Annotated in this window: 53 protein-coding genes and 1 pseudogene (2 of these 54 cut by a window edge); 7 read left to right on the top strand and 47 right to left on the bottom strand. The window is 43.7% G+C overall.

The window, feature by feature from the left end; genetic code table 11:
* On the bottom strand, positions 1–1,910 hold the 5' portion of the coding sequence (gene pflB / locus J2Z69_RS02085; RefSeq protein ID WP_209858710.1) for a formate C-acetyltransferase. 340 nt of this gene lie to the left of the window's left edge; 1,910 of the gene's 2,250 nt are visible here — the first part of the coding sequence; the start codon lies at positions 1,908–1,910; its stop codon lies beyond the left edge, outside the window.
* 221 nt (positions 1,911–2,131) lie between these two features.
* Positions 2,132–4,759, bottom strand: a complete 2,628-nt coding sequence (gene adhE / locus J2Z69_RS02080; RefSeq protein ID WP_209858709.1) for a bifunctional acetaldehyde-CoA/alcohol dehydrogenase — start codon at positions 4,757–4,759, stop codon at positions 2,132–2,134.
* 358 nt (positions 4,760–5,117) lie between these two features.
* On the opposite strand from adhE, the gene J2Z69_RS02075 reads away from it, so the two are divergent.
* On the top strand, positions 5,118–5,837 hold the full coding sequence (locus J2Z69_RS02075; RefSeq protein ID WP_209858708.1) for a Crp/Fnr family transcriptional regulator: 720 nt from the start codon (positions 5,118–5,120) through the stop codon (positions 5,835–5,837).
* Between the two features lie 80 nt (positions 5,838–5,917).
* Here J2Z69_RS02075 and J2Z69_RS02070 read toward each other — a convergent pair whose 3' ends face one another.
* From J2Z69_RS02070 to J2Z69_RS02040, 7 genes are all read right to left on the bottom strand, one after another.
* Positions 5,918–6,814: an anti-sigma factor gene (locus J2Z69_RS02070; protein ID WP_209858707.1), complete on the bottom strand. Its 897-nt coding sequence runs from the start codon at positions 6,812–6,814 to the stop codon at positions 5,918–5,920.
* Complete coding sequence (locus tag J2Z69_RS02065; RefSeq protein ID WP_209858705.1) at positions 6,807–7,388, bottom strand: RNA polymerase sigma factor; 582 nt, start codon at positions 7,386–7,388, stop codon at positions 6,807–6,809. The genes J2Z69_RS02070 and J2Z69_RS02065 overlap by 8 nt, the downstream gene beginning before the upstream one ends.
* 156 nt (positions 7,389–7,544) lie before the next feature.
* Entirely contained in the window at positions 7,545–8,114 is a 570-nt protein-coding gene (locus tag J2Z69_RS02060; protein WP_209858703.1) for an FAD-dependent oxidoreductase, read from the bottom strand.
* 43 nt (positions 8,115–8,157) lie between these two features.
* Positions 8,158–8,472 carry a winged helix-turn-helix transcriptional regulator gene (locus J2Z69_RS02055; protein WP_209858701.1) on the bottom strand — a complete coding sequence of 105 codons (315 nt, stop codon included), beginning with the start codon at positions 8,470–8,472 and terminating at the stop codon, positions 8,158–8,160.
* A gap of 205 nt (positions 8,473–8,677) precedes the next feature.
* Complete coding sequence (locus J2Z69_RS02050) at positions 8,678–9,646, bottom strand: sugar phosphate isomerase/epimerase family protein (RefSeq protein ID WP_209858700.1); 969 nt, start codon at positions 9,644–9,646, stop codon at positions 8,678–8,680.
* Positions 9,647–9,671: 25 nt separating this feature from the next.
* Positions 9,672–10,754, bottom strand: coding sequence for a Gfo/Idh/MocA family protein (locus J2Z69_RS02045; RefSeq protein WP_209858699.1), 1,083 nt, complete (start codon positions 10,752–10,754; stop codon positions 9,672–9,674).
* Between the two features lie 103 nt (positions 10,755–10,857).
* Entirely contained in the window at positions 10,858–11,955 is a 1,098-nt protein-coding gene (locus tag J2Z69_RS02040; RefSeq protein WP_209858698.1) for a Gfo/Idh/MocA family protein, read from the bottom strand.
* 189 nt (positions 11,956–12,144) lie between these two features.
* On the opposite strand from J2Z69_RS02040, the gene J2Z69_RS02035 reads away from it, so the two are divergent.
* Positions 12,145–12,966, top strand: coding sequence for an AraC family transcriptional regulator (locus J2Z69_RS02035; RefSeq protein WP_209858697.1), 822 nt, complete (start codon positions 12,145–12,147; stop codon positions 12,964–12,966).
* Positions 12,967–13,039: 73 nt separating this feature from the next.
* Here J2Z69_RS02035 and J2Z69_RS02030 read toward each other — a convergent pair whose 3' ends face one another.
* Positions 13,040–13,732: a TerC family protein gene (locus J2Z69_RS02030; RefSeq protein WP_209858696.1), complete on the bottom strand. Its 693-nt coding sequence runs from the start codon at positions 13,730–13,732 to the stop codon at positions 13,040–13,042.
* A 388-nt stretch (positions 13,733–14,120) separates the two neighbouring features.
* Here J2Z69_RS02030 and J2Z69_RS02025 point away from each other — a divergent pair, with 388 nt between their 5' ends.
* Positions 14,121–14,729 (top strand): TVP38/TMEM64 family protein, encoded by a 609-nt coding sequence (locus tag J2Z69_RS02025; RefSeq protein WP_209858695.1) that lies wholly within the window; start codon positions 14,121–14,123, stop codon positions 14,727–14,729.
* Positions 14,730–14,778: 49 nt separating this feature from the next.
* Positions 14,779–15,744, top strand: coding sequence for a peptide-methionine (R)-S-oxide reductase MsrB (msrB, locus tag J2Z69_RS02020; protein WP_209858694.1), 966 nt, complete (start codon positions 14,779–14,781; stop codon positions 15,742–15,744).
* A gap of 119 nt (positions 15,745–15,863) precedes the next feature.
* Here the strand turns inward: msrB and J2Z69_RS02015 are convergent, their stop codons facing one another.
* Positions 15,864–16,301 (bottom strand): MarR family winged helix-turn-helix transcriptional regulator, encoded by a 438-nt coding sequence (locus tag J2Z69_RS02015; RefSeq protein ID WP_209858692.1) that lies wholly within the window; start codon positions 16,299–16,301, stop codon positions 15,864–15,866.
* A 220-nt stretch (positions 16,302–16,521) separates the two neighbouring features.
* Between J2Z69_RS02015 and J2Z69_RS02010 the strand changes: the two genes are divergently transcribed.
* Positions 16,522–16,701 (top strand): DUF2188 domain-containing protein, encoded by a 180-nt coding sequence (locus J2Z69_RS02010; RefSeq protein WP_209858690.1) that lies wholly within the window; start codon positions 16,522–16,524, stop codon positions 16,699–16,701.
* A gap of 131 nt (positions 16,702–16,832) precedes the next feature.
* On the opposite strand, the gene J2Z69_RS02005 is transcribed toward J2Z69_RS02010, so the two are convergent.
* The 9 genes from J2Z69_RS02005 to J2Z69_RS01965 all read right to left on the bottom strand — a co-directional run bounded on the left by J2Z69_RS02005 (position 16,833) and on the right by J2Z69_RS01965 (position 27,595).
* Positions 16,833–17,504 (bottom strand): YitT family protein, encoded by a 672-nt coding sequence (locus J2Z69_RS02005; RefSeq protein WP_245338916.1) that lies wholly within the window; start codon positions 17,502–17,504, stop codon positions 16,833–16,835.
* A gap of 407 nt (positions 17,505–17,911) precedes the next feature.
* Positions 17,912–18,835 carry an alpha/beta hydrolase gene (locus tag J2Z69_RS02000; RefSeq protein ID WP_209858688.1) on the bottom strand — a complete coding sequence of 308 codons (924 nt, stop codon included), beginning with the start codon at positions 18,833–18,835 and terminating at the stop codon, positions 17,912–17,914.
* A gap of 80 nt (positions 18,836–18,915) precedes the next feature.
* On the bottom strand, positions 18,916–19,329 hold the full coding sequence (locus J2Z69_RS01995; protein ID WP_209858686.1) for a MerR family transcriptional regulator: 414 nt from the start codon (positions 19,327–19,329) through the stop codon (positions 18,916–18,918).
* Positions 19,330–19,426: 97 nt separating this feature from the next.
* Positions 19,427–20,242: a glycoside hydrolase family protein gene (locus J2Z69_RS01990; RefSeq protein ID WP_245338915.1), complete on the bottom strand. Its 816-nt coding sequence runs from the start codon at positions 20,240–20,242 to the stop codon at positions 19,427–19,429.
* Between the two features lie 156 nt (positions 20,243–20,398).
* A complete protein-coding gene (locus J2Z69_RS01985; RefSeq protein WP_209858683.1) occupies positions 20,399–21,763 on the bottom strand; it encodes a nucleotide sugar dehydrogenase in 1,365 nt (454 codons plus the stop codon).
* A gap of 62 nt (positions 21,764–21,825) precedes the next feature.
* Complete coding sequence (locus J2Z69_RS01980; protein WP_209858681.1) at positions 21,826–22,632, bottom strand: response regulator transcription factor; 807 nt, start codon at positions 22,630–22,632, stop codon at positions 21,826–21,828.
* Positions 22,633–22,724: 92 nt separating this feature from the next.
* A complete protein-coding gene (locus tag J2Z69_RS01975; RefSeq protein ID WP_209860428.1) occupies positions 22,725–24,101 on the bottom strand; it encodes a glycosyltransferase family 2 protein in 1,377 nt (458 codons plus the stop codon).
* Between the two features lie 43 nt (positions 24,102–24,144).
* The gene (locus J2Z69_RS01970) at positions 24,145–25,344 is read right to left on the bottom strand and encodes a HEAT repeat domain-containing protein (protein WP_209858679.1); all 1,200 of its coding nucleotides are present in this window, start codon (positions 25,342–25,344) and stop codon (positions 24,145–24,147) included.
* A 34-nt stretch (positions 25,345–25,378) separates the two neighbouring features.
* Entirely contained in the window at positions 25,379–27,595 is a 2,217-nt protein-coding gene (locus J2Z69_RS01965; protein WP_209858677.1) for a hypothetical protein, read from the bottom strand.
* A gap of 755 nt (positions 27,596–28,350) precedes the next feature.
* Here J2Z69_RS01965 and J2Z69_RS01960 point away from each other — a divergent pair.
* The gene (locus tag J2Z69_RS01960) at positions 28,351–29,097 is read left to right on the top strand and encodes an alpha/beta hydrolase (RefSeq protein ID WP_209858676.1); all 747 of its coding nucleotides are present in this window, start codon (positions 28,351–28,353) and stop codon (positions 29,095–29,097) included.
* 60 nt (positions 29,098–29,157) lie between these two features.
* Here J2Z69_RS01960 and J2Z69_RS01955 read toward each other — a convergent pair whose 3' ends face one another.
* The 15 genes and pseudogenes from J2Z69_RS01955 to J2Z69_RS01885 all read right to left on the bottom strand — a co-directional run bounded on the left by J2Z69_RS01955 (position 29,158) and on the right by J2Z69_RS01885 (position 44,225).
* Entirely contained in the window at positions 29,158–30,153 is a 996-nt protein-coding gene (locus tag J2Z69_RS01955) for an N-acetylglucosamine kinase (RefSeq protein ID WP_209858675.1), read from the bottom strand.
* A gap of 32 nt (positions 30,154–30,185) precedes the next feature.
* The gene (locus J2Z69_RS01950; protein ID WP_209858674.1) at positions 30,186–31,205 is read right to left on the bottom strand and encodes a LacI family DNA-binding transcriptional regulator; all 1,020 of its coding nucleotides are present in this window, start codon (positions 31,203–31,205) and stop codon (positions 30,186–30,188) included.
* A gap of 30 nt (positions 31,206–31,235) precedes the next feature.
* Positions 31,236–32,585, bottom strand: coding sequence for an ABC transporter substrate-binding protein (locus J2Z69_RS01945; protein ID WP_209858673.1), 1,350 nt, complete (start codon positions 32,583–32,585; stop codon positions 31,236–31,238).
* 41 nt (positions 32,586–32,626) lie between these two features.
* Positions 32,627–33,514 (bottom strand): carbohydrate ABC transporter permease, encoded by an 888-nt coding sequence (locus tag J2Z69_RS01940; RefSeq protein WP_209858672.1) that lies wholly within the window; start codon positions 33,512–33,514, stop codon positions 32,627–32,629.
* Positions 33,514–34,401: a carbohydrate ABC transporter permease gene (locus tag J2Z69_RS01935; RefSeq protein WP_209858670.1), complete on the bottom strand. Its 888-nt coding sequence runs from the start codon at positions 34,399–34,401 to the stop codon at positions 33,514–33,516. The genes J2Z69_RS01940 and J2Z69_RS01935 overlap by 1 nt, the downstream gene beginning before the upstream one ends.
* A 269-nt stretch (positions 34,402–34,670) precedes the next feature.
* Positions 34,671–35,942 (bottom strand): DNA polymerase IV, encoded by a 1,272-nt coding sequence (locus J2Z69_RS01930; RefSeq protein WP_209858669.1) that lies wholly within the window; start codon positions 35,940–35,942, stop codon positions 34,671–34,673.
* 184 nt (positions 35,943–36,126) lie between these two features.
* Positions 36,127–36,534 (bottom strand): annotated as a pseudogene (locus J2Z69_RS01925) (LrgB family protein); the annotation flags it as partial.
* A 43-nt stretch (positions 36,535–36,577) separates the two neighbouring features.
* Positions 36,578–36,961 (bottom strand): YhjD family protein, encoded by a 384-nt coding sequence (locus J2Z69_RS01920; RefSeq protein WP_209858667.1) that lies wholly within the window; start codon positions 36,959–36,961, stop codon positions 36,578–36,580.
* Between the two features lie 180 nt (positions 36,962–37,141).
* Entirely contained in the window at positions 37,142–37,888 is a 747-nt protein-coding gene (gene map, locus J2Z69_RS01915) for a type I methionyl aminopeptidase (protein ID WP_209858666.1), read from the bottom strand.
* Complete coding sequence (locus tag J2Z69_RS01910) at positions 37,888–38,514, bottom strand: TetR/AcrR family transcriptional regulator (protein WP_209858664.1); 627 nt, start codon at positions 38,512–38,514, stop codon at positions 37,888–37,890. The genes map and J2Z69_RS01910 overlap by 1 nt, the downstream gene beginning before the upstream one ends.
* Before the next feature lie 155 nt (positions 38,515–38,669).
* On the bottom strand, positions 38,670–38,957 hold the full coding sequence (locus J2Z69_RS01905) for a stage VI sporulation protein F (RefSeq protein WP_209858663.1): 288 nt from the start codon (positions 38,955–38,957) through the stop codon (positions 38,670–38,672).
* 162 nt (positions 38,958–39,119) lie between these two features.
* Positions 39,120–41,165, bottom strand: a complete 2,046-nt coding sequence (recG, locus tag J2Z69_RS01900; RefSeq protein WP_209858661.1) for an ATP-dependent DNA helicase RecG — start codon at positions 41,163–41,165, stop codon at positions 39,120–39,122.
* Positions 41,166–41,181: 16 nt separating this feature from the next.
* A complete protein-coding gene (locus tag J2Z69_RS01895) occupies positions 41,182–42,051 on the bottom strand; it encodes a DegV family protein (RefSeq protein WP_209858659.1) in 870 nt (289 codons plus the stop codon).
* A 29-nt stretch (positions 42,052–42,080) separates the two neighbouring features.
* The gene (locus J2Z69_RS01890) at positions 42,081–43,850 is read right to left on the bottom strand and encodes a DAK2 domain-containing protein (RefSeq protein ID WP_209858657.1); all 1,770 of its coding nucleotides are present in this window, start codon (positions 43,848–43,850) and stop codon (positions 42,081–42,083) included.
* Positions 43,851–43,865: 15 nt separating this feature from the next.
* Positions 43,866–44,225, bottom strand: a complete 360-nt coding sequence (locus J2Z69_RS01885) for an Asp23/Gls24 family envelope stress response protein (protein WP_209858655.1) — start codon at positions 44,223–44,225, stop codon at positions 43,866–43,868.
* A 194-nt stretch (positions 44,226–44,419) separates the two neighbouring features.
* On the opposite strand from J2Z69_RS01885, the gene rpmB reads away from it, so the two are divergent.
* Positions 44,420–44,608, top strand: a complete 189-nt coding sequence (rpmB, locus tag J2Z69_RS01880) for a 50S ribosomal protein L28 (protein ID WP_209858653.1) — start codon at positions 44,420–44,422, stop codon at positions 44,606–44,608.
* Between the two features lie 70 nt (positions 44,609–44,678).
* On the opposite strand, the gene spoVM is transcribed toward rpmB, so the two are convergent.
* The 12 genes from spoVM to coaBC all read right to left on the bottom strand — a co-directional run.
* Positions 44,679–44,759 (bottom strand): stage V sporulation protein SpoVM, encoded by an 81-nt coding sequence (spoVM, locus tag J2Z69_RS01875; RefSeq protein ID WP_055107596.1) that lies wholly within the window; start codon positions 44,757–44,759, stop codon positions 44,679–44,681.
* A 172-nt stretch (positions 44,760–44,931) separates the two neighbouring features.
* Positions 44,932–45,597, bottom strand: coding sequence for a ribulose-phosphate 3-epimerase (rpe, locus tag J2Z69_RS01870; protein ID WP_209858651.1), 666 nt, complete (start codon positions 45,595–45,597; stop codon positions 44,932–44,934).
* Positions 45,598–45,601: 4 nt separating this feature from the next.
* The gene (gene rsgA, locus J2Z69_RS01865) at positions 45,602–46,510 is read right to left on the bottom strand and encodes a ribosome small subunit-dependent GTPase A (protein ID WP_209858649.1); all 909 of its coding nucleotides are present in this window, start codon (positions 46,508–46,510) and stop codon (positions 45,602–45,604) included.
* 58 nt (positions 46,511–46,568) lie between these two features.
* Positions 46,569–48,653, bottom strand: a complete 2,085-nt coding sequence (gene pknB / locus J2Z69_RS01860) for a Stk1 family PASTA domain-containing Ser/Thr kinase (protein WP_209858647.1) — start codon at positions 48,651–48,653, stop codon at positions 46,569–46,571.
* On the bottom strand, positions 48,650–49,423 hold the full coding sequence (locus J2Z69_RS01855) for a Stp1/IreP family PP2C-type Ser/Thr phosphatase (RefSeq protein WP_209858645.1): 774 nt from the start codon (positions 49,421–49,423) through the stop codon (positions 48,650–48,652). Before J2Z69_RS01855 ends, pknB begins: the two co-directional genes overlap by 4 nt.
* A 7-nt stretch (positions 49,424–49,430) precedes the next feature.
* Complete coding sequence (gene rlmN, locus J2Z69_RS01850; protein WP_209858638.1) at positions 49,431–50,477, bottom strand: dual-specificity RNA methyltransferase RlmN; 1,047 nt, start codon at positions 50,475–50,477, stop codon at positions 49,431–49,433.
* A gap of 132 nt (positions 50,478–50,609) precedes the next feature.
* On the bottom strand, positions 50,610–52,001 hold the full coding sequence (rsmB, locus tag J2Z69_RS01845; RefSeq protein WP_209858637.1) for a 16S rRNA (cytosine(967)-C(5))-methyltransferase RsmB: 1,392 nt from the start codon (positions 51,999–52,001) through the stop codon (positions 50,610–50,612).
* The gene (gene fmt / locus J2Z69_RS01840; RefSeq protein ID WP_209858636.1) at positions 51,998–52,939 is read right to left on the bottom strand and encodes a methionyl-tRNA formyltransferase; all 942 of its coding nucleotides are present in this window, start codon (positions 52,937–52,939) and stop codon (positions 51,998–52,000) included. Before fmt ends, rsmB begins: the two co-directional genes overlap by 4 nt.
* Positions 52,936–53,442, bottom strand: a complete 507-nt coding sequence (gene def, locus J2Z69_RS01835) for a peptide deformylase (protein WP_209858635.1) — start codon at positions 53,440–53,442, stop codon at positions 52,936–52,938. Before def ends, fmt begins: the two co-directional genes overlap by 4 nt.
* A 666-nt stretch (positions 53,443–54,108) precedes the next feature.
* Entirely contained in the window at positions 54,109–54,243 is a 135-nt protein-coding gene (locus J2Z69_RS19240) for a hypothetical protein (RefSeq protein WP_281069360.1), read from the bottom strand.
* 87 nt (positions 54,244–54,330) lie between these two features.
* The gene (priA, locus tag J2Z69_RS01830; protein ID WP_209858634.1) at positions 54,331–56,865 is read right to left on the bottom strand and encodes a primosomal protein N'; all 2,535 of its coding nucleotides are present in this window, start codon (positions 56,863–56,865) and stop codon (positions 54,331–54,333) included.
* On the bottom strand, positions 56,858–57,671 hold the 3' portion of the coding sequence (gene coaBC / locus J2Z69_RS01825) for a bifunctional phosphopantothenoylcysteine decarboxylase/phosphopantothenate--cysteine ligase CoaBC (protein WP_209858633.1). 428 nt of this gene lie beyond the right edge of the window; only the last 814 of its 1,242 coding nucleotides appear in the window; the start codon falls outside the window, past its right edge — the gene reads right to left on this strand; the stop codon is at positions 56,858–56,860. The genes priA and coaBC overlap by 8 nt, the downstream gene beginning before the upstream one ends.

Below are 57,671 nucleotides of genomic sequence, written 5' to 3'. Positions count from 1 at the left end.
TTTTTATCCCGGCCGTGCATAGGGTTAGCTCCTGGTGCAAAAGGTTCACCAGCTTTGCGACCGTCAGGTGTAGTTCCTGTCTTCTTCCCATACACCACATTTGAAGTAATGGTTAGAACAGATTGCGTTGGCGTAGCACCGCGATAAGTTTTGTGTTTGCGAATCATGCTCATAAAGAGTTCAACAAGTTCAACCGCAATCTGATCAACCCGATCATCGTTATTTCCGTAGCAAGGGAAGTCTCCTTCAATTTCAAAATCTACGGCAATCCCCTGCTCATTCCGAATGGGTCTAACGGTGGCGTACTTAATTGCACTTAGCGAATCCGCAGCAACGGACAACCCCGCTATTCCGCAAGCCATCGTACGGAGAATATCGCGATCATGAAGTGCCATTTCTATCCGTTCATAAGAATACTTATCATGCATGTAGTGAATTACATTCAGTGTATTCATATACAATTTGGCAAGCCATTCCATCATAGGGATAAATCGTTTCATTACTTCCTCGTAACTTAGAACGTCAGCTGTAATCGCAGGAAGTTCAGGGCCTACTTGCTCAAAAGATTTCTCATCGACCCCACCATTAATCGCATAGAGCATAGCTTTAGCTAGATTCGCACGAGCACCGAAGAATTGCATTTGTTTGCCGATCTTCATAGCGGATACACAGCAAGCAATACCATAGTCATCGCCATAGATCGGGCGCATCAGGTCATCATTTTCATACTGAATGGAACTTGTCTCGATAGACACTTTGGAACAATATTTCTTGAATCCTTCAGGAAGCTGATCGGACCACAATACAGTAAGATTAGGCTCGGGTGCAGGCCCCAAGTTGTATAAGGTGTGCAGGAAGCGGAAACTATTTTTTGTCACTCTCGTCTGTCCGTTCATGGACATGCCGCCGATGGATTCCGTTACCCATGTTGGATCGCCGCTAAAGAGGTCATTGTAGTCCGGCGTCCGTAAAAACTTGACGATTCTCAGCTTCATTACAAAATGGTCCACTAGTTCCTGTGCTTGTTCTTCAGTTAGTGTTCCCTCTGATAGGTCGCGTTCTACATATACATCCAAGAAGGAAGATACACGCCCCAGAGACATTGCGGCTCCATTCTGCTCTTTGATTGCCGCTAGATAGCCGAAGTATACCCACTGAAAAGCTTCCTTTGCTGTGCTTGCAGCAGGTGCAATATCAAAGCCATGCATATTGGCCAATACTTTGAGTTCGCCTAACGCGCGAATTTGCTCTGAGATTTCCTCACGAAGTCGAATTACGTCTTCATCAATGACATCAAGCTCTAGGGAGTTCAGTTCTTGTTTTTTCTGAGCGATGAGTGCATCCACTCCGTAAAGAGCAACCCGCCGGTAGTCCCCAATAATTCTTCCACGTCCATATGCATCAGGTAACCCTGTAATAATTCCTGCTTTACGTGCTGCGCGCATATCAGAGGTATAGGCATCGAACACCCCCTGATTATGTGTTTTGCGGATTCCATTAAAAATTTGAATAACTTCTTCAGGCATCTTAAAACCGTAAGCTTCACAAGCATCAATCATCATGCGGATTCCACCGAATGGCTGAATGGAACGTTTGAATGGAGCATCGGTCTGAACACCAACAATTTGTTCTTTATCTTTATCCAAATAACCCGGTTGATGAGAAACGATGGTTGAAGGAGTGTTCACATCTACATCCAACACTCCGCCGCGTTCACGTTCCTGTCTAGTCAGGTCGGTAATGATGTCCCAGAGCGCTTTTGTATTATCCGTAGCTCCGGTCAAAAAATGATCGTCTCCTGTGTACGGATTTACATTGTGTTCAATAAAATCTCGAACGTTGACCTCTTTTTCCCACTTACCTGTACGAAAACCTCTCCAGTGTGATATTTCCTTTACTAAAGTTGTCATGTGTCATCCCTCACTTTTTGTGTATCAAATTTTAAGATCTGATCCATTCGAACTGTGATTATTTTCACTTTCTAATCTGGAACCAATCATTTTTTCATTATCAATTGATGACATTCTATCTAATCATAGTTCTATTATCGTGAATTCACCTTGAAAATGATGTGACAAATATCACAGTTGTTATGATATTTGTCACTCACTTTGCGATTTAGAATAGTTCGCTATTCTTCAAATCTACCGTAGAAAGCATCTCTATATACTTCAGCTAGCTCTTTGACCAAGGGAAGTTTAGGATTAGCCGTTGTACATTGGTCTTCAAAAGCCCGATCCGCCAAATAGTCCACGCGAGCCTCGAAATCTTTAGGATCAAACCCAAGTTCTTCGAAGGTCTCTGGAATACCTAGTTTGCGATTTAGATCCCGCACAGCAAGGATCAGGCTCTTCACCCCTTCTTCTGTTGTACGTGCTGGCAGACCTAGGATTCTTGCAATCTCTGCATATCTTACATCTGCTACAAAGTGCGTATATTTAGGGAATGCTGCGAATTTCGTAGGTTTCTTAGCATTATATCGAATCACGTGAGGCATGAGGATCGCATTAGTTCGTCCATGAGCGGTATGATATTGGCCTCCCCACTTGTGGGCAAGGCTGTGATTCACTCCAAGGAACGCATTGGCAAACGCCATACCGGCAAGTGTCGAAGCATTATGCATTTTCTCGCGAGCCAATGGATCAGCAGTTAGCGCCGATTTTTCCAACCATTCGAATACGAGTTGAATAGCCTTGATTGCCAGTCCATCTGTAAAATCACTTGCCATGACCGATACATAAGCTTCTATCGCATGAGTTAATACATCCATGCCTGTGTCAGCTACGGCTACTTTAGGCAAAGTATAGACAAATTCCGGATCAATAATCGCTACGTCTGGAGTCAATTCATAATCAGCCAGAGGATATTTGGTATTCCCATTTACCTTATCCGTGATGACTGCAAAAGAAGTGACTTCCGATCCTGTACCTGAGGTTGTAGGAATGGCTACAAACTGCGCTTTCTGACCCAATCGTGGATATTTATAGATTCGTTTGCGAATATCCATGAATTTTTGCTTTAGGTTATTGAAATCGGTACCTGGATATTCATAGAACAACCACATCCCTTTGGCTGCGTCCATCGGTGAACCCCCGCCCAAAGCAATTATGCAGTCGGGTTGGAATTGAGCCATAAGTTCTGTCCCACGCGCAACCGTGGCAGTGGATGGATCGGGTTCTACATCTGAGAAAATTTCGATGGCCACAGGCGTCTCCCTTTGACGGAGATAGTGTTCTACGCGTTCTACATATCCAAGTTTCACCATCATCGGGTCAGTTACGATGAGTACCCGAGTAATATCTGGCATTTTGGCAAGATACTGCGTTGAACCTTTTTCGAAATAGATTCTATTCGGCAATTTGAACCACTGCATATTCACGGTCCGATGATTCACCCTTTTCACATTGATCAAGTTCACAGCACTTACGTTCGAAGAAGTCGAGTTACGTCCATACGATCCACATCCCAAAGTAAGCGATGGGAGATTAGTATTATAGATATCACCGATTCCACCTTGCGAAGAAGGTTGATTGACTAATATGCGGCACGTTGGCATGCGGTCCGAGAATTTCTGAATCATCTCATCATCATTGGAATGGATGACCGAAGAGTGACCCATCCCACCAAATTCAACGATTTCTGCAGCGCGATCAATCCCTTGTTGACCTCCATTCACCATGTAACAAGCAAGCACAGGGCTTAACTTCTCAGCAGATAGTGGATATTTTGTTCCTACACCTTCGAGTTCGGCAATCAGAATTTTTGTTCCTTCAGGAACTTGGATACCGCACATTTCAGCCACCTTCATAGCTGATTGACCTACAATGGATGGATTAACCGCACATTTATCTGCAACCATCGCCCCTGCAGTTAGCTTGACTGCCTCCTCTTTCGTTACAAAATAGCATCCATTAGCAATCAATTTTTTCTTCACTACTTCATAGATAGGTTCATCAATAATCACAGCTTGTTCTGATGCGCAGATCATTCCATTATCGAAGGTTTTTGATAATATCAAATCGTTCACTGCTTGATCTAAATCTGCACTCTTCTCAATGAAACAAGGAACATTCCCTGGACCTACGCCCAGTGCAGGTTTGCCACAGCTATACGCAGCCCTAACCATGGCCGATCCTCCTGTTGCCAATATTAAGGCGATATCAGGATGATTCATTAACACTTGAGTCTTCTCCATGGAAGGCTGTTCAATCCACTGAATACAATCGGCTGGAGCACCATGCTTCACCGCAGCTTGTAAAAGAATGTTGGCTGCTTCTTGGCTGCATTGTTGCGCTGATGGATGGAAGCCAAAGATGATAGGATTACGTGTCTTGATGGCAATCAGTGCCTTAAAAATTGTAGTTGATGTTGGATTCGTCACTGGGGTAATCCCCATGATGACTCCTACAGGTTCAGCAATTTTCTGATAGTGCTCAAAGGGATTATCTTCGATAACGCCAACCGTCTTGTTTGTCTTGATATTGTGATAAATATATTCGGTTGCGAACATATTCTTTATAATTTTATCTTCGTAGACACCGCGCCCCGTTTCCTCCACAGCCATCTTAGCTAAGTGCATGTGTTGATCGAGTCCCGCAAGTGCCATAGCCTGCACGATGTCATCAATCTGCTCTTGATTCATGCCTAGAAATTTCTCGGTTGCTTTCTTTGCTTTGTCCATAAGTTGCTCAATATACGCTTGTGTAGTTGTGGATTCTGTAGGTTTTACTTCAGTTTTCATTTCATTTTTTACACCCATGTTTCTCATCCTCCTAAATAAGGTTAGTCGATTCAATTCAGTGTAGATCATGGAAAATGTAGCCTGTTAGTTAATTGTGAATAAATTCACAATATACTCTATGAACCGACATCCTCTTCTGTTTCTCTCTACGCCTTGATCATAACATAGTCCAATTTACTTGTATAGTGATTTTTTTCACAAAGTTATGTTTATTTTTAATTTTTATTATAGTGTAAGCTTATTCCTTTTTATTTTAAGTGAATTAAATCACAATGTAAGAATATTGTCACTTCTCACCCGGGTTTTAAGCGTTAGACTTATATATAATTAGGTTGTAAGGCAGTGAAAAATTTGGAATTGTAGGGGGCACTACGCCATGAACGATTCATTATTAAATCTTAGGGCATTACGCGGTAATACACAGTGTTTCTCCAATGTGCAATATAACGGATTACTATCCAAAATGAAGAAAAGATTTCACTCAAAAGGGTCTCATCTCTTCTGGGAAGGAGATCCCTCCAACCAATTATTTTATATGTATTCTGGCAGCGTCAAATTAACTAAATCCACGGATGAAGGAAAAGAGCTAGTCTTGTATATGTATCAACCCGGAGACCTCATAGGTGAAGCAGATGCATTCTATAGTGCGAAGCATAATTTTACAGCAGAAGTGATGGAAGATAGCGAAATTGGAGCCATTGAATACAAAGATGTAGAAATGTTAATCTGCGAATCCAGCGATTTTGCTATCGAATTCATGAAATGGATGGGAATCCACCACCGACTTACACAGACGAAACTTAGAGATTTAATGATGTATGGGAAACCTGGAGCTTTATGCTCTACACTGATTCGACTAGGCAATACGTTTGGTGAAAAGCGGGGTAGTGATATTTATATCCAAAAGAAAATTACACATACCGACCTTTCCAATATGATTGGAGCCACTCGCGAAAGTGTGAATCGCATGCTTGGCGATCTTCGCAAAAAAGGTGCTCTTGAATATGACCATGGATATTTGATCATCAAAGATCATCACATGCTTCGAGAAATCTGCCATTGTGAATATTGTCCCCATGATGTATGCCGAATCTAACACAAAGAAGACCTAACCCCTTTGACAAGAAAGTGGTTGAGGTCTTCTTTTGTGTGCAGCTAAATGTGCATTATCTTAAGTTAGGTCGTTGGTTGTATAGGTGCTGCTAAAATCATACGACCTCTAGGTTTACTCCCTCTTGCATCAGGTTCAAGTGTAATCGCAATGGTATCATACTGCCCCGGGGTAAATTTATAATAGAGAGCCCCTGTACCATCCCGGCTTAAAAATGTCCCCGCATTAGAAGGTTCGTTCCCTTTAATCAACCATACCTGATAGGCCTGATTCCCTTTGAGAGCGGGTAAATTCTCAGCTTGAACAAGAAGATGTGTCCCTTGCTTATCGATGACTACCGTAGCCAGCCCTTGTGCGATAATATCTTTGGCTTGGGGACTAAGCTTAACAGCTTCATTCACCTGTAAGCCTTCTGCAGGATTATTCGACGCTACTAATTCATTCTTTAGAGAACGAATTTGTTGATCTGATGCGCTGAGTTGACCTTCATAGCCATTTACATCGTGCTTCAGTTCAAGCGAGTATACTCCGAGTATGACGGAAGCCGCTGTTAAACCTGCGGCCAACATGCGCCAACGCGATAGGCTTCTTCGAGTATCTGAAATATCGGACATGGCTATGATGTTTGTCTTATGATTTGGTTCTTGTGCAGAATAATACTCTTGTTCTGCGGACATAGGGTCTAATGCATCCACTGTAGGGGCCGCATAGACTTCTTTATCATTTATAGTCTGATTATCTGCAAAAACATGACCGAGTACACGCTTTTTCATTCCTACTGGTGGCTCTAATGGAGCTGCTGTCAAAGGTAGCATATCGACGATTTCTTTCAATTGCTCTAAAGATTCCTGACATGCTTCACAAAATGGAAGATGTGCTTCAAATGCTGATTTCTCGTCAGGGGACAACGCATCCAATACATATAATTCAACAAGTTCACAATCTTCAAGATGGTTATTCATGAATGCGCTCCCTCCTTCCTACGTCAGCCAAGTGTCTTTGAAGTTGCTTCATAGCTAGCCTAATACGACTTTTAACCGTTCCTAGCGGAATTTGATAGCGATCTGATACTTCTTGCTGAGTGAGTCCTTGAAAATAAATGGATTCAATAACCGTCTTTTGTTCAGCGGTAAGGCCATCCACTGCTTCCTTAACACGCTTCCCTTCCCAGTTTCCTTCGACAATTTCCGCTGTGCCTTTGGATGTATCTGCTACAGCAACTAAGACTTCATTTTCTACAGAGGCGGCCTGCATTCTCGATGATTTTTTTCGCAATAAATCAATACCAATATTCCGAGTAATGGAGAACATCCAAGTGGATAATTTACCTTGAACATCATCGTATCTTTCTGCATGGTTCCATATGCGCATGAATAGCTCCTGAACCACTTCTTCAGCCGCCATAGCATCATTCACAATACGAAATGCAAAAGAGTAGACTACTCTCTCATATCTATCATAAAGCTGTTCAAGTGCTTGCGCGTCTTTGTCCGCGATTCGCCTCATTAACAGCTTATCGTCTATACTTTCACTCATCCGAGGGCCCCTTTCCACAAAACTCCCTCTATTATAACCTTCGTATGAAATGCAGGTAAAGATTACTTTTTTTTAAAATTTTTCAATTTTTATGTTTCAAAACTAAAAAACCCTCTTCTGACATCGCTGTCAGTCGAGGGTTTGCTTAAATATAATTTAAGATTTCAGTACATCATGATCTACATAACGCTCACCTGTGAGTTCAGTTAAGAGTTCTATCGCAACTCGTGCTCCGTCTCCAGCTGTAATGATGGTATGCACACTAGTTCCCGCTATCGTACCCACTGCCCAAATTCTTGGTTTACTCGTTCGGCCTGCGCCATCCGTGGCAATAACGGACTTCATTCGTGGTTCGGAACCTTCTTTAAGTTCAAGGCCGAGTTTAGCAGCCAAATCCGAAAGAGCACCCGTCGCCAAAATAATATGGGCAGCTTCGTAACTTCGGCCTGATTCGGTCTGAATTGTTACGGCTTTGCCGCCGTTCGTATCTATAGCCGTTACTCTTTCTTCAATGAACTTCGCTCCAAACTTCCCGGCTTGTTCTCGTCCTACCTTCAGTAGATCTGGGCCAGAAATATCTTGCACACCATAATGGTTCTCAATCCAAGCACGTTTCGTCATGCTCGCATTGCTGTCGATCACCAGCGTCTCTCTTCCTGCTCTTGCAAGAAATAAAGCTGCGCTTGTTCCGGCTGGTCCCGCTCCAATAATGATAATTTCCGCCACACATCCACCTGCTCTCTATAGAATATGGACTCGAAACCTCAAGTTATTCTACCCAAGCTTCTGCCCAGTTCTGAATTTGCTCCATCACAGGCTGAAGTGCCTTGCCTTTTTCAGTCAGCTCATATTCAATACGCACAGGTGTCTCAGGATATACGTGTCGCACCAAAATTCCTTCGCATTCCAAGTCCTTCATCCGTTCAGAGAGCATCTTGTCACTCATTGAAGGGATAAGCTGAGAAATGTCCTTAAACCGTTTGGGACCATTCATTAATGTCTGAATAATTAATCCATTCCAGCGCTTTCCCAAAAAAGAAAATGCTGTTTCAAAACGAGGGCATAACATCCATTGGCCTTCCATCGCAATCACCTCTTTGTAGTACGGTCATTTTAGTATAAAACTTACATTTTGTTAGTATATATATTTTACTACATAATCAAGCTAATTTAAACCTAATCATTGATGATTATACAATATATACGTAAAAGGGTACACCAATTGAACACATCCCCATAAAAAAAGCCGGGACCTGCCCGCTTAAGAGCAAATCCCGGTTCTATTATGGTTATACCCACCACATGTCTGCACTAGAGTCTTCAATCAGAATGGTCTGAAGATTTTTCACCGCTTTTGTAAATCCTTCTTCAATAGACATCAGACCATCTTCGTGTTCAATACTAACTACATAATCATAGCCTACGAGTCTAAGTGCGCTTAAAATATCCGCCCATGTCTTCATATCATGACCGTAGCCTACGGTACGGAACTGCCATGCACGATCTAACATGTTCGTATACGGCTGCATATCCGTAATTCCATATTTATTTACATTGATCGGATCAATCACTGTATCTTTTGCATGGAAATGGTGAATCGCCCCAGCACGTCCAAGGATATGAATTGCTTGTACAGGGTCAATGCCTTGCCACCACATATGACTTGGATCTAGGTTGGCCCCAATCGCTTCCCCAGCTACTTCTCTTAAGCGAAGCAAGGTAGCCGGAGTATGTACCGAGAACCCCCCATGAAGCTCAAGACCTACTTTGACATGGTGATCCGATGCAAATTTTGCTTGTTCTGACCAATAGGGGATGACTTTGTTCTCCCATTGCCATTTGAGTATTTCTTGGAAATCATTTGGCCAAGGAGCTACCGGCCAGTTCGGATACTTCGCATCCTCATGATCACCAGGACAGCCGGAGAACGTATTCACTACAGGAACTTCCAACAATTCTGCCAATTGTACCGTCTTCACGAAATCATCGTGGTCTGCTTTAGCCAAGGCTTTTTGTGGATGAAGCGGATTTCCGTGACAGCTTAGAGCACTGATGGTAAGTCCGCGTGAGTCCAACGCTTTTTTGAAACGGTCCAGCGCCGCTCTATTTTCAAGCAATTCATCCGGTTTACAGTGCTTATTCCCTGGGTTACCGCCCGTACCAATCTCTACCGCCTTGACTCCAGTGGAAGCCACAAAATCAAGTGCCTCTTCCAAAGAACGATCCCCGAATAATACTAAAAATACGCCAAGTTTCATGATTGTATCCTCCTAATAATTAAATTTAGTTAAAATATACCGTTTTGCCTGTTTTAGCAGATTCATAAATAGCTTCCAAAATTTCAGTCACCACTAATGCTTGCTCTGGAGCTACTAGAGGCGCACCATCTTCAAGAATAGCCTTAACCCAGGATCTAGCTTCTACATCTGCTTCAGTCTCTTGCTCCCCTTCATAGAAGGCAACTCCACCAGCACTTAAGTCTACTTTGGTCTCGTAAAGGCGACTATGTTTCTCCCCATTGAGACGTAGACCATCTTGCATGTCGGCTCCGCCTTCCGTACCACTTAAAATAGTCCTAGCTTCTCCGACTTCAAGCACATTCAGTGCCCAGCTGGACTCTAATACTATAGTTGCCCCATTCTTCATCGTAATGAATCCGAATGCTGAATCTTCTACTTTAAATAGTGCAGGGTCCCAAGATCCAAATGCATTGGCAGCATGTTCACGACTCCCTAGTTTATGGAATACCGATCCCGTTACACTTTTGGGTTCATAGTTATCCATAAGCCATAAGGTCAAATCCAAAGCATGCGTTCCAATATCAATGAGCGGGCCGCCGCCTTGTTTCTCTTCATCCAAAAATACGCCCCATGTGGGAACAGCACGGCGACGTATAGCGAGCGCCTTACCTAAATAGATGTCTCCTAGTTCACCATCTTCACATAACTGCTTCAAATACTGGCTATCAGGACGGAAACGATTCTGGTACGCAATGGATAATTTCTTGCCAGTTCGCTTGGCCGCTTCTAACATTGATCTCGCTTGTTCACTGGTCTTGGCCATAGGCTTCTCACACATGACATGCCTGCCTGATTCTAGAGAAGCGATCGTAATCTCCGCATGAGAATCATTTGGGGTACATACATGAATTACCTCCGCACTACTTTCTTCAAGCATTAATTTGTAATCTGTATATACTTTCGCATCTTCTCCACCATACTTCGCAGCTGCTTCCATAGCTCGTTCTTCGACAATATCGCAGAAGGCAACGATTTCGACTTCCTTTTGCCTGGATAGACTCGGAAGGTGCTTACCCCCTGCAATACCACCGCAGCCGATAATTGCGACTTTTAGTAATGTAGACATCAATGTGTCCTCCTTGAATTCTAGTGTTATTCATTCTATGGATGCAAATAAGAAGGCTCTTAATTCATATGATTGTAGTTAGGCTTCCCTTTAACTGCGCATATTAAAAATGTACTTGCGCTGCTTGCATATAATAAGCTGCTAAGTCTGCCGTACTATCTAGCATAATATGTCTACCTTCTATAGAAGATCGCTCAAAGGCATGCATAGCTTCCAGCACATGATAAGCCTGATGTCCATTTGCCCGGTGAAGCGTACCTTTTATAATGGATTCAGCCATATCTTCTACTCCGCGACCTCGTTCATCTCTTGTGCTCTCAAAAAGGGGCAGAAGGAGTTCCCATTCTTCTTGTCCTGATCTCTTCCACTTCACTTCTCCATGAAACGTGTTCGGATCGGGTAGATGTAATGTTCCTTCTGTTCCGTAAATTTCTATCCATGGCAACTTGGTGCCCCCAGCAATATCAAAACTCATAATCATAGTTCCGATAGCCCCTTCTGCGAATTCAAGGGTTCCACTCAGATGAGTCGGCGTCTCCAACTGGATAGATTGTCCCACATAATTTCCAGTATGTACGATGCGGTGAGGAGTCTGAATTCCTACGGAACCACTAATTCGGCGAATAGGACCGAGCAATTGTACTAACGCCGTCAAATAGTAGGGCCCCATATCAAACATGGGTCCTCCTCCGCAAGCATAAAAAAATGCGGGATCAGGATGCCAATATTCTGGGCCTGCACCCATCATGAACGCAGTAGTAGCTACAGGACGCCCTATTTTCCCCTCGTGAATCGCTTGCTTCGCTGTTTGAATTCCAGACCCCAAAAAGGTATCCGGAGCGCTTCCAACCCTCAGGCCTTGATTGGACGCCAAAGCGAGCAGTTCTCTAGCTTCTTCTAGAGACAGACATAGCGGCTTCTCTACATAGACATGCTTCCCATGCTCAAGGGCTAGTTTGTTAATAGAACCATGCGAAGCTGGAACGGTTAAGTTAATGACCAGATCTATTTCTGAAGCTTGTAGCATCTCCTGAACCGTGTATACGTTCTCAATTTGGAATTCTTGAGCTCTCTGACGCGCACGCTCTGGAATCATATCTGCACAAGCAGATATACGAATGAGAGAACTTGTCTTGAGGTATGTGAGATAAGCCGGGCTTATCGTACCGCACCCGATGATGCCTGCTCGGAGTTTGTTCACACTAGTCTTCCTCCCCTAAGCTGTTTTACTCCTATTTCAATATACAGAGGCTTGTCCTAGGAGCTATTCCTAAGTACAAGCAATTTAGCTTCTATAATGGTATTCCTATTTGGTGTGCAGTAAAATGAATAATATGATTGAAACCTGCACAATCTGGTCAATATTTTGCACCCCTTTAGGAGACGTACTATGAATAATGAACCACATATGCTGATTTTATCAGCTGGATACTCGATGCATCGCAAGCCTTACGTCTCTGTGGAGAATGAAGGAATGGATCACTATCTGATTCGTCTACAGACGGAAGGTAAAGCAAGAACTCGATGTGATGGACGACTCGTGACGGTTGAGGCAGGAGACTTGCTCATTTTTCCTCCGAGCGTTCCTTATGAGTTAAGAATTGAAGGATCTGGCAATAAACATGGAGATATGACTGTATTCAGCGGAGATTATTACATTCTGTTGCAAGGAACATGGATTGAATCTTGGTGGCAGAGCTTTTCTCGACCCAATAAATTAAAAGTGCCACTATCCGATGGATTTCTGGGTATTTTTCGTCAAATCACTTTAGAACAACAACGTATTGATAATCCATCACCCATTATCGCGGAGTATTATCTCAAAATTCTATGCATGGAAATTGATCGGCAGCTCCAAGAAATGCCGCAGCCTACAAATCGCACGTACATGGCCTATCAACTCAAACAATATATTGAGGAAAATGCGACCTCAGCTTTCAAGCTTGAAGACGCAGCAGCCCATGTGGGGATTAGTGTGTCCCGCGCCGTTCATTTGTTCAAAGCTGCTTTTGGAACGAGTATTATGCAGCATGCTTTGGAAGTTCGTCTAAATATGGCTCGTGAACGAATTATCTTTAGTCACCTATCGCTTGAACATGTGGCCGAAAGTTCAGGATTTCCTAGTTATAATTATTTTCACAAGGTATTTCGTGCTCGCTTCGGCATGTCCCCCAAGCAGTTTCGTCAAGTTAGCCGCACGCCAGAATCTTAGGACGTGCAAAAAGGTCTACTTAGCTTCCCAGCTAGATAGACCTTTTTATATGGCTATATCATTTCACGTCTAACTAATGAGATAAGACCTCTTTAATACGCTTGTTTTTTTGCTTCTTATTTTTAACCCATGTACCGACACCTACAATAAAGGCTATTATTATAATTTCAAATGCATATTTCACAATAGCATTTGTGAACCAATCATGAATCATGGGCTCTTCGACAAGCATCTTCGCAGCCGTCCATGCCAAAACCGCCGAACCTAGCGTAATAACGATGGGAAAGCGTTCAGTTAATTTTAAAATAATCGTGCTCCCCCACACCATAATGGGCACGGAAATAGCTAGTCCAATAAATACCATCAAATTGTCCCCATGCGCTGCACCAGCTACCGCAAGTACGTTATCAAGCCCCATCATTGTATCTGCAATAATAATTGTACGGATTGCGGCCCAGATTTGATTCCCTGCTTTAATCTCATGTTTCTTCTCATCAATAATCAGTTTGTAGGCGATCCATAGTAGAGCTATCCCTCCTACAAGTCTAAGACCAGGAACGGCAAGCAGTTGGACGACCAGTATCGTCATAATGACACGAACTATAATCGCCCCTACAGTTCCCCAAAGTATCACTTTCTTCTGATCTTTCTTTTCTACATTTCTTGCGGCTAGCCCAATTACAATGGCATTATCCCCGGCCAATACGAGGTCAATCAGGATGATAGACGCCAAAATCGTCCAAAAATCCACGCTAAACAAATCCATGTTCATCTCCCCTTTTCTTATGATTGGCCGGTCCACGCAAAAAAAGCGTCGCAGCCTGTAACTTGGGCCACGACGCTTTACGCATCAAAAGAGACCTTTACCCAAGTATCAGAACCGGGCAAAGGTCTCGCTAACAACGAATTCGTTGCCAATAAAGCCGGGGATTTCTTCCCGTAATGACGACTTTATTGAATAAGCTACTCCCCTTTGGGAACCATCCAAATACAGCCAAAGCTGTATAACTAGGCTCAGTATATCATGATGGGCTGAACTTTACTATACCTATCCCTTAAAATATATGAATTCGTGCTATACTCGATTCCTCAGCTTCACTTTGGTATTATACTTCTAAAGCCATTTTATATTTTGGATTAGGGAAGGAGCGCTTATGCGCAAGTGGCTTGTCGTCATCGCTTATGTAATCTTGTTTGCCTTAGCCTTTGTATATCGTGAACAACTGCAAGAATGGCTAGCTCATAGGCCGCCTGCTGTGGTCATGTTAGGCTTATCTTTTGCCATCGCTTTGTTACCTGTACTTCCTTATAAGCTGCTCGTAGGCATGGCCGGATTAATGTATGGTCCTTTATGGGGCGGTATGCTATGTCTAATCGGTTCTACGGCAGCAGGTACATTCATGTATGCAGTAGTGCGGTATGGCTCGGGAGAACAGGCACGTCGATGGTTATCCAATTATCGTATATTAGATCAATATACCCGATTAGTGGAGAAATACCCTTTTCCATCCGTGGTGTTATGGAGAGTTATTCCCTTAATACCGCAGACGGTCGTTAATGTCTATGCTGGCTTAGCCGCCGTTCCTCTATGGATATTTATCACGGCTTCAATTGTAGGGAAATTACCAGGTATTTTTGTGTATGCGTATCTGGGAGGGACTTTGTTCTCAAGCCCCATCCTTGCTATTAAAGTCATGAGTGTGTATCTTTTGTTTACTGTAGCAATACTGTGGGGATATAAAAGAATGACCAGGGAAAAATGAAGGTTGACTATCTTGACCCTACTATATTATTTAAGGAGTGAATCAGTATATGAATAACTCAAATTCAGCGCAAGCCCTTGCTACTTTTGCTGGCGGATGCTTCTGGTGTATGGTATCTCCATTTGAGGAGTTGCCTGGTATTATTAAAGTCGAGTCAGGCTACACGGGTGGACATGTTGTTAATCCTACGTATGAGCAGGTGTGCACCGATCAGACAGGCCATTATGAAGCGGTTCAAATCACTTATAATCCTGATATTTTCCCATATACCAAGTTGCTAGAACTCTTCTGGCAACAAATTGATCCTACCGATGCAGGTGGACAGTTCCATGACCGTGGAGATTCTTATAGAACAGCCATCTTCTACCATACTGAAGAGCAACGCGAACAAGCTGAAGTATCCAAACAAGAGGTAGAACAAAGCGGACGATTTGATAAGCCGATTGTAACGCCGATCTTACCGGCTGCCCCTTTCTATGCTGCAGAGGAATATCATCAAGGATATCACCGCAAAAACCCCGGACATTACAAACGATATCGCAAAGGCTCCGGGCGCCAAGATTTTATAGAAACGCACTGGTCTGGTAACTTTGATGACGAAGAACTGCGCCAAAGACTTACACCGATGCAATATAAAGTAACACGTCAAAATGGTACAGAGCCTGCCTTTGCTAACGAATATCATGATCATAAAGGCGACGGCATCTATGTAGATATTGTATCGGGGGAGCCGCTCTTTAGCTCAAAAGACAAATACGATTCAGGTTGTGGGTGGCCTAGTTTCACCCGTCCACTTCGGGATTATAGTGTCAAAGAGAAAACGGATCTAAGCCATTTTATGGTGCGTACGGAAGTGCGCAGCCATGAATCGGACTCTCACCTAGGTCACGTATTCAATGATGGACCTGCCGAAAATGGACTCCGCTACTGCATTAACTCGGCGGCTTTACGCTTTGTACCCAAAGAAGACATGGATGCTGAAGGTTATTCAGAATACAAGCATCTATTCGAATAAACACATACGAAAAGGGCTAGACACTATTTAGTGTTTAGCCCTTTTTTTCCTGAAAATATCATAATGAAATTACATAAATCATATTTAAAATTGTAAATCTCTACTTAAAGGTGCAGACTCTATTCTACTTCCATCGTTCCCATTAATCTTTTAACTTGTTCATTCATTGCTATTAAATCAGGAATGGACATACCACTTGAAGTCATCAGCGCGTTAGGAATGCATACGGCTTTTTCTTTGAGTAACTTGCCTTCCGCAGTTAGACTGACTTTTACTACTCTCTCATCTTCTAAAGAACGTCGGCGGCTTAAAAGACCTGCTGACTCCATCCGCTTCAACATCGGGGTGAGTGTGCCTGAGTCTAAATCTAATGTGCTACTAAGTTCTTTGACTGAACTCTCCTCACGTTCCCAAAGTACTAAAAGCACCAAATACTGTGGATAAGTCAAACCTAACTCGTCCAACAAAGGGCGGTACATTCGAGAGATTGCTCTGGAGCAAGCATATAAGGAAAAGCATAATTGATTCTCTAGTCGCATTTGTTCATGGGTACTCATGCAATTTCTCCTTTTAACCAACATGTTATTTCTGCTGCATCTATTTGCAAAAATTCATTTGCATACAATAATAGTGGATGTCATAAATTTAACGCCGAACCCTTTTCATGTCAACCTGAGGGGACAAAGACAGTTCTCTATTGCATTAATAGTTGGACAAGTTTAGAGGATAAAGAGCAGGGTAATTAAAGATATACTTAAATAAAAAGGAGAGCTACCTATGCCTTGGACAAAAAAGGATTACCCTGAATCGATGAAAAACTTAGATACAAGGGTTCGTAATAAAGCGGTAGAGATCGCTAATGCACTACTGGATGAAGGCTATGAGGAAGGTCGTGCAATTGCGATCGGGACAGCTAAAGCGGAAGAATGGGATAAAAATCACCCTAGCTCCTCATAAGTGCGCTCGTGCAAGCAGTTTCCCTTCAATACAGTTGAAGGATAGACTGCTTACTGTTTTTTTAAAAATAAACGTCAGATACTAAAAGGAGCATCAGCCAGCACAATAGCCGACCGATGCTCCTGTATGAATTACACACGTACTGTCTTCTCTTTTATAGGAATAGTAACTCGAATCTTCGGTTGCTGTACGGGTACTTTGCCATAATTCAGAGTGATGGTAATTATTTTGCCTGCAATGACAACAGCCACAATTGTAAATGCTGTCTCGATTAGCGGCATATAAATCAGTGAAATCAAGAGAACTACAGCGTCAAGAATTACAAACACCGTACCGATTTTAAGCCCAGTAAACTGACTTATAAGTAACGATAAAATATCATCGCCACCAGCCGCCCCACCTGATCGTAAAATTACGCCTGCACCCAGCCCCGTAAGAATACCAGATACTACTGCTGCAAGGAGTAGATTGTTATGAAAATTAATGTGAAGAGGTGAGAAGCGCTCGCATAGATCGTAGAATATTGAAAAAGCTACAGAAGCAATCAAAGTGTGTATTAGAAATTTGCGCCCTTTCAGGAACAATGCCACAATAAATACGGGAATATCCAATACGAATGCGGTAATTGCTGGAGGCAAATCGTATAAGTATTTGCCAAGCAAGGCCAGACCTAAAAATCCACCCTCGGATAAATGATTCTGAAAATTAATATGATAATAAGTAAAAGCTAATACAAAAGTTCCAAGTAACATAAATAATAAAGGTTTAGTGTGAAGTTGCCATCTGTTGTTGTTTTTCCTCATTGGGAATCCCTCGCATCGTAGTTTGGTTGACCTTACGGCAACTTCCTATGAAGAAGGGTTCTGAGGACTTTGTCCTTCGCATGATTACACTCTTCTTTCGTGGGATGTTTGTCCGTATTCCGACTCGCCACGAGAGAAGCTAAGTATATGAGAGATCACAACGTTTCCAAATCGTCCTTTGGGAATTCGTCCTTCGGGGACACATGGTATCCTGATCCTTTCCTTTGTGTTTTTTGCAGTAACGGATCATGAGGATGAATCATTTCGCACATCAACTCGTTGCTGCTTACTAATTATATTATAACACAAAGATCTTGATGCCTAAACAGCTTGCTTGCACTTTGCGGAAATCAATGAAAATTTACAAACTTTTTCATTCATCATTTCAAACATGAGTTATGAATTGTTTAACTCAGGTGCAAATTATCCCGAACAAACCTTCCTATATTCTGAATGGCTTGTTCCGCTTCGGGTATCTGATAGGCGAACATCTGAAATACGCTCCACATATGTTCCCAAACTTCCAATTGTACTTGCACATTTGCTTTCCTTGCCTTTTCTGCCAAGCGTACTGCATCACTTACAAGCACTTCTACACCACCTACTTGGATTAGAAGCGAAGGAAGACCACGTAATTCCTTGCTTAGAGGAGAGAGAATAGAGGGCACTTGCTCAGGTTCTGTCTTATAACTTAAATAACGGTCAAGGATTAACTGACTAGTCTGAATACTACCTGTAGGATCTATTGATGCATTACGGGTGTAGGACTCTCCATCAAAGCGCACTAAATTTGCATGGGGAGAGAGCAGAAATGTGCCTGCAGATAAGTTCTTATTAAGTTCAAGCAAAGAGAGTAATGTCATAAGTACTAAACTACCACCTATGGAGTCACCGCCTAATATCATGTTTTCCGACTCATATCTTTGGTTTAATAACCAAAGATATGTGTTCATACAATCCTCATTTGCAGCTGGATAAGGGTGCTCAGGAGCGAGCCGATATTCCACAACTAACACTTTAACTCCACTAGAGCGAGCGATGCGCGCTGCTAAATCTCTATAGGTTAAGCAGCTTCCCGATACAAATCCCCCTCCATGAAAATATAGAATCATGGCATCACTCTCTAGCATTTCTTTATTTACACTAATCCATTCTCCGTACAGGTCGTCTATGTATACCGTTTCTATACACAGATCAGGAATTTCTGGAAAGAAATTAATAGCGTAGTCCATATTTTGACGTATACGTTCCACGGGTTCTTGAAACGATTGATTCTGCTGAAGATACTGTCTAATTTTGGCGAGCTCTTCCTTATTTGTCCTTCCGGTCATGACGTGTTCCTCCTAGTTAGGTGTATTTAATTCTTTTTGAATATACACGCTGTAGTAGAGTACAAGGTCAACCCGAAGAATTAGCTATCTTGGTCCATATGTAAAATACTAATGACTTGTCCAATCTCTGGATTTTTAAGTTCTTCTAATAGGTGAAACTTGAGTTGAACTAAGTTGTTTTTCTTTATTTCTTTCAGAGAAATCTCATTGTCTAGTGCCTTTAACTTAAGTTCAATGACTTGAATAAATTCTTCGAGCTGCACAGGATTGCTCTCGGATCGAACCAAAGCCTTCCTTATTTCTTGAATTGTAAATCCACATTCTTTAGCATTCTTAATAAATTCCAATAAAAGCAATGTAGTCTTTGGATATATTCTATACCCTGCATCGGTTCTTGGTGGAACAGGTAGAAGGCCGGATTTTTCGTAATATCTTAACGTCTCTACATGAAGACCCGATCGTTTTGCTAAATCTCCTCTTAAGTAAAATTCCATTGCCCTATCTCCTCTTTCTATACATTAATTGCAACCATCTATTACATACGTCTGCTAAAAATAAAAAAGCCAGCCTTTGAAGCTAGGCTGACTTATCTTATCTAGTAGTCTTTACGGCGGTGGTGGCATCTGACATTTTCGATTCCCATGCTTCATAACTATGCATAGCTACTCCTACAAAGGAAGGATGCTTATCACTTAATTCCACCAATTGATCCAATTGTTGATTCAAATGCTGATTTGTACTCGTGTGGAAGGATACTCCTGGTCCTTCTTCGCTTTTAGCAAGCTCCACACCTACCCATATTTGTTTATTCTGCTTATCTGCTTCATTCAGCATATGTTCCGAGACTTGATAGATTTGATCAGCCTGATCACGGTAGGCCATAATCGCAAGGTAATCTACCTTCGATATCATCCAGTCACTGAGGGGTTGAGTTCCTCCCCCGTTCGGATTCATCACATCATTTAGCCAAAACGGAACTGCCACTCCGACTTTCAAATCACTGGCTTTCGCTTGATCCATCCAAGCGCGAATATTCCCCATCCATTCTTGGACCACTACATCCTGACTTTTTTTCCACTGCTTAAGAAGGTAGGGCTCTACATCGAATTGTACACCAACAAAGCGCTCCTCCGGTTTGGAACTTGCGTTGTAGTTTTGCACCCAACTCATGAATTCATTGGCTTCATCACGATGCTCATTAAGGGCCCAGCCAGGACGTCCATTTAAAGCTTGTACCTCTACACCTGATTGATGAGCAGTAGCTATGAAATGACGATATTCTTCATCTTTCACTTCTTTACCTACTTGGAGAAAAATGATTTTTACCCCTTGCCTCTTGGCAAAAGATACAATTTCCTCCTTCTGGTTCACAATTCGATCTGTGTCCCAGAGCCATGTCGATTTCATTTGCTCCGATGAATGTGGCTTCTCTTTGAAAAGCTGAATGAGCAGGACAGATAATAAGAGGATACCGAAGAGTCCTAATATGGCCCATTTGTACCTCTTTAATAAATGTGTAATCTCCCACTCACTCCTTTTCTTAAAGCCATTTCATTACTTTCATTATACGCTTAGTACCACTTCACTCTGTTCTACCACTTGCTGAACTGAATGACCGATTTTATAAATATGCGGCAAGGCATAGTTCTTAAATGCATTACGAGTATCTAAGATTGGAACGCCCAAGCTAGCAATTTCGCCATAGTTCAAGTCCGTATGATTCGTGATTAATACGATGCTATCATATTTTTTGAATTGCTCTGCATCATAAGCCACACTATAGACGGTTGCACCTGATTTATCACGGAAACTCGTAGCAAATGGATCGTAATAACTTACATTGGCACCACTATCTTTGAATAAATCATATACTTCTAATCCAGGCGATTCCCGTAGGTCGGCGATATCTGGTTTGTACGCCATGCCCAGAATAAGAATATTTGATTTTTTAATAGATTTTGCATATTCATTCATAATCTTAGAAGTTTTGTTCACTACATAGTACGGCATATTGTCATTTGTAGATTGAGCCAGCTCAATAAATTGGCTGTAAAAACGGAAGCCTTTAGCTTTCCAAGATAGATACATTGGGTCAAGCGGAATGCAGTGACCGCCAATACCAGGACCTGGATAGAAAGGCATAAATCCAAATGGTTTGGTCTTCGCTGCATCAATAACTTCCCAAATATCAATGCCCATACGGTCACACATCATAGCCATTTCATTGATAAAGGCAATATTAATACTACGGAATGTATTTTCAAGCAACTTAGACATTTCTGCTACTTTTGGTGAACTTACAGGGACGACAGTTTGGACATATTTGTTGTATAAAGCTTGTCCCAAGCTTAGGCAAGCTGCTGTAGTTCCGCCAATGACTTTGGGTGTATTAAACGTATTAAAACGAGTGTTGGATGGATCTACACGTTCTGGTGAGAAGCAGAGGAAGAAATCTTCTCCAACAACATAACCAAGTGCCTCTAATTCTGCTTGGATGAGTTCTTCCGTTGTCCCTGGATAGGTTGTACTTTCCAACGTAATCAAAATACCTTTTTTCATATATTTTTTAATTTGATCGACTACACTTACAATAAAAGAAGTATCGGGATCTTGATTCTCGCTAAGTGGTGTAGGTACGCAAATACTTATGGCGTCAATTCCGCTAATCGTAGCAAAATCAGCTGTAGGTTTGAAGCGACCAGAAGCAATGGCCTCAGTCAAAGTTTCATTTGAAATGTCATGTATGTAGGACTCTCCGCGGTACAATTTATCTATTTTGGAAAGGTCCAGATCAATACCAATGACATGAAACCCTTGCTTTACCATTTCAACTGCTAGCGGCAAACCTACATAACCCAAGCCCACTACGCCAAGTACGGCATCCTTAGATTCAATTGCACCTAATAGTTCACTATATTCTTTGTTCACGTTCTCTCAGCCTCCAAATATCTATTTAATTACGTTCTAGAATTCCTTGACCTTAATTCCGACTACTGAATGCAGCGACGAATTCTTGCATCTAGTTCTACAGGGGAGAACGGTTTGGTAATGTAATCGTCGACGCCTCTTTCAAAACACTGACTAATGGTTTGCTCCACTTTTTGTTCAGTAAGCACTACGATTTTGGGTGCTTGATTGTTATGAATTTGCTGAATATGATGAATGTAAGGCAGTCCGTCAATACCGTAGAGATTTAATTCGGTCAACACGAGGTCTGGCTTTAATTTTTCGATTAAATCCAAAGCCACCAGGCCATTATCCGCTTCATACGTCTCATATCCCTGCAATTCAAATCGAATCTGCAAGAACTCGCGGATGGTAGCATCATTATCCACGATAAGAATACGATTCTTTGCAGCTTCCGCCTCTTCTTTTGTAAAAATATGAATATCCGAAGCTTCGCTTTTCATCACAGAGTCCGACATTTGTTTTAATACCGCCTGTGAAGCTTCCCCTTGTTCTGGAAAGCTTGCAAGTGTAATCCGCAGATCAAGATTCGGAAGCACCTCCAACAAACGCTGTTTTAATAACAAACCTTGGAAATGAACACTATCAAGCGTAAGTTCTGGTAACAGAACCACCTGTCTATTCGCCTCGCCATCACTCCAAACTTCAAAGTCTAGATTAGGCTGTGATTCCAATATGCGTCGAACCTGTGCATCCAAATTGGTAGGTCCTGCAGAAGCGTATAAGAATAAAATGCCGTATACGCTAGGCTTGGTTTCTTTTACCCATTCCTCAATACTTTGGTATAGATTCTCATGAATACTCGTCTGGAGCGTTGCCGAATTAGGCATTTCAATTCCCACCTTTCTTTATCGTTACTATGATTGTATTGGCTATCAGCATCACATCCTTCCCGAAGGGGGAAGCGCTACTCTACACCAATTTAAGCACTCTTGGCAGTATCGCTTTTCTCCTTCCAGCTTTGCCTTGTCATGGCACCCCAGGAATTATTATTACGAAGGAACTGAATATGTCCCTGTATCCGCCAGAGTGTACCTAGCTGGGAATATCCAAAAAATTTAGCTGCGCCGTAAAACAACATCTTCCATAAATCAGAAATCTTGATGAACCGTTTGAAAGCTATTTCTTCAAGAATTAAGGCCCCTATACTGAATAGATACCCACTCAAGAAATTAATAAGTCCAAAGACAAGTAGAATCTTCCATTGGGTCATGTCGAGCATTACATATCCTACTAACGCGATAAGGCCCGTAATTTTAAAATAGGGATTCAGTGCTTCAAAAATGATGTTATAAGGCATGGTCATAAGGCCCATCACTTTATACTTAGGATTGAAAGCCATGTCATAGTTCTCAATCATGTTCTTAAGATTTCCCCGACCCCAACGTTGCCGCTGACTAGCCAAAATTCTGTAGGATTCAGGCGCCTGAGTCCAACATACAGCTTCAGGACAGAATGCAATCCGATATTTTAGCTTATTTTCAAGCATATACCGATGCAATTTGATAATGATATTCATGTCTTCCCCTGGATAACCGCCTCGGTATCCCCCAACGGCGATTACATAATCCTTACGGAACAGTCCAAAAGCTCCGGAGACAATAATCAGTCCATTAATGGAACTCCAACCAATTCGTCCGCCAAGAAATGCTTTGAGGTATTCGATGGCTTGGAACATGGGCCACATTTTGTTAGGTAAAGAGAAGTCTTTGACCTGACCATTTTCAATGAGGCAACCATTTGCAATGCGTACATCCCCGCCAATCGCTACGGTTTCTTCTGGGTTCTCCATGTATTGACGGGCCATACGAATCAATGCATCTTTCTCTAGCAAAGAGTCCGCATCAATGGAGGAGATCAAAGGGTAATGAGACAAATTGATTCCAGCATTCAAAGAATCGGCTTTACCGCCATTTCCTTTATCAATTACATACAGATTGGGAAACTCAGGATTATAGAAAACCCCAGTGACTGCCGTACAGTCGATAGAGTTTCGCATCTCTGGATTCGTCAATTTGGTCAAATTAAATTCAGTTGTGAGAACCTCCAAAGTATCATCGCTTGAACCATCATTAATTACAATAACCTCATAATTCGGATAGTTCAGGGTCATCAGACATCGTACATTCTCAATAATTGTGACTTCCTCATTATAAGCCGGGACTAACAAAGATACTGAAGGGACTAAATCGGATCCGGCTAAAGTATTAAATTTGGAGAATACCGATCTGCGATAGACCGTCCAAATATTTTTGAAAGATAACGCCAATACTGAGAAGTAAATCACATTTACTGACATCACGTAGTAAATGGCGAATAATCCGTAGATCAGCAATATGTCTCTAAGCAGAGTAATCTCCTCCAACTGCTGCAACTTTACGTACAGGCTTAGACGTCTCAATCACGCCGAAGTACCTATCATAAATTAAGCGTTTTTTATTGAAGGTGACCATCTGATCTAGAGCTCTATGATCCGAACCTTCACTCATAACTTTCTCAATATGGAACAATGCGGTCTCACGTTCTAAGCCTGAGCCCCGTTGAGCGGTCTCGCACAAAAGTTCAAAACCAGTCTCACCTAGCTGCGCTAAGCTTTCCGCACTATTGTTACGGACCCACCAATTCTCATCTTGCATAGCTCTTCGCAGCAGTGGAATACTTCCTGCCGCATGCATATTGCCTAGAGATTTGGCGACAGCAGCTCTAACTTCCCAATTGCTATCTGACATCAATTGTTTGATCGTGTCATCCCTTAATACAGGGTTAGAACTGAGGTATAGCTTAACTGCTTCGGCTCTAACATCCTGTTCATCTGCATCCACACTAAGTCGGTTGAGCGCAGGTATAACTTCTGGAACAGCTTGGCCCCACATGGCTACCAAAGCTACTTTAACGAAATCTGGATTCTCATGATCTAATAGTTGAAGTAGAATCTTACTAGAATCTAGCCTTGTCTCTAGCAGCACATCTGCTGCTAGATTATGAATAGATTTGCCATGCTTCAACATATAACCAAGCATTTCCATGAGTTGACTTTCTTGATCTGCTGTTTTGGATACAGCTCGACCGATAATGGTAGTTACAGGACTATATCGCTGTTTTCTGAGCATGTCCAACAATCTTGGTGTTGCTTCGGTTGCACGCATCATACCTAATCGATACGATGCTTCAACTCGTCGGCTGAAATACAGACTATCCAGCTTCTCCATTTCATCATCTACAAATCCAGCTTTGTAGCATAATTCAATGACCCGAGTGCGTACCTCACCTTTAAATTGTTCAATCCATTCCATAAGCTTGTCTTGAATGATTCTTTTTTCTAAAGGTACCAGTTTACCTGGGGGTAGTGGTAATTCTTGATCCTCATACAATTGTGTCTGCAAGTATTTAAAATAGTCCTGATGCTTACGCTGATAATATTCCGTCTTTTTGAGTGTACTCAGATGCTTGAGTTTCATATAGAACAGGAGGGCAATTCCCAATCCAATCAAGCCGAGGCAAACGTATACGAAGTAAATCGCCACGGTGACATGTGAAAACATAATGCAGTGAGACCTCCTTCAATTCTTGTTTTTTTTATTTCTTTAATTTTGCATAAATATCTTTCATATCATAATATCCGGCTTTTAAATGCTCCGTATATTTGACACTTTCCCAAGGATTCCATGTATATTGGGGTTGTTTCTTCATATCCAATGTAGCTTTATTAGGATTTGAAGATTCCACTTTCTTGGTCTTCCGATCAACAATCCATGGTACAAATGTGATTCCTTCGGTTTTTGTAGTGGTAAAGGTTCTTCCTGTCTTCAAAGCGGAATAATCGATGACTTGCTTCGAACTTGGATCTGAGAAACCAAGTAACATCCATGGTATACGCAGTTCGATTTGATTGCCGCTGTACTGCCATGAAGTTAGAGAGTCAAAATCTGCACTACTACGATTCGTAGTTCCTCGCTTCAATGCTCCTACTACAGCATCTTGGAAAGGATGCGCTGAACGTGTATCCGGTGGTGTCATAGATAAACTAACTGCAAGCTTCCAAGGCTGGAACTCAACTTTGTCCTTTGCTGTAGCTTTCGGTAACATCCAGTATCCATAATCACCATATAGGCGACGATGGAAATCATAGGATGGAGCAGCTTTAACCTGCGTCTCCTCATCTTTACCAATAACGATAAGATCTTCGAGACCATCACTCAACGTCTGATTTGGCCATTCTATCTTCGGTTGATCCCCGCCAGACTGCGTATCAGAACCTAAGTAAATTTGAGATTGATTGGGATCAAATGTCTTATCCAGATCAAGTCCAATGTATACATAAGCTTCATCGTGCGTAACACGCATGTTCTTAATTCCTGGAGCCACTTTTGCCCATTGTTTGACTTGATCTGCCGGCAGTTTGCTCCAATCATCCAACTTGCCATCAATGATAATCTGATCTGATTTGCCGGATCCCATAGCTACAAGTCCGAATTGCTTTTCATTCGTTAACACATTCAGCCAGAACGAACGGCGATCTGCAGGTGTCTCAAGTCTCATCGTGTTCCATGTTTTCTTGAACCATTCATCTTGCCACATGAAGAGAATTGAGCCCGCATACCCTTCATCATAAATATCTTGGGTAAGCGATGCATCGATCTTTCCTTGCTCTGCTTCACTGTGTCCGCCTTGATTGCGACCACTTGGTCCAATATGAGATACACCAATACTTGAAGGTACCCCATATTCTGTGACCATGATCGGCAGGTCTTTGTAATACGCTTTTAACTTTCTTAGATACGCCTTATACGTGTTAAACCCGCCTTTTCCATCAGGTATTGTCTGGAACGACTTGTCCAAATGGAAGAAGTCTGGATAATATGGATACACGTGATAAGCGGCAAAATAACCAGCTTCCCAGCTCACTGCTTTCACATGAGTAGCATCGACACTGACCATATCCTCTTGGAATAGTGGCTCTCCTGGATGTTTAATGACATCCGTCGTTACCCAGTTCGTGAAGGTGGCTGGATGTTCCCAACCATATTCATGTTCTTTAGTTGCTGCGTAATCCAGCATCGTAGCCAAGAAACTCTCGAACGGAGAAGCTTGGGCCGTCGCACTAAAGTACTTACCTAAATACGGCGGTAACCCCGCATGCACTTTGTTGGTGTTCTCCACCATTTCAGGGTCCCACTCGGTCCCAATGTGCCAAGCCATCAAATACTGGCCAGCATTTGCTGTATATTTCCCTCCAGCAAACCCGGCATTGACGGGAATATCTAGATCTCCATATACAGCCTTGACGGCTTTATCGATGTCTTGCTCAAATGATTTTGGTATGCCGCCACCTAAAGCATCTTTGGTCTCTATTAGCTGGTCTTCCTGGGAGTAGACTCCCTGAATGAAATACAGGGGATTCTCACCCTTATCCCGGTTGTATTTAACCAGAGACTTATAAAAAACTGGATTGTGGATAGTATATACACGAATTACATTGGCACCCATTTCATGAATTTGCTTAAACCAGCGTAAGTAATCCTCTTCCGTCGCTGGAAACTCACCCGGGAAATATCCAGGCACTGTAGCGCCTAAATTAACACCTTTTACAAAAATTTCTTTCCAGTTTCCATTTCCGTCATATCTCAAAAATTTGTCCCCTGAAGTCTGAAACTTCATTTTGGTTCCGTCTGTGCCAGCAATGCTCTTGTGGGATGGAGGAAGATACAGAAATACTAGGGAGGTTATCCCTCCGATAAGAATGATTCCAATCGTAATCCATAGAATTAGTTTCTTTCGCGCTAACTTTGACATCGATTTAAAATCCCTTCACCTCGCTATTTTTGGTATGCAGGCGTTCATAGTATGTGTCCCACTTCCTCCGCTTCCCTGGCATACCTATATGATTAACCAAGTCGGCACATAATGTAACTAGGCGGATGGAAGCATTTTTTTTCGGGACTTTCATGAAACTTACATGCAAACTTCTTACATTCATACATTCTTGATATATAGCCCTTTCCGGTCAGAAACCACCTTTTCTTTGAAAAAAGTTTGTAACTGGGCTGATTGATTTTCATTATCAGGCGTGCCGCGGCCCCATTTGACACGGCTTTGACATCTTCTGTCGTGTTCTCTCTCTATTATAGACGATAACAATATATCGAAGTTCCATTTTTACACAACGATTTCCATATAAGTTACAGAATTGATACCAAAGTCACAGATGAAAAGTCTATAATTCCCCGTTAAATCAACGTTTTTGAAAATACTTTTATTTTACAAATGAGTTCAGAGGACCTAGTATAGGCCATTTGGTTACTAACCTGTTTTTAGTATCTTTGCAGAGGAGGACCTTACACCTGTATGAATTACTTTTTTCCCTATTGTCATAGGTTCAATATAACCACTTTGCTTTAAATCTTATTTAGTGAACATATAAATTATATATGCATTTTTTCATCTGTTTTAATTTTCTGCATATTAACTGTTTAATCGACATTTTTTTATTAGGTCTAAACTGATCAAATAAGGAAAAGTTGGGTATATTTTTAAGGGAGGGGATCAATATGACTAGACGATTCAGGCTAAAATGGTGGAAGATTGTGGTGATCGTTGTAATTATTGCTCTAGCCGCAGGACTACTCTACTTAAAGCCCTATAAACCGGATACAACCGCTTTAAAAGCAATGGAATCCGGGACTGAGGTCACAGTTACAGACGAGAAGAATTGGATTACCTTTTCCCCTAAGTCGATTTCCGGGATGAATGTCATTTTATATCCGGGCGCTTTGGTCAAGCCTCAGAGCTATGCTCCTCTTGCTCATCAATTAGCGCTGCGTGGATATCGTACCTTTATCGTCAAAATGCCGCTCAACTTGGCGATCTTTGGTGCCAACCGTGCAGAGGACATTCTAACCCAATACAAGACTCAATCTTTTGTAATTGGAGGACATTCTTTGGGAGGCGTTATGGCTTCGCGCTTTGCCGCGGACCATGCAAAACAACTCTCTGGTGTATTCTTCCTGGCTTCTTATCCTGATGCCAAGGGAAGCCTGCTAGAAGCCAACCTCCCCGTTCTCTCCATGCTAGGAAGCAGAGATGGTGAAGTAAGTACCACTACGTGGGAGAAGGCTAAAGCCTACTTACCAGCCACAACCTCCTATGACGTAATAGAAGGTGGAAATCACAGTCAGTTTGGGAGTTATGGATTCCAGAAGGGCGATCATACGGCGACGATTGCAGCCCCCGAACAGTTACAGAAGACTACGAATGATCTTACGCAGTGGATAACTTCCCAAGTAGCTTCACACTAACGTCAATAAATGAAAGAAGGCTGTCCAATTTCTTGGACAGCCTTCTTTCATACCTTTAAATCAAATCCATACATTATTCGCTTCTACGGCTTCAGCTTCAAATACAAAGTGTTCTAGTCGGTCATATAACACAGGCTGAATGGTTACATCATCCGCTTCCATAGCCAACCATACAGCTCCAATAACTGGCTCCATCGACAGTTTCACAAGGGTAGCTCCTGGATATTCAAGCAAAGCCTTTCTCAATTCATCTAAAATATAGCTTCCTTTTCCACGGGTTACGATGCTTCCGGCTAGTACAACATCAAATGTATCCGTTTGCATATGCAGCCGTTCAATTACGGCTCGCGCAGATCGGCCCAATTCTTTTCCTTGCTCATGCAAAATTTCACGAGAAATATCATCGCCTTCTTCGGCAGCCTTAAATACAAGCTTTGCTATGTGAAGAGGGGGAGTCTTCTGATGATCTAGATAATCTTCAAACATTTCATCTACCGTTTGATATCCTAGATCCTCTAGCATGTAAGAAGTAAGCAAAGTTGCTCTCCCTCTACCGTCCCATGCTCTGATAACCGAACGGAAGGCTGCTATAGATAAGTCGGCCCCACCGCCATAGTCACCTAACATATAAGAGAAACCACCACACTGATAAAACTCTCCCTGTTCATTTCTTCCCGCACTATTCGTTCCTGTCCCACAGATCAAGACTACGCCATATGTTTGCCGAGTTCCTGCTCTTAAAGCAATGATCGTGTCACAGTTCAGGTCATACTTATGGAATCCGAACTCCGCTATCATCGGTCGTAAAATCTTATAATCGGGTTCACGATCTGCACCTGCTAGGCCAAAATAAGCATAATTGATCTCTCGGGTAGTGAGCTTTGCTTCTTCTAAAGCTTGTTGCACAGAAGACTGTAGATTAGCCTTAGCCTGCTCATACCCCTCCTGATGGTTGCCATTTCCGCTGCGTCCCTGACCAACGATATGTCCTTCACTATTTACAATAAGGGTATTCGTCTTACTTCCACCGGCATCCACACCTAAATAGTATTTCAACTTCTCTTCACTCCCAAGCAATAGTTCTAACTCTACCCTACGATCTCCGTGCTATCTGTATCCGGCGGCCGCCCTGTAGATTGTCTAACCATGAGCTCTGGATCTAGAAGCAATGTCTGACTTGCATCTGAATTTTCCTTCAATTCATTTAGTAATAGTTCTACCCCATGACGGGCCATAAGCTCAGCAGGCTGCTTCATCGTCGTTAGATGAGGTGTGAACTCAGAAGCAATGACCTGATCATCGAATCCAATGATAGAAACTTCTTCAGGTACACGTACCCCGACATTTTTACAAGCATCGATAAAACCCAATGCAATATAGTCATCAGAAGCAAATACAGCTGTGGGCATCTTCCCTTCATTCATCCATTTCATGGCAATACGATGACCTGAGGCCACATCATAATGCCCTTTTTCAATTGCAAAAGGCTCGATGCTCGCATCTTTCATAGCTAATCTAAATCCTTTTTCACGCTCTCTACTGCTTAGATAAGAATCTCCGCCTGTGATATGAGCGATGTCACGATGACCTAGATCAATTAAATGCCGCGTAGCCTCATATCCTCCTTTGACATTATCCACAATGACAGAAGACACGGATGTCTCGGGATGTTGATGATCCAAAATGATAAAGGGAATATTTTTTTGTTGGAGTTCCCGTACAGAGTCATCTTGATTCATCGGTGATAATAAGATGACCCCGTCTACTCGATCCTCTTCGAACATTAATCGATGAATAGATTCTTCTTTCCCAGTTATTACAGTCAAAGCTAGAACATATCCCTGTGCTGCAAGATCATCGCTAATCTCTTTGACGACTGCATCAAAGAACGAGTCATGAAGCGTGGACAAAGTAAGACCAATAATCCCCGTCTTTCCGCGGGCCAGACTTCGTGCTGCAGCATTAGGTTGATAATTCAAGTCTTTCATAGCTTTAAGAACCTTTTCTCTATTTTTCTCTCTTACCGTGGAGGCATTATTAAGCACTCTTGAGACCGTTACTACAGATAGCCCAGATTTCTTGGCTACATCAAAGATGCTGACTTTCATACACAGATGGCACTCCTATCTGAATCTACTCTATTTATTTACCCGATCCAGTAATTTCTTTAATTTATCCTGAATGACAGGCAGTACTTCTTCTGGCTTCTTCTCTCCATTCTCTACGCCCGCAAGTTCATTAATGAACAATTCGTTAATCTGGGAGTAATTATCGATCAGATGATTGTAGGATTCAAATCCGTACTTGTAGGCACCTTCATAGACTTGTTTGATTTGAGCAGGATCAATTCCACTAAAGTTCGCGTAGTATTTCTCCGCTGCTTTCTGATTGACGGGTGGGTTACCTCCAGAGAGCTCAATCGACTTCTCTTGGACGTCTGTGGATACTAAATATTTAATCCATTCTAGCGCTTCCTTCGGATGCTTGGAATCTTTTAGAACGAACAAGGGATCGATATACAGCACGCTGCGAACTTTAGGGTTTGGCCCTTGGGGTACCGCGGCTACACCCACTTTAAAATTAAAATTGTTGGAAGCGGCTAGGCTCCACGAACCTACAACCGACATGGCAATTTTCCCTGAAAGGAATGGGTCTCCGAATTGTCCAGCAACCGATTTGCTAAACGCAGGGCTTGGCGATACTTTTTGGTCCCAAATCAAGCCATAGATTTTCTTATAAGCCTCAATCACTTCAGGTTTGTTCAGGTTGATCTCGGAAGGCTTCCCGCCGTTCGTCCATGTATCGTCCGAGTATACATTCCCTCCGAAGTACTGAGGACGCTGATCCCGCTCCCCCCAGCCAAAATCCACACCGTACTGAGCTTCAGCAATATTTTTTGAATCCACAGTTAACTTCTTAGCATCCTCTACCATTTTATCAAAAGTCCAACTCTTATCTTCATAATCTGTTGGAGGATAAGCAACCTTAGCTTTATCGAATAAATCCTTGTTATACAGCATTAAGGATACATAACTGTTCACGGGTACGCCATACGTTTTGCCTTTCACTTTGTAGATGTCCATCACATTATCAGGAATATTGTAATCAGAGTTCTTAAATCCTGTCTCCGTTAAGTAAGGAGTTAGATCCATTAACATTCCTTTATTATAATACTCCATGAACCCGCCGTAACCCCACTGCGACGTCACATCAGGCGCATTTTTAGCTGCAATTGCAGATTGAAGCTTAGAATCGAATTGCTCATAAGGGGCTTTGGTAACTTTAATTTTAATATTGGGGTGTTTCTTTTCGAAATCAGGGATTAATTTTTCTACAAAAGTACGGTCTGGGGAATCAATCGTATAATGGGTTATCGTTACGATATCTCCTGAAGCATTGCTATCGCTTTTACTACTTGAACATCCTGTTCCAGCCAACACCGTGACCAACGAGAAGCATAGGGATAAACTCAACCATTTTTTATTCATATTGACCCTCCAATTATAAAATAGTGTAACTCTATGTGGATTTACTTAATCCCGGTAAGCACAATCCCTTGCACAAATCTGCGCTGCGCTACGGCGAACAGAGCAATGATAGGGAGGGAAGAAAGAATGGAAGCCGCCATTAATAGATTCCACGGCGCCAATCTGAATTTGGAAGACATCATTGATGCCATACCAATGGGTAAGGTAAAGTTCTCTTGTGAATCCAAGTAAAGAACAGGGGCAAGCAAATCGTTCCAGCTCCAGATAAAAGTAAAGATAGCTACCGTAGAAAGTGCTGGCCCTGCCAAAGGAAGCGTCAAATTCCAGAACAAGCGAAACTCACTGCTTCCATCAATGCGGCCTGCATCATACAGTTCATCCGGTATTGTAGAAAAGAACTGCCGGAGTAAGAAGATCATGTAAGCGGAACCGAAGAAATTCGGCACAATTAAAGGCAGCAATGAATCATGCAGACCCAATTTGGTAAATAGCAAGAATTGTGGAATCATAATCGCTGGATAGGGCAGCATTAAAGTACTAAGGACAAGCATGAACATCAGCCCACTAGCTTTGGTACGATACCGTGCGAATCCAAAAGCAACCAAGGTGGATGAGATTAACGTACCGACCACCGAAAATACCCCCACAATAATACTATTCATATACTGTTGACCGAACTTAATCTCTTCACTGACGAACAATTGTCTAAAATTGTCCCAGGCAAAAGTATGCGGAATTAATGTAGGAGGATACATGAGCATTTCCTTTGTATTTTTGAGGGAAGTAGATACCATGAACCACAATGGAGACAACATGATGACGGTTACCAAAAGCAGTAACAAGAACCCCACCACACGGCTTATGCTCAAAGGCTTTGTATAAGATCGAACACGTTTCACAGAACGAGGTGACAGTTGAACATCCGCCATCAGTTCTTCCCTCCTTCGTAATACACAAATCGATTAGAGAATTTCATAATACCGTAAGTAACCAACATGACCGCCACGAGTAGGAGCCACGCCATTGCGGAAGCGTATCCATAACGAAAGTTCTTAAACGCATTAATGTAAATGTTATAGACGTAGAACCAAGTAGAATAGCTCGGCCCCCCTTGAGTGACCGTATACGCCTGGGTGAAGACTTGAAAGGAGTCGATGATGCCGATAATGAGCTGGAATAAAAAAACGGGGGAAATCATCGGGAAAGTTACAGCCCAGAACGTTCTAAGCGGTCCGGCCCCATCCAGCCGTGCGGCCTCTATCAAGGATTGCGGTACCCCTTGCAAACCCGCTAGGAAAATTAACATCCCTGTACCCAGTCCCCAAAATGACATAATAATCAAAGCCCACATGGCGTACCTTGCATCTAGTAACCAAGCAATAGGATCTACTCCAAACCACGATAACACGTAATTGAAAAGACCAGCCTGTGGATTAAACACCCAAAAGAATAACAAGGACATGGCCACACCAGAGATCATACTTGGGAAATAAATAGCGGTACGGAAAAATCCTTTGAATAGTACCTTCTGATTAATTAAGATGGCTAGTAACAAAGATAAAATTAAAGTTAACGGAACACTAATGAAGGTGTACTTCAGTGTGACTCGGATGGAATTCCAGAACTGCTCATCTTGAAATAACTCTTTGAAATTCCCAAAGCCCACCCACACGGGATTATGAATAACATCATAGTCTGTAAAACTGTAATACAGTGAGGATCCAATAGGATATAGTGTGAGTACTAGGAAACCTATTAACCATGGTGAGATAAAACTATAAAACGCCCTCGTTTCCCTAACTCTGCTTGCTGCCATACTGTGCTGGCCCCTTTCTTCCATAAAGTTAAAGCGCTTTAACTTACCTATAGTGAGTGACTCATTAAATAAGCGATCACTCTACTAAACTTAGATTTTACCTAGTATAAGTGAACTACTTATGAAAGATCAATAACAAAAAGTTAGTGCGCTTTAACTTTTGTTGACGTAACTTATCTAAAAATTTTATCGCGCCCTGTCTATAATGAAAACGCTAACATAAAAAGTAAAAAAAAGCCATCTTTAAATTACAAATGGCTCCTTGCTGTTTATTTGTAATGGCCTCCAATTTTCTGAGTTCTCTCCATGGCCTGCCCCGAACCTGTTAATGAAGAGGCTCGTACGATGGCCGCACTCCCAAACCGATCCTTAATAATATCTGTCACCTCATTCAGAGCACGAATTCGAACCTGATCCTCAAACAATGTGAGTTGATACTGCTCATCTTCTGCAAAACTACTGAGCATAACGCCAATCTGTCTGACAGGCATTTGTTCCCAGTGCCGATAAAACAATTCTTTAGCTGCCTTAAATACTGTATTGGTATCATTGGTTGGGTCTGCAATCTTCATCTGCCTCGAGAATCGCGTAGGCGCATCATAGGGACTACACATACAGCTAACCGAGACAACCTGCCCCATATACCCTTTACGGCGACAATCTCGGCATACCTCTTCTGTAATTTCAAGTAGAACGGTATTAATCTCATCCTCATGAATGTAATCCTTAGGGAGTGTCATCATGTGTCCTACGGATTTGGGAGCAGTCTGAAAGGTCTCCGGGGTCACAGGGGAAGAATCTACGCCGTTCGCCGTTCGCCACATTACCTCCGCGTGAATATCACTTTGTTTGCCGAACCTTGCTCGGAACTTCTCCTTTAACCTAGGTAAAGGGGTATTCGCTACATCTCCAATCGTAACCATGCCTAACTGCAAGAAATGCCGATTCATTCTTGAACCTACGCCAAACATTTTGTGAATGGGCTCCTGCCAAAGATGTGTCTTAATTTTGTCCTCGCTTAGCATGAACAAGCCATCCGCATTTTTTTTGGCCCATATGTCCGTCGCAGCCTTGGCTAATATTTTGTTAGGTCCCATACCTACACGTACACGTACGCCCGTCTCTCTAAGTACTTTCTGCTGAATATCCTGAGCGATTCTATAAGGATCATTACCGAATATTCCAAAGCTACCAGTCATATCTAGAAACTGCTCGTCAATAGAGAAGATCTCTACTAAATCTGTATACTGTTTGTAAATTTGAGTAATCTGTAGGGAGACATCAATATAGTGCTGCATGCGCGGGCGCATAATGACGAGATCGGGGCATTTCTTAAGCGCTTCACCGAGGGTTTCCGCAGTAGTTACCCCATGAACTTTGGCAAGAGGACAAGCTGCCAGAATAATACCCGAACGCCTGGAGGGGTCTCCGGCCACAGCAAGGGGCCTATCCTTATACTGTGGATAGTCTGCCTTCTCGACACTGGCATAAAAGCTCTGACAATCCGCCAAAAAAATCGTTCGTGTATTGTGTATGGTCATCTTTTCCTCGCCTCCCCTACTTATTCTACGATGCCTATAATACGAACATACATTCTTATTTTATTATATACTACAATGCCGTTCTATATACCAGAGAATTTATGGGAGTAGCTCCTAAATAACCTATAGCAAAAAGACAAAGGAACTGTTCCTTTGTCTCCAACATAAGACGATTAGAATCACATCAAATGTGAAGCCATACCACTACCAAAGGCCCGATAAAAGATCCTAGTACAGCACTCAAAGTCATGGAAGCAGAACCCATGGAGACATTGAGTTCCCCAAACTCATAAGCCTTAAAAATCCCTAGAGCATGAGAGGCACTTCCTAGTGCCACACCCTTACCCAAATTACTGTGAATTCCAAACCTATGTAAGATGGAAGGGCCTATAATGGCCAAGTAAATCCCGCTACCAACCGCCGTCATTGATGGGAATCCTCCTAATCCCGATGCAATCTGCATCGCTACGGGTGTAGTAATGGATTTCGGCAAAACGGACATAATCAATCGTCTATTTAATCCAGCCAACTCAGCAAACAGTACACCACTCATCATCCCTACCAACAGACCTACAACCACACCAGAAATCATGTGAAATTTGAATGATTTTCATCAAAGTTGCCACATTTCTTCTTTAGTGTTGTGCTGAAATATCAATTCCCATATAACCACAAAGCCGCTCCTCTAAATTAGCCTTAACAAGTCCCCACAATATAGAGAACGAATGCTCATAACCGCGACATAGATAAGAAGCTTCTAAGCCAAGAGCTGTTCGGTGTTGCTCATATACCTTTAGTCCATTCTGACGTAATTGTCTTCGAACTGTAGTAAGATCTAGCATCACTTGTCTCTGAATGTCATGTAGCATAAGAATATAAATTTGAGGAAATTTGAACAACCCTGTATCTTCAGAAATATGAACAATATCCCGCTCCAAAATATCTAAGAGAAGCGGGAGAAGAAGATACTCTTTGACCCATTCAGCTTCCGCCTGAGTCTGCAAAGGAATGGTCTTCATAATGTGTCCAGCCTAGCTTGAATTGTTACCTTACCAAAGTGCTTACCTTTACTATTCATTCAGCTCACCCGCAATCAGAACATTTGTTCTTATCATAGCCATCATAAGAACTACTATTCATTTTGACAACAGGTTATTACTGGAATGTGCGGAAGTTAGGTTAGCTCGAGAATGCAGAATTTACTGCTCTGTAAGGATTAAAGGCCCGTCGGCTGTAATAGCAATGGTATGTTCATATTGAGCAGAAAGCTTCCCATCCGTTGTACGTGCTGTCCACCCATCTTCATCGATGGAAATTGAGTAGGTCCCCTCATTAATCATGGGTTCAATTGTGAATACCATACCTTCTTTTAGCCGAACTCCTTTTCCCGCAGTGCCTACATGTTCGTAGGTGGGCTCTTCATGAAGAGAACGACCGATTCCATGTCCGAGTAAATCCCGAACAACAGAGAATCCGTTCTTCTCTGCATGCTGCTGAATGGCTGAGGTTACGTCACCGAGTCTATTGCCATCCACAGCTTGCTGAATGCCGAGATATAGGCAATCCTTCGTAGTTTGCATCAAATGCTTCGCTGCATCACTAATCTCTCCAATAGCATAACACCATGCAGAATCCCCGAACCATCCACCATATTCAGCCACAATATCAATTTTGGCAATATCTCCGACTTTTAGAGGAGTTCTATCTGGGAAGCCATGGGCAATAACATCATTAACGGAAGCACAGGTTTCTGCGGGATACCCATTATACCCCTTAGTAAATTGTTTTCCCCCCAGTTTGATAATATGCTTAGCTACAAAGTCATTGATTTCTAGTGTAGTAATGCCTGGTGCAATAAACTTAGCAATCTGCCGATGACAGTCGGCTACAATATCATTTGCCGTCTTCATATCCTCAATTTCTTGTCTCGATTTCAGTGTAATCACTAGGAACGCTCCTCTTTTGGTTTGAACTGTGCAAGTAGAATATCCACAATAGCCTGCTCGCTTTGCTGAGATATTACACGCTGGTCTTTATTCTTCGTACATTGAGTAACCGTATAGCAACCTACGAGCGCCCCAATAAGAAGACGGGCAACCTGCTCCGCCAGATCTGCTTCTGTTAATAATCCGATGACCTGGACTAAAGGTTGTATAATTTGGTTGCTAAATTCATCGTTAAGCCGAGACGATGCATTAGATGGAAGCTCATGAAATCCCTCGCAGGCGCATTTAAAACTTAAAAACATGACCGAATGTTCGGGCCAGGCCTGAAATAAACCTGTACAATATAGTTTTAGCTTATCATATGAATTTTCAGTTGTAGCAGTGAGTATAGGCGTAATCATCTCTTGCGCATCCGTAAATCCCTGCCGACAAGCATCCTCCAACAGTTCAAATTTGTGCGGATAATAATGATATACTGTCCCATAGCCCAAAGAAGCTTGCTGAGCGACATCACGGATCTCCATCCGAATACCTTTTGTTATATAGGAATCCGCTGCGGCCTTGATAATCTCACTCATCCGCTGATTTCTAATCTGTTCATTTTGCTCACGTGTACGTGGGGTCACATGAATCCTCCTAGTATAGACCTACTATTACGTCGATATAAAAGTACAATACTTCACTCTCCTTTAAATAGCAAGCCTAAACAAGCCTGTATATGCCAAAAGAAGCCTGCCGTAAAGGCAAGCTTTCTTGATAAAGCAAACTCTGTCCGTGCCCCTTATCGGAACATTCCCCACAGTTTGAGCAGATGTAGCGTATTCTTAGGATCTATCTTCTGCGCTACAACAAACTGTACAAGCTGTTGCTCCTGCGCGCCCGTGAGCTTCTCACTAAGAATAGTAGATGATGATTTGACCAGTCGTTGCACCTTGGAAGGGTCCTGCAAATCAGCTTTAGAGAGGCCCTCCACTAGTTTTTTTACACGATCCTTCACAGATTTGTTCTTCAGCTTGAGCTTAATACGTTCTACCAATTGCTCGCTTATCCCGAACTGTCGATAATTCAAGGCTACTTCTCACCTCCCTCTCTCACGTCTAAATATATGATGGGAGGAAGGCTAATCATGCCTAGCCTGATTTCAAAACGTAAGAAATTAATAGATCTGTGTGTACAGTGTTCTCAAGACAAAAGCCCCCGAAATTCCTCGGGGGCTTTCCTACGCTCGCCTCTAATCAATCAGCTCGCCTTGCAAAATCTGCTCCCGCTGCAAATACTGCCGCAGCGGACTATACACCGGCGACGTCCAGAAGGCTGAGTCGCCTACCAAGGCGACGGCATCCTCCCTCGCCGTCTCCAGTACCGCAAAATCGCTCACCATGTCCGCGATTCTAAACTCCGGCACGCCGCTCTGCTTAGTGCCGAAGAAATCCCCGGGACCGCGAAGCTCCAGGTCCCGCCGAGCTACTTCGAAGCCGTCGTCCGTGTCGGTCATGACCTTCATACGCTCCTGCCCTACCTCCGACTTCGGATCTGCAATGAGCACGCAGTACGAAGCGTGCTCCCCGCGGCCCACCCGCCCGCGAAGCTGATGGAGCTGAGATAAGCCGAATCGATCGGCATCCATAATAATCATCAGCGTCGCATTCGGGACATCGACCCCGACCTCTACGACGGTCGTGGAGACGAGGAGCTGGACTTCACTCGCATAGAAGTCACGCATGACCTCTTCTTTCTCGGGCGAAGACATTCGCCCGTGGAGCAGCCCTACTTTAATATCTGGAAAGGCCTGAGACATCGAGACATACAGATCAATGGCATTCTGAACATCCAGCTTGTCCGATTCCTCAATTAAGGGGCAAATCAAGTATGCCTGCCGGCCTTGACCAATTTCACGCGCAATGAATCCCATAACCCGATCCATCATGCTGTGTTTGACCCAATAAGAGGAGATAGGTATACGTCCTTTGGGACGCTCAGACAACGTGGATACATCCATATCTCCGAACGCTGTAATTGCAAGGGTACGCGGGATAGGGGTCGCTGTCATCGTAAGTACATCGGGATTAAAGCCCTTACGGCGGAGCACACTCCGCTGGTTCACGCCGAACCGATGCTGTTCATCGGTAACGACAAGGCTAAGCTTGCGGAAATATACTTCTTCTTGAATTAATGCATGCGTACCTACAAGTACATCAATAAGTCCCATTTGTAGTGAAGCCAGCAGATCCTTGCGTCTACGACCTGTCACACTCCCTGTAAGCAGGCCCACCTTAAGACCGAAAGGCTCGAACAGCTTAGTGAGCGATCGCATATGCTGCTCGGCTAGAATCTCCGTAGGTACCATGAACGCACCCTGACAGCCTGATTTTACCGCCGCATACAGCGCAATGGCCGCAATTACAGTTTTGCCAGAACCCACATCCCCTTGTAGCAATCGATTCATACAAAAGGGAGAACGCATATCTTTTAAGATCTCTAGCTCCACTTTCTTCTGGGCGTCTGTAAGCTCAAACGGAAGACTTCGGACGAACTCCCGTACCGTAGCATTCTCGACTTCATGGACAACCCCATCCATGCGATCATGATTCATAGCTCGATAGGCTTGAAGCTTGAGCTGGAATAAAAATAATTCCTCATACACCATCCGTTTACGCGCAAGCTGCCCTTCTTCGCTATCCTGAGGCTGGTGAATACGTAATATTGCATGTTTGCGGGGCATTAAATCATACTTGCGTACCACGTCCTGCGGCAAAATTTCTGGAATCATCTCCCCATACTGCTTAAGAGCTTGTCCAATAGTTTTGCGCATCCAAGCTTGCGTAATATTGCCCCCTACGGAGTAGACTGGTTGCAAGCTTCCACTACGCAGCGTTCCCTTGTCTGGGAATTCGGAGTCCGTTACAGTCATCTGTGAACGACGTAGATCCCATTTGCCCGTCAATGTAATTTCGCGTGCAGGCGTGAGCTGATCTTTAAGAAAATGACGGTTGAACCACGTAGCTGTGAACATCCAATCATCGGCCATCACTTTACAGGTCAGCCTCGACTTCTTGCCATAACGCTGAAGAACGGGCAGACCCATAATCTTAGCCTGAACTGTTACCTTCTCGCCATCCTTCACTTCACTAAGAGAACGTAATCGATAATCTTCGTATCGAAATGGATAATATTCTAATAAGTCCTGCACAGTAAAGACGCCAAAGGCGTGAAGCTCCTCTTCTTTGAGGGCACTCACGCCGCTGACCTGTCGAATCGAAATGCTATGAATTTCCATCTGCTATCCCTCGCTTTTAAGCAGGCCAGACGAATACAGATACTATACCCGGTCCAACATGAGTTCCCACAACAGCGCCAATATCGGTACGTACCACTTCATGAAGCTTGAAGTGTTTGGACATTTCCTCAATGACTTCTTCTGCTGTCTCAGGGTTCACCCCATCGCACACCGCAATATTAAGATCCTTATGATCCGCAAAATCATGCTGAAATAGCTCTACAATTCGAGCTACTGCTTTTTTACGGCCTCTGGCCTTGTCTACTGGATAAATAACCCCCTCATCATCTACAGAAAGGATGGGTTTAATATTAAGTACCGTACCTATGATGGCAGATCCTCTGCGAATTCTACCACCTTTTTGTAAGTATTCTAACGTATCTACCAAGAAATATAGCCTGCGCACTTGTCTCAGTCGCTCTACCTCATCTACAATCTCCTGCACGGAGGCTCCACGCTTAGCAAGTCTCGCAGCTGCTACAACCTGAAGACCAAATCCATAGGATGCACAGCGAGAGTCAATCGGCGTAATATCAGCCTGAATACCCTCTTCTTCTTCAAGCATCGCCTTAGCCAGCATCGCAGATTGATAAGTTCCACTCATCCCAGATGAGATGTGAATCGAGATGATCGATGCACCTGGATATTCTTGTAACAAATTACGATACACTTCTACATACTGAGCTGGTGAAGTTTGAGAGGTAGTAGGCAACTCTGAGGACTCGGTAAGACGTTCATAGAACTGGGTCGGAGTAATGTCTACCCCTTCTACGTAAGAACGATCCTTAAAAGTTACCGTCATCGGAATGACATGAATTCCATATTCCAGAGCGGTCTTTTGCGGAATATCCGCCGTACTGTCGGTAACAATAACAATATGACTCATTAAAGCAATCCTCCGTTCTACCGTTTCCCTTAAGCTTCAACAGCGAATAAATAATAATAAATAGGCTGTCCGCCCTCATGGGTCTCTACTTCGGCTTGAGGATACGTGGTCTTCAACCAATTCAATAGAAGCAACGTGTCCTCAGGATTAGCTTCTTCGCCCGTGAGCACAGTTACAATCTCATCACCGTTAATCAACATCTGTTCAAGTAGAGCTTTGCTTGTATCCAAAAGTCCCGCTTCCGTCGCTACAATCTTGGAATTCTCAATTCCAATATAATGACCTGCTGTAATCTCCAAATCATCAAAATGAGTATCCCGCACTGCATAGGTAACCTGTCCTGTCTTCACATGACCGATGGCAGCGAGCATTGTCTCTTCATTAATGGATAAGCTCTCATCTTCTTGGAAGGCAAAAGCTGCTGCAATGCCCTGCGGAATACTCTTACTTGGAATAACCGTTACACTGCGCTCTCCCTCTAAGAGATCCTTAGCTTGCTGAGCTGCTAATACAATATTCGAATTATTCGGTAGGACGAATACATGCTGCGCAGAGATCGAGTGAATAGCTTTTACAAAATCTTCTGTGCTTGGATTCATCGTCTGACCGCCAGATAATACAACATCAATTCCTAGGCTTGTAAATATATCCGCAATCCCTTGTCCTGATGCAACAGCAATGAATCCATAAGGAGCCAGTTCATCTGCTGGAAGCGTAGCAGGTTCAATCACACGCGTCTTCTCTGCAGGAATATCAGCAAATAGCTCAGGCGCAGGGGCGATATCCATACCTGCCGTAAGCAAATCTCGATGTTGTTCACGCATATTCAAAATATGAATTTGAGTGATTTCCCCGTAGCGAAGAGCTAGATTAAGTACTTCGCCCGGTGATTTAGAATGAACATGCACCTTAATTACTTCATCATCCGCAATGACAATGATGGAATCACCATTCACCGAGAGATTTTTGCGGAATTGATTCTCATCAAAGGCAGTCCCTTTTGCATCCCCAAGCTGCCGATTAATGAAGAACTCCATATCATACAAAAACTCAATGTCTTCCGTATCTAGACGGGATTGAGCTGATGTAGGTAGATCAAACAGAGGCTTCTCTATGGATACCGAAGTTGAAGGCTGCGATGCAGCTGTTTGCTTTGATGCTTCTTGGAATCCGCTTACCGTCTGATTTTGCAAGTATTCTAAAAATCCTTCGTAGATATATACAAGCCCTTGTCCACCCGAATCTACTACTCCGACTTGTTTTAGGACAGGAAGTTGTTCAGGTGTGTAGGCGAGTGCCTCTTTAGCTTTGGATAAAACTTCGGTCATTAATTCGGTGACATCGGTAGTGCGACGTGCAAAATAAACAGCATGTTTCGCCGCTTCTTTTGCCACAGTAAGAATGGTCCCTTCCACAGGCTTAACTACCGCTTTGTAAGCGGTATCGACTCCGCTCTGCAAAGCAGAGGCAAATTGAACTGTATTCAATTCCTCATAAGTAGCAGAATAACGGCTAAATCCACGGAACAGTTGTGACAGAATTACGCCAGAGTTCCCCCGTGCGCCCATCAGAAGACCTTTAGAAAGAACACCTGCACGGCTGCCAATTCCCCCACTGCCATTGCGAGAAAGCTCTCCTACACCTGCGGTCATCGTCAAATTCATGTTCGTTCCAGTATCTCCATCAGGTACCGGGAACACATTCAACGAATTGACATGTTCGGCATGCTGTTGAAGCCTGGCCGCCCCGGCTAAAGCCATAGCGGTGAAATCTGTCCCATTTAAAGAACGCTTACTCAATGAAAATTCCCCTTCCTAGCTAGATACACGTACGCCTTGGACTACAATGTTCACTTCATTCACTTGGAGTCCTATAATATCATGTAGAACATATTTAACTCTTTGTTGAATGTTATAAGCAACTTCTGAAATTTTAGTTCCATAACTTACGATAATATATAATGTAATTACGATTTGATTATGATTTGGTTTCACTTCCACGCCGCGAGTAAGATTCTCTCGCCTAAGCAGTTCCGCAATCCCATCCTTGAACTGCTTCCGGCTAGCCATCCCTACGAGTCCATAACATTCCATGGCGGCCGATCCGGCAATAACCGCTACCGCTTCATCCGAGATATCAATGTGTCCATATTCGGTATTCAGTTCAATAGCCAAATGTCGTTCACTCCTCCCCCTAAAATATTATGGACTATTCATCATTGTACTATAAGAAGAAGGAGAAATAAATAAAAGAAGACTCAAGTAGGACAAATAAACTTGCCATAGCGGTTGACGAAGCTTTTTTTGCTGTGATATGATATTTGGGTATGGTTTTAGGTAGGTGTATTGGAACAAGGAGGTGTAATTCGATGTCTCGCAAATGCTATGTAACAGGTAAGAAACCAAGCAGCGGTAACCATGTATCTCATGCTAACAACCGTAATCGTCGTACTTGGGGCGTTAACGTTCAAAAAGTTCGGATTTTGGTAGACGGTAAACCAAAACGCGTTTACGTCAGCACCCGTGCTTTGAAGTCCGGTAAAGTGGCTCGCGTGTAATTTTGGAACCATCAGGCATATAGACAAAAAGCACCTTTTATTATAAGAGGTGCTTTTTTCAATGCCTATTTTAGTTCTTTTGAAAGGTATTTAGCACCGCCTTCACAAACCCTCCCAGAAACTTTGGTAACTTGAATGTATAGAACTTCATGGTTCACCCTCCCCATACTTCTCATGCCTTGCTTATTCTATGTTACGAGCCAGTGCCCTGTGTGCATAGGCCCACAAAAAAAGGCTACATGAGAACCTTCGCTCATGTAACCATATTTATGCGTTGCAGACGTCCCCTATACCAACAGACAACCTGTCGAGTTGTCCTCTTTTTATGAGAAGGCCTGTACACTGCCTCGAATCTCAGCTATAGCCGCACTTCGGTCAGCCTTACTATATACAGCGCTACCCGCTACAAGAACTTGCGCACCGGCTTCTACTACCATAGGAGCCGTAGCTGCCGTTATGCCTCCATCTACCTCAATGAGCAAATGATTCAAACCACGTTCTTCCTTCATCGTTTGAAGTTCCCGTATTTTACGTACCGTACCTGGGATAAAAGACTGCCCTCCGAATCCCGGATTCACAGTCATAATTAGAACCATGTCCAGATCATCTATCACTTCTGATAAGGTAGAGACTGGTGTGGCTGGGTTCAATGCTACACCGGCCTTAACGCCATGTTCTTTGATGAGATGAATGACTCTATGCAAGTGTACACATGCTTCCTGATGTACCGTAATCACATGCGCTCCCGCAGCTGCAAATGCCGCAATATACTGCTCTGGGTTCTCAATCATTAAATGTACATCCAAGGGGAGATTCGTGTGTGGCGCCACCGCCTGCATGACGACAGGACCTAATGTAATGTTAGGAACAAAGTGGCCATCCATCACATCGACGTGAATCCAATCTGCTCCTCCGCGTTCTACTTCTGCAATCTCTTCTCCAAGCTTGGAGAAATCAGCCGATAAAATAGACGGTGCAATGTTGATCATCAGGTTAGTACCTCCGTTTCTTATCTTTCATTTCTTGATAAAATGTTTTGTAATGTTCATATCTACTTGAAGCAATATCTCCATTTTCTAGTGCATCTAGCACTTTGCAGCCTGGTTCATGCAGGTGACTACAACCTCTGAATTTACAAGATTCAGACAGTGGAACGAACTCCCGGAAACAGTTAGAAAGAGTGTCCACACCCAATTCCAGAAAATCAAGTTGACTAAATCCAGGTGTATCCGCTACAAATCCACCATTCTCAAGTTCAATCAATTCAGAATGTCGTGTTGTGTGCTTCCCGCGGCCTAGACGCATGCTAATAACATTGGTCTCTAGATCCAGCCCAGGTAGCATAGCATTGAGTAACGAAGACTTGCCTACTCCAGACTGCCCAGAGAATACACTAATCTCTCCAGCAAGACGCTGTTTCACTTCGGCGGTTCCTTCACCAGATAATGAGCTTGTTACAATCACTTCATAACCGATTGCGGTATACAACGCCTTAACCTTGCGTGTAATTTCTTCACCGGCCTCTTCATCGTTATCGTGAAGCAAATCCCGTTTAGTTAGACAGATTAGAGTATCCAAACCCTCATTTTCAATATGAACGAGAAACTTATCCAAGAGCTGAAGATTCATATCTGGTTCCCTTAAAGAAAAGAGAAGCACAGCAAGTCTAGCATTCGCCACAGGAGGCCGTACTAACTCGGTAACCCTAGGATGAATCTCCGTCACGGTGCCTTCCCCATTCTCTGAAGGCTCATAGACTACGTGATCCCCAACTAGAGGAGTGATTCCCTTATTTTTGAAAACACCACGTCCCCGGCATTGAACCGTCTCACCGGGATGACTTCCTTGTGGTTTTACATAATAATAGCCGCTTAAAGCCTTAACAATTAAGCCTTCTGGCATGTTTGAGGCCTCGCTTCCATAGGAGTCTATCTAAGGTTCCTTATAAAGTTACATTTCATTAAGGATTGGTCGTTGTTGCTCCGGGTTCTGTCTGACCTTCCACGGGATCTTCAGGTTTGTTCGGATCAGGTTGTGGTGGTTCAGGTGTCGTGTTAGCGGGAACATTCGGATTCGGATCCGGAACTGTTCCTTGCTTAGCATCAATATAGGATACTTGGTACGTATCTAAAAATTTGCCATTGCGATAGACGATCACTACGCCGTCTTTGGTTGGAGCTAGTACCAAATCGATTGGCATCGTTTGGTTTGCCTTAATCGTCTTCGTACCCCACTCTAAGTTTTCCCCACGAGCATCGGTGTAGACAATACGAATCTTACTACTTTTCCCGTCCTTCTCAGGGGAAACAGGAACATTGTACGTATAGCTTATAGCCTCAGGTGGATACCCCGAGCTTATAGTCAAAATTACTTCATCGCCAGGATTAACCGGGGTGTTCGGTGCATACGGCCATTGCTCTATTACTTTACCGGTCTGCGTGTAACTTGCCTTTTGCTTAATGCCGTCATTCGCAATTTTCAGCCCGACTTCTTTCACCTTGGCTTCCGCTTCTTTTTGAGATAAGCCAATCAAGGTAGGCATGGATACACTTTCTCTGCCTTTGCTTACCGTAAGAGTTATCGTTGCAATGGCAGGATCAAACTCGCTATCTGCAGCCGGATTTTGCGTGATCACCTTGTTCATAGTAACCTCATCACTATTCGTATCAATGCGGCTAATTTGGCTGTCTGTCATTTTGTAATCTGATATTAATTTGCTATGTGCTTCATCGTAAGAGAGCCCCTTCAAATCCGGAACCTTCTCAAGCGGTTTATCTTTACCTACCCCAATCTCAATGGACGAGCCTTTGAGCACTTCGGTGCCTTGTGGTTTACTCTGGAAATAGACGGTTCCAGTCGCCACATCTTTTCGATACTCACGCTTGACGGGTTCCTGAATGATAAGGCCGACTTTGGCAAGTTCAGCTCGCGCAGCATTCTCTTGCATATTGATTACATTTGGAACTTGTACATTATCATTAGCCTTAAGATTAGATTTAACATACCATGCGACACCTAGCATAAACACAATGATAAACAGAGTAATTCCTGCCCAAATAACAGGTTTTACCCAAGTCTTTTTACGTGTTGGGTCTGTATCTTCTTTGTTCATTTCTCTCGAAGATTTGCCCCCCGTAGTTCTCGGCTGCGGCTTAATTGCTGGAATAACTCTGGTTTTGTCTGCATCTTCAAGATCCGAAAATAGAATTTTAGATTCCCGTCTACGCTCGGGAAGTAAGCATGTCTCAAGATCCCGTAACATTTCTTTGGCTGACTGATAACGTTCGCCCGGATTTTTACGCATCGATTTGAGGATAATATTCTCTACGCTCTGCGGAATCAGTGGATTAATCAGTCTCGGTTCTTCAAAAGGCTCCTGTAGATGCTTGAGCGCCACACTAATTGGACTCTCCCCATGAAAAGGGACTTTCCCCGTCAGCATCTCATAGAGAACAATGCCCAGTGAATACAAATCAGATTTCTCGCCAGTTACCACACCTTTAGCATGTTCTGGAGAGAAGTAATGGACGGAACCCACCACGGAGCCCGTCTGGGTAATCGTCGCGGCCGAAGCCGCTCTAGCAATCCCGAAATCCGTTACTTTCACGCGGCCATTACGGCCAATGAGAATATTATGTGGCTTAATATCCCGGTGAATGATCTGATTCTGATGGGCATGATCCAAAGCATCGGCAATCTGAGCTGTAATCCGCACTGCCTCGTCCACTTGAAGCGGAGCACGGTCTTTTATAATTTCATTCAGATTATGTCCTTCTATATACTCCATGACGATGTAATGAATATCTTCTTCCTGCCCTACATCATATATACTAACCACGTTCGGATGCGACAAAGATGCGGCAGATTGCGCTTCCCGCCGGAAACGGCGAATAAATTCTTCATCATGTACAAATTGCTGACGGAGTACTTTGATCGCTACATTCCGTCCGAGCAAAATATCTTGTGCACGATAGACCAGAGCCATGCCGCCTCCGCCAATACGCTCAATAATTTGATAACGACCGCCCAATTCGTGTCCGATCATTTATTCCACTCCTTTACACTAGAGCCCGCCGCCGTAAGTACTTCTACGAGTACTACAGTGATATTATCTTCTCCTCCGGCGTCTAAAGCGAGCTTAAGCAATTGCTCCGCCCGATCTTCCAGTGATACTCCTGTCCTGCCTACCGTCTGTAGGATGTGATGCTCCGCCACGTAGCTACTGAGTCCATCGCTGCAAAGTAACATCACATCTCCGTCTTGCAGCAAGATGTGCTCCAGATCCACTGTCACTTGTGCATCCGTTCCTACAGCTCTAGTAATAACGTTACGCCTTGGGTGCTGAGTCGCTTCTTCCTCAGTAATCTGACCACTTTTTACTAATTCATGGACTAACGTGTGATCTTCAGTTAGCTGAGTAAGTCCACCTTTGCGATAAATATATACACGGCTGTCTCCGATGTGACCAATGATGGCTTCCTTCCGATCCATAAGTACTACCACAGCTGTAGTGCCCATATTGTGCATTTCCACACTGCCAGAGGCTCTACGATAGACAACATCATTTGCATGCAACATGGCCTTTCGTAGTGCTTCCTTACGCAATTCAAATGAAGTGCCGCGGGATAAAGAACTTAAATCTGACACAATGGTCTCTACAGCAAGTCGACTAGCGGTATCTCCCGCCTGATGTCCACCCATACCATCTGCAACAATGCCTAAGGTATACCCTTGTTCTAGATTAGCAGCCCAAGCTGAATCCTCATTGACCGAACGAACATGTCCCACATCACTAACAAATACCGTTTTTATCAAATCATCCTCACCTCGCACCAGACTCCATATGCTTCGCCCGCAATTGCCCACAAGCCGCTGCAATGTCATGACCTTGCTCTCGGCGAATTGTTACATTCACGCCTTTGTCCGCCAACACACGCTGGAATTGGAAAATATCACTTCGGGAAGTACGGATATACTTTCTCTCAGGCACATGGTTAACCGGAATCAAATTCACGTGACAAAGCATGTTTTTGAGTACATTCGCTAGTTCCTCTGCATGTTCTGGTCTGTCATTCACACCACCAATAAGGGCATATTCAAATGTAATCCGGCGTCCCGTCTTAGCTTGATAGTACCTCAAAGATTCCATCACATCATCAAAAGGAAATCTTCGGTTGACTGGCATAAGCTTCGAGCGGAGTGCATCATTTGGAGCATGTATGGAGATCGCAAGATTAATTTGTGTATTTTCATCCGCAAAGCGGTAGATGTTCGGCACAATACCACTGGTCGATACAGTAATATGCCGCTGTCCAATATTCAATCCCTTTTCATGAATCATTAGACGTAAAAATTTCATGGTTGCTTCGTAATTCTCGAAAGGTTCGCCGGTACCCATGATTACGATACTGCTGACCCGTTCGCCACGCTCATCGAGTATTTGTTGTGATCTTACGACTTGAGCGACAATCTCGCCCGCTGTAAGATCCCGCTTTAGTCCGCCTAATGTGGATGCACAGAATGTGCAGCCTACACGGCAACCTACTTGCGTAGTTACACAAATACTGTTGCCATAGCTATGTTTCATAATTACGGTCTCAATTGCATGATCATCATGCAGACCAAATAGGAACTTCACCGTTCCATCCTTGGATTCAAATTTAGTGATCTCCTTCAGAGTAACGAACTGAAAGCTATCATTTAGCTTCTCACGTAAACCTTTAGACAGGTTCGTCATCTCTTCAAAAGAATTGACACGCTTCACATAGACCCAGTCAAAAATTTGTCCTCCGCGAAAGGCGGGTTCATTGTGCGATACTGCCCATTCCTGCAGCTCTTCCAAAGTAAAATCATATATAAAAGGTTTCATCTTCACACACCTGTTCTATAAAATGTTAATCTCTAATTCTCTTCATTCTTCCCATTTTATCATAAATAGGGATGACACTAAAGAGCAAAACCCGCTGGAATGGTCTCCAGCGGGCATAAGCCTCCTGACATACTAACCTAGTTTGACAAGACGGGCAATATAAAATCCGTCAGAATGATAATCCTGAGGCAGGATTTGTAAACCAATTTCTGCTCTAGAAGCATTCGAAGATCCTTGCAGTATAGGCTCAGCCTCACTGAATTCTGGATGCTTTTTCAAGAAAGTCCGAATCAGCTCTTCGTTCTCCTGTTTCTCGACCGTACACGTACTATATACTAGAATACCGTCTTTTTTTAGAAGAGAGGCTGTTCTCTCCAACAATTCCAGTTGCAGCTTAGAGATATCTTCGATATCCTCCGCTTGCTTGGCCCATTTGAGATCAGGTTTGCGGCGAATAACACCCAATCCTGAGCAAGGAGCATCAAGAAGAATACGATCAAAGGATGCTGCCGGATATAGGCTTTGCATTTCAAGCGCATCTCCTGTAGTTGTACGAATTGTGTGTAGGCCAAGACGAATCGCTTGATCTTCAATCAACTTCGCTTTATGAGGGTGAATGTCATTAGCGATAATCTCCCCCTTAAGGCCCAACTTCTCCGCCAGATGCATCGACTTGCCCCCAGGTGCTGCGCAGCAGTCCAGTACACGCATTCCTGACTTAGGATCGACGGCCGCGGCTACTAACATAGAACTCTCGTCTTGAATAGATAACCTTCCGTCCCGATACCAATCAGTCAAGGCCATATTGCCGCCACTACGCACGATGATTCCATCTTCAGATAAGGATGAAGGAATCGCATCGACCTGCGCTACATGCATCTGACTCAATAATTCATCACGCGTGAGCTTGGTCTGGTTCACCCGAACACTTACAGAAGGGGGTTCATTGTTCGCTTGGCACATCGCATTAGTAACTTCTTCTCCATACTGACTTATCCAGCGTTCTACCAACCACTGCGGATGAGCATGCTCAAGCGCAATGCGCTCGGCAGCGGGAAGATGCTCCGGTAATTTCAGTTCATCTTTACGTCTGAGAACATTCCGTAGCACACCATTGACCATACCCGAAATGCCCTGATGGCCACGTTTTTTTGCGATATTTACAGCTTCATTTACCGCTGCATGGGCAGGAATTCGGTCTAGATAATATAATTGATAAAAACTCAACCGGAGCAAATTTCGCACCCACGGCTGAAGTTTCTTCATGCCTTTAGCAACGAACGGTTCTAAGAAATAATCAATAGTCGAGAGCCGAGAAATCGTTCCGTAGACCAATTCTGTAGCAAGTCCCGCATCCGCACCTTTAAGTTCGCTACGCTGCAAAGCGCCATGCAGCTGCATGTTGCTGTAGGCCCCATCCTCTTCCACTTGCGTGAGCACTTGCAAGGCTACTTCTCTGGCTGTACGTGGAGCGGCGACTTTTTTGCGATTAGCGTCCTTCGTTGGACGTTGCGATTCGCTCATACGAGCACCTCACCTTGCTTAAGGATACCGCCGCGTAGAAACTCAGAAGCATTCATCGCTTTTTTTCCAGCAGGCTGAACTGTGGTCAAGAAGACAGAACCATCCCCCGTTTGGACTTCAATTCCTTTATCCGAGAGACTAAGAATCGTACCTGGAGCTTGTCCAGACTGCTTCACACTTACAGCTTCGGGCTTCGTGATCTCCCAGACTTTGAACACTTCATCTTTCCAAAGCGTAAATCCCCCGGCAAAAGGAACCAATCCTCTCACGCGGTTATAGATCGCACGTGAGGAAGCGGACCAATCGATGCGCTCATCATCCCTTGTTAAATTTTTGGCGTAAGAAGATTCTTCATCCACTTGAGGAACCCGATCAGCCTCACCCTTAAGAACCTTGGGCAATTGCTCCTGTAACAATTCAGCTCCCGCTAGACTTAATTTCTCAAACAACGTGCCTGATGTATCTTCATCCGTAATCGGAACGATTGTTTTTGCAATCATATCGCCTGTATCTAGCCCCTCAGCCATATACATTAACGTAATTCCAGTCTCTTGCTCCCCATTAATGATCGCACGCTGAATAGGCGCTCCCCCTCTATATTTCGGCAAAAGAGAGCCATGCACGTTCAGGCAGCCATGCTGAGGAAGATCAAGCACAGCTTTGGGTAAAATTTGTCCGTAAGCTGCCGTAACAATGACATCGGGTTCATAGGTTGCTAGTTCCTCCACAGCCTCTGCACTGCGCATACGAAGCGGCTGTAGCACGGGAATGCCATGCCGCAAAGCCGCTTCTTTTACAGGGGTAGGGGTAAGTACTTTTTTTCTACCTTGAGGGCGATCGGGCTGCGTAACCACCGCAACTACGTTATAACCTTGTTCAAGCAACATTTCTAAAGAAGGCACCGCAAAAGCCGGCGTTCCCATAAATACAATATTCAATCCTCATTCACTCCTTGCCCTGCTGATTCCTCTTCTTCTTCCGGTGGAATCTCATAATAAGTCTCGGCAAGTTCTGTATATAAAATGCCGTTCAAATGATCAATCTCATGTTGGAATGCTCTTGCCAATAACTCCGAACCCGTAATCGTGATCTCCTTACCTTTACGATCAAGTCCTGTGACCGTGACTTGATTCGCACGCCGAACATCACCACGATATCCAGGGATACTAAGGCATCCCTCTGGCCCAAACTGCTCCCCATTCGATGCCGTAATTACAGGATTAATCATTTCAATAAGTCCGTTGTCATCCCCTACATCAATCACAATTACCCGCTTAAGTACGCCTACCTGCGGCGCAGCTAGACCTACCCCTTCCGCCTCATACATCGTATCCGCCATATCCGTTAACAAGCGGCGAATCTTCGGTGTGATCTCCTTCACTTCTTCTGCTACCTGATGAAGAACCTCGTTAGGTTCTAGTACAATTCTTCTAAGCGCCATGCCTTACCCTACCTCCATTTATGTGTTTATTCCATCATATATTAAAATAAAGACTCCTATGCCACATCAAAGTCTAAAATGTAGGCCCAATTCACCAGTCATTACACGCTAACTTCACATATCCGCATCCCAAGACCACACGCTAATCTCCACTCAAACCTAAGCGTATCCCGCAGGGAGAGCGCCTCTAACCTCACACATCCGCATCCCAAAACCACACACTAATCTCCGCTCAGACCTAAGCGTATCCCGCAGGGAGAGCGCCTCTAACCTCACACATCAGCATTTCAAAACCACACACTAATCTCCGCTCAGACCCAAGCGTAACCCGCAGGGAGAGCGCCTCTAACCTCACACATCAGCATCCCAAAACCACACATTAATCTCCGCTCAGACCCAAGCGTATCCCGCAGGAAGAGCGACTCTAACCTCACACATCCGCATCCCAAAACCACACACTAATCTCCGCTCAGACCCAAGCGTATCCCGCAGGAAGAGCGACTCTAACCTCACACATCCGCATCCTAAAACCACACGCTACTCTTCGCTCCGCCCCAAGCGTATCCCGCAGGGAGAGCGCCTCTACCATCCACACCAAGCTCCAAAACAGCCATCACTCACTTCAGCGTGCCCAGAGGGCGACAAGCGACTGTCCGCTCCAGCCCCTTATGTTAAACAAGCCGAAAAATTACCGCCTAACTCCAACAACAGGCCCCCAAGTCCCGCCAAACCAGAAGCGGGTCCCAAAGGGACGGCAAGCGATCCCACGCCACCCCAAGCAAGATTCCATCTCTGCCCCATTTTCGTTATTCCATTCGGGTGTCCAGAGGGCGACGCCCTTGGGGCCCTCCCTTGAGGAAGGGAGGGTTTGGGAGGGATCTGCCCGCCTTACATCATCATCGCTGGGTCCACATCAATACTAATCTGAAGCAGACCATCCCTTAGCTGCTCAAGCGTCTCATTCGTGATTTCTCGAACCAGATCAATGGCATCCAGATCCCCTCGGTATTTCACAATACACTGAAAACGATAGCGATTCTTGATTTTAGGAATCGGGGAAGCAATCGGCCCCAAAATATCAAAGGCATCCGAAGTAAAGCGATCCAATCCACCGAACCATCCCCGCTGCTGCGCACGTCCTCGCAGTCCACTTGTGAAATTCTCAGCCATACGAACCACAAGTTGGAGATTTTCGTGCGATAAAGTAACCAAAATCAGCCTGCAATACGGAGGATAACTTAAATTACGTCGATGTTTCAATTCTTCACGAATAAACGATAAATAGTCATGATGACTCGCATGAATAATAGAATAGTGATCGGGCGTATAAGACTGAATGAACACTTCACCCGGAAGAAGATGTCTTCCAGCGCGGCCTGCCACTTGCGTTAGCAGTTGAAATGTTTTTTCGGCTGCTCGGAAATCTGGAAAGTTCAGCGAACTATCCGCAGCAATGACGCCCACCAGCGTAACATCAGGGAAGTCCAGCCCTTTCGCAACCATCTGGGTACCGAGCAGGACATCTGCTTTTTTATCGCGAAAAGCTTGTAACAGCTTCTCATGCGACCCTTTTTCTGAGGTCGTATCTACATCCATACGTATGACACGAATCCCTGGAAAAAGCTTGGCCAATTCCCCTTCTACTCGCTGCGTGCCTGTCCCAAAATATCGAATATGTTCACTTCCACATTCCGGACAGACGGAAGGAGCTACCTCGGAATATCCACAATAATGACAACGCATATTGTTAGATTTCTGATGATAGGTTAGTGAAATATCACAATTCGGACAGCCTGCTACATACCCACAAGTACGGCACATTACAAACGTAGCGTACCCTCTTCGGTTAAGGAAAAGAACGGCTTGCTCTTTGCGCTCCATGCGATCTAGGATGGCCTGATGTAATCCTCGGCTGAACATAGAACGATTGCCTTCCTTTAATTCTTCACGCATGTCCACAATCTCGACCTTAGGAAGCTGGCTACCGGACGGACGTTCTCGCATTTCCAATAAAATAGGAGCAAAAGATTCGTTCGTCTGTGATTTAGCGGCATGATAACTTTCAAGAGAAGGGGTAGCCGAACCCAGTATGACCACAGCATCATGTTGCATGGCTCGCTTCACGGCAACACGGCGTGCATGATATTTAGGCGTCTCTTCCTGCTTGTAAGAGGTCTCATGTTCTTCGTCCATTACAATTAGTCCAAGCTTCGGAAAGGGAGCAAACACGGCAGACCTTGCGCCAACCGCTACCATCACCTGACCCTCACGAATTCTTCGCCATTCATCATAGCGTTCACCTGCGGATAGTCGGCTGTGCAGCACCGCAACTTTATCCCCAAATCGTCCTTTGAATCTCTCTACCATTTGGGGGGTTAGCGAAATTTCCGGTACTAGAACAATTGACTGGCGCCCCTGCTGCATACAGCGCTCAATGGTCTGTAGGTACACTTCCGTTTTTCCACTACCCGTAATCCCGTGCAAAAGAAACACGCCATAAGCCTGATGATCTACCGTTTCACAGATTCGATCATAGGCCGCCTGCTGCTCTGGCGTTAGAGACAACGCCTTAGAAGCCTTGAATCTACGGTCCTTGTAAGGATCTCGGAATACTTCAACATCTTCAATGATAGCAAAACCTTTTTCAGCTAATTTCTTCACCGTTCCCGCAGTAGCACCTAAGGTAGACAACAGTTCCTGCATACCGATCGGCACTTCAACTTCAAGCAAAAAAGCTAAAATTTCTTTTTGACGTTTGGACTGGGCATTAAAGGAAGCCATCGCTTGCTCGGCTTCTTCCCCATGAACTGCGGCCACGACCGTCTTCACTGTCTTAATTTTCATGCGGTCTTTGATCGACTGGCTCTCAATCAGAATTCCTTGTTTCAGTAATTGCTTTATAATCACGCTTTGCCCAGGATAACGCTGATCAAGATGAGCTACGGTCACTGGCCCGGAAGCTTTAACATAGTCGATGATCTGTTTTTCTTCATCTAACTGAAGCAATGAATCGGAGTACCAATCTGGTTCATCTTCTGCTACATCCGTATCTTGCTTAGGTTCAGCATACCGAATATAACGTTCTGCCTTTCCTTTAAGTGCAGCGGGAATCATGACTTGTAGAGCAGAAATTGTAGAACACGCATACTCATGACTCATCCATTCAGCAAGATCCACCAAGTCCGGGGGAAGCGGGGGAAGATGATCTAGCAGTTCTTGAATCGGCTTCATCCGACTCAAACTCAGTTCGGAGTGATCCGATAAGCTAATTACAAAACCTTGCACCGTACGTCGTCCAAAAGGAACAGCTACTCTACTCCCTACGTCAATCCAGCCTCGCATCGATTCTGAAATAAGATAGTCAAAAGGCCGATCCGTCTCCCGACTAGGTACATCTACTATCACTTTAGCTACTTTAGGCATTATCCGGCACTCCAGCTAATCGCTCTGCAGCTAGATTCATGATATATGTCGCCGTATCTTTTTTGCTCATCAGAGGAAGGCCAACTACAAGTCCATTGTGATCGTAAATGCTCACGACGTTCGTATCCGTTCCAAACCCCGCACCTTCCAAAGTCACGTCATTAGCTACAAGCAAGTCACAGTTCTTACGCAGCAATTTGCCCATAGCATACTTCTCTACATCATTGGTCTCCGCAGCAAACCCAATCAAAAATTGTCGAGTCTTTTGTTGGCCCAAGGTCTCCAAAATATCAAGAGTTTTCACAAGCTCCAACGTCAGGGCATCTCCAGTTTTTTTCATTTTTCGGACAGCTTGTTCCTTAGGTCGATAGTCCGCTACCGCGGCTGCTTTTACTACAATATCCACTTGATCCCACTCAGCGATAACTGCATTGTACATATCCATACCCGATTCTACTCGCGTCAAAAAAATGCCGTCAGGCGGGTCAATTTGTGTACTTCCTGCAATGATATGAACGTCTGCTCCAAGCTGCTGAGCTGCCATGGCTATCGCAAATCCCATTTTACCTGAAGAATCATTCGTAATATATCGGACGGGATCTATTCGTTCCACCGTTGCTCCAGCAGTAACAATGACCTTCCGGCCTAATAATGGTTTTGGCTGACTTTCTGCTCGGTAGTTCTGCTCAAGTTGTCCAAAGTATTGCTCGATGAGCTGTACAATACTCTCGGGTTCTTCCATTCTACCTTTGCCCACATAACCGCACGCTAAAAGTCCACTTCCAGGCTCAATCATCATCACCCCG

This window comes from Paenibacillus shirakamiensis (assembly GCF_017874255.1).
Taxonomy (GTDB): Bacteria; Bacillota; Bacilli; order Paenibacillales; family Paenibacillaceae; genus Fontibacillus; species Fontibacillus shirakamiensis.
This window is presented reverse-complemented; position numbering and strand designations above follow the sequence as displayed.

Bases quoted from the DNA above. Each gene is read 5' to 3' on its own strand.
- J2Z69_RS02000 (WP_209858688.1), bottom strand. From the start codon at position 18,835: ATGACCGGAAGGACAAATAAGGAAGAGCTCGCCAAAATTAGACAGTAT.
- J2Z69_RS01975 (WP_209860428.1), bottom strand. From the start codon at position 24,101: ATGTCAGTAAATGTGATTTACTTCTCAGTATTGGCGTTATCTTTCAAA.
- rpe (WP_209858651.1), bottom strand. From the start codon at position 45,597: ATGATCAACATTGCACCGTCTATTTTATCGGCTGATTTCTCCAAGCTT.
- J2Z69_RS01995 (WP_209858686.1), bottom strand. From the start codon at position 19,329: ATGGAATTTTACTTAAGAGGAGATTTAGCAAAACGATCGGGTCTTCAT.
- J2Z69_RS19240 (WP_281069360.1), bottom strand. From the start codon at position 54,243: ATGGGGCAGAGATGGAATCTTGCTTGGGGTGGCGTGGGATCGCTTGCC.
- recG (WP_209858661.1), bottom strand. From the start codon at position 41,165: ATGGAAATTCATAGCATTTCGATTCGACAGGTCAGCGGCGTGAGTGCC.
- spoVM (WP_055107596.1), bottom strand. From the start codon at position 44,759: ATGAAGTTCTATACATTCAAGTTACCAAAGTTTCTGGGAGGGTTTGTG.
- J2Z69_RS01970 (WP_209858679.1), bottom strand. From the start codon at position 25,344: ATGTTTTCACATGTCACCGTGGCGATTTACTTCGTATACGTTTGCCTC.
- J2Z69_RS01920 (WP_209858667.1), bottom strand. From the start codon at position 36,961: ATGAAGACCATTCCTTTGCAGACTCAGGCGGAAGCTGAATGGGTCAAA.
- J2Z69_RS02005 (WP_245338916.1), bottom strand. From the start codon at position 17,504: ATGAGGAAAAACAACAACAGATGGCAACTTCACACTAAACCTTTATTA.
- J2Z69_RS02045 (WP_209858699.1), bottom strand. From the start codon at position 10,754: ATGTCTACATTACTAAAAGTCGCAATTATCGGCTGCGGTGGTATTGCA.
- J2Z69_RS01895 (WP_209858659.1), bottom strand. From the start codon at position 42,051: ATGAGTCATATTGTTATTGTTACCGACAGTACGGCGGATATTCCGCAA.
- J2Z69_RS01945 (WP_209858673.1), bottom strand. From the start codon at position 32,585: ATGAATAAAAAATGGTTGAGTTTATCCCTATGCTTCTCGTTGGTCACG.
- J2Z69_RS02030 (WP_209858696.1), bottom strand. From the start codon at position 13,732: ATGGATTTGTTTAGCGTGGATTTTTGGACGATTTTGGCGTCTATCATC.
- J2Z69_RS02010 (WP_209858690.1), top strand. From the start codon at position 16,522: ATGCCTTGGACAAAAAAGGATTACCCTGAATCGATGAAAAACTTAGAT.
- J2Z69_RS01980 (WP_209858681.1), bottom strand. From the start codon at position 22,632: ATGCCTAATTCGGCAACGCTCCAGACGAGTATTCATGAGAATCTATAC.
- J2Z69_RS01965 (WP_209858677.1), bottom strand. From the start codon at position 27,595: ATGTCAAAGTTAGCGCGAAAGAAACTAATTCTATGGATTACGATTGGA.
- J2Z69_RS01935 (WP_209858670.1), bottom strand. From the start codon at position 34,401: ATGGCAGCAAGCAGAGTTAGGGAAACGAGGGCGTTTTATAGTTTTATC.
- rsmB (WP_209858637.1), bottom strand. From the start codon at position 52,001: ATGAGCGAATCGCAACGTCCAACGAAGGACGCTAATCGCAAAAAAGTC.
- J2Z69_RS01960 (WP_209858676.1), top strand. From the start codon at position 28,351: ATGACTAGACGATTCAGGCTAAAATGGTGGAAGATTGTGGTGATCGTT.
- priA (WP_209858634.1), bottom strand. From the start codon at position 56,865: ATGCCTAAAGTAGCTAAAGTGATAGTAGATGTACCTAGTCGGGAGACG.
- J2Z69_RS02075 (WP_209858708.1), top strand. From the start codon at position 5,118: ATGAACGATTCATTATTAAATCTTAGGGCATTACGCGGTAATACACAG.
- J2Z69_RS02015 (WP_209858692.1), bottom strand. From the start codon at position 16,301: ATGAGTACCCATGAACAAATGCGACTAGAGAATCAATTATGCTTTTCC.
- pknB (WP_209858647.1), bottom strand. From the start codon at position 48,653: ATGATCGGACACGAATTGGGCGGTCGTTATCAAATTATTGAGCGTATT.
- J2Z69_RS01990 (WP_245338915.1), bottom strand. From the start codon at position 20,242: ATGAAATCGACATGGCTCTGGGACACAGATCGAATTGTGAACCAGAAG.
- J2Z69_RS01930 (WP_209858669.1), bottom strand. From the start codon at position 35,942: ATGACCATACACAATACACGAACGATTTTTTTGGCGGATTGTCAGAGC.
- def (WP_209858635.1), bottom strand. From the start codon at position 53,442: ATGGCGCTTAGAAGAATTGTACTAGAACCTAACGAGGTTCTTCATCAG.
- msrB (WP_209858694.1), top strand. From the start codon at position 14,779: ATGAATAACTCAAATTCAGCGCAAGCCCTTGCTACTTTTGCTGGCGGA.
- J2Z69_RS01940 (WP_209858672.1), bottom strand. From the start codon at position 33,514: ATGGCGGATGTTCAACTGTCACCTCGTTCTGTGAAACGTGTTCGATCT.
- rsgA (WP_209858649.1), bottom strand. From the start codon at position 46,510: ATGCCAGAAGGCTTAATTGTTAAGGCTTTAAGCGGCTATTATTATGTA.
- rpmB (WP_209858653.1), top strand. From the start codon at position 44,420: ATGTCTCGCAAATGCTATGTAACAGGTAAGAAACCAAGCAGCGGTAAC.
- J2Z69_RS02025 (WP_209858695.1), top strand. From the start codon at position 14,121: ATGCGCAAGTGGCTTGTCGTCATCGCTTATGTAATCTTGTTTGCCTTA.
- J2Z69_RS02035 (WP_209858697.1), top strand. From the start codon at position 12,145: ATGAATAATGAACCACATATGCTGATTTTATCAGCTGGATACTCGATG.
- J2Z69_RS02050 (WP_209858700.1), bottom strand. From the start codon at position 9,646: ATGAAACTTGGCGTATTTTTAGTATTATTCGGGGATCGTTCTTTGGAA.
- J2Z69_RS01950 (WP_209858674.1), bottom strand. From the start codon at position 31,205: ATGAAAGTCAGCATCTTTGATGTAGCCAAGAAATCTGGGCTATCTGTA.
- J2Z69_RS02065 (WP_209858705.1), bottom strand. From the start codon at position 7,388: ATGAGTGAAAGTATAGACGATAAGCTGTTAATGAGGCGAATCGCGGAC.
- adhE (WP_209858709.1), bottom strand. From the start codon at position 4,759: ATGGGTGTAAAAAATGAAATGAAAACTGAAGTAAAACCTACAGAATCC.
- J2Z69_RS02055 (WP_209858701.1), bottom strand. From the start codon at position 8,472: ATGGAAGGCCAATGGATGTTATGCCCTCGTTTTGAAACAGCATTTTCT.
- rlmN (WP_209858638.1), bottom strand. From the start codon at position 50,477: ATGAAACCTTTTATATATGATTTTACTTTGGAAGAGCTGCAGGAATGG.
- J2Z69_RS02070 (WP_209858707.1), bottom strand. From the start codon at position 6,814: ATGAATAACCATCTTGAAGATTGTGAACTTGTTGAATTATATGTATTG.